41 protein-coding genes and 7 tRNA genes (1 of these 48 cut by a window edge) are annotated in these 57671 nt (G+C 42.4%); 7 read left to right on the top strand and 41 right to left on the bottom strand.

The window, feature by feature from the left end; genetic code table 11:
• A protein-coding gene (locus BCU94_RS18575; RefSeq protein ID WP_102477201.1) for a TonB-dependent receptor crosses the window boundary here: on the bottom strand, nt 1-1932 show its 5' portion. Its footprint begins 1026 nt before the window's first position; 1932 of the gene's 2958 nt are visible here — the first part of the coding sequence; it begins with the start codon at nt 1930-1932; its stop codon lies beyond the left edge, outside the window.
• A 412-nt stretch (nt 1933-2344) separates the two neighbouring features.
• On the opposite strand from BCU94_RS18575, the gene BCU94_RS18570 reads away from it, so the two are divergent.
• On the top strand, nt 2345-2788 hold the full coding sequence (locus BCU94_RS18570; RefSeq protein WP_102477200.1) for an OsmC family protein: 444 nt from the start codon (nt 2345-2347) through the stop codon (nt 2786-2788).
• 108 nt (nt 2789-2896) lie between these two features.
• Here BCU94_RS18570 and BCU94_RS18565 read toward each other — a convergent pair whose 3' ends face one another.
• From BCU94_RS18565 to BCU94_RS18550, 4 genes are all read right to left on the bottom strand, one after another.
• Nucleotides 2897-6181 (bottom strand): S41 family peptidase, encoded by a 3285-nt coding sequence (locus BCU94_RS18565; RefSeq protein WP_102477199.1) that lies wholly within the window; start codon nt 6179-6181, stop codon nt 2897-2899.
• A gap of 242 nt (nt 6182-6423) precedes the next feature.
• Nucleotides 6424-7305, bottom strand: a complete 882-nt coding sequence (locus tag BCU94_RS18560) for a hypothetical protein (protein WP_102477198.1) — start codon at nt 7303-7305, stop codon at nt 6424-6426.
• Nucleotides 7298-7861: a sigma-70 family RNA polymerase sigma factor gene (locus BCU94_RS18555; RefSeq protein ID WP_102477225.1), complete on the bottom strand. Its 564-nt coding sequence runs from the start codon at nt 7859-7861 to the stop codon at nt 7298-7300. The genes BCU94_RS18560 and BCU94_RS18555 overlap by 8 nt, the downstream gene beginning before the upstream one ends.
• Nucleotides 7862-8070: 209 nt before the next feature.
• Nucleotides 8071-9159: a von Willebrand factor type A domain-containing protein gene (locus tag BCU94_RS18550; RefSeq protein ID WP_102477197.1), complete on the bottom strand. Its 1089-nt coding sequence runs from the start codon at nt 9157-9159 to the stop codon at nt 8071-8073.
• Between the two features lie 409 nt (nt 9160-9568).
• On the opposite strand from BCU94_RS18550, the gene purE reads away from it, so the two are divergent.
• Nucleotides 9569-10060 carry a 5-(carboxyamino)imidazole ribonucleotide mutase gene (gene purE / locus BCU94_RS18545; protein ID WP_076542981.1) on the top strand — a complete coding sequence of 164 codons (492 nt, stop codon included), beginning with the start codon at nt 9569-9571 and terminating at the stop codon, nt 10058-10060.
• Nucleotides 10060-11184, top strand: coding sequence for a 5-(carboxyamino)imidazole ribonucleotide synthase (purK, locus tag BCU94_RS18540; RefSeq protein ID WP_102477196.1), 1125 nt, complete (start codon nt 10060-10062; stop codon nt 11182-11184). Before purE ends, purK begins: the two co-directional genes overlap by 1 nt.
• Before the next feature lie 91 nt (nt 11185-11275).
• On the opposite strand, the gene BCU94_RS18535 is transcribed toward purK, so the two are convergent.
• From BCU94_RS18535 to BCU94_RS18510, 6 genes are all read right to left on the bottom strand, one after another.
• On the bottom strand, nt 11276-12454 hold the full coding sequence (locus BCU94_RS18535) for a methyl-accepting chemotaxis protein (RefSeq protein ID WP_102477195.1): 1179 nt from the start codon (nt 12452-12454) through the stop codon (nt 11276-11278).
• 277 nt (nt 12455-12731) lie between these two features.
• Nucleotides 12732-13349: a hypothetical protein gene (locus tag BCU94_RS18530; RefSeq protein WP_102438112.1), complete on the bottom strand. Its 618-nt coding sequence runs from the start codon at nt 13347-13349 to the stop codon at nt 12732-12734.
• A gap of 305 nt (nt 13350-13654) precedes the next feature.
• Entirely contained in the window at nt 13655-14083 is a 429-nt protein-coding gene (locus tag BCU94_RS18525) for a hypothetical protein (protein ID WP_102438110.1), read from the bottom strand.
• A complete protein-coding gene (gene gshA, locus BCU94_RS18520; RefSeq protein ID WP_277869089.1) occupies nt 14083-15705 on the bottom strand; it encodes a glutamate--cysteine ligase in 1623 nt (540 codons plus the stop codon). The genes BCU94_RS18525 and gshA overlap by 1 nt, the downstream gene beginning before the upstream one ends.
• Before the next feature lie 254 nt (nt 15706-15959).
• Entirely contained in the window at nt 15960-18791 is a 2832-nt protein-coding gene (locus BCU94_RS18515) for a pitrilysin family protein (protein ID WP_102438107.1), read from the bottom strand.
• 163 nt (nt 18792-18954) lie between these two features.
• On the bottom strand, nt 18955-19377 hold the full coding sequence (locus tag BCU94_RS18510; RefSeq protein WP_102438105.1) for a YqaA family protein: 423 nt from the start codon (nt 19375-19377) through the stop codon (nt 18955-18957).
• A 362-nt stretch (nt 19378-19739) separates the two neighbouring features.
• Here BCU94_RS18510 and BCU94_RS18505 point away from each other — a divergent pair, with 362 nt between their 5' ends.
• Nucleotides 19740-20987 carry a dicarboxylate/amino acid:cation symporter gene (locus BCU94_RS18505; protein ID WP_102438103.1) on the top strand — a complete coding sequence of 416 codons (1248 nt, stop codon included), beginning with the start codon at nt 19740-19742 and terminating at the stop codon, nt 20985-20987.
• Nucleotides 20988-21095: 108 nt separating this feature from the next.
• Here the strand turns inward: BCU94_RS18505 and BCU94_RS18500 are convergent, their stop codons facing one another.
• The 17 genes from BCU94_RS18500 to recA form a co-directional block, all read right to left on the bottom strand.
• A complete protein-coding gene (locus BCU94_RS18500) occupies nt 21096-22256 on the bottom strand; it encodes an alginate export family protein (protein WP_198590913.1) in 1161 nt (386 codons plus the stop codon).
• Nucleotides 22257-22395: 139 nt separating this feature from the next.
• On the bottom strand, nt 22396-23238 hold the full coding sequence (locus BCU94_RS18495) for an ABC transporter ATP-binding protein (protein WP_102477193.1): 843 nt from the start codon (nt 23236-23238) through the stop codon (nt 22396-22398).
• Between the two features lie 38 nt (nt 23239-23276).
• A complete protein-coding gene (locus BCU94_RS18490; protein ID WP_241901093.1) occupies nt 23277-24185 on the bottom strand; it encodes an ABC transporter permease in 909 nt (302 codons plus the stop codon).
• 170 nt (nt 24186-24355) lie between these two features.
• A complete protein-coding gene (locus BCU94_RS18485) occupies nt 24356-25672 on the bottom strand; it encodes a CmpA/NrtA family ABC transporter substrate-binding protein (RefSeq protein WP_227006757.1) in 1317 nt (438 codons plus the stop codon).
• A 677-nt stretch (nt 25673-26349) separates the two neighbouring features.
• A complete protein-coding gene (locus BCU94_RS18480; protein ID WP_102438094.1) occupies nt 26350-27480 on the bottom strand; it encodes a sodium ion-translocating decarboxylase subunit beta in 1131 nt (376 codons plus the stop codon).
• A gap of 8 nt (nt 27481-27488) precedes the next feature.
• Nucleotides 27489-29276, bottom strand: a complete 1788-nt coding sequence (oadA, locus tag BCU94_RS18475; RefSeq protein ID WP_102477191.1) for a sodium-extruding oxaloacetate decarboxylase subunit alpha — start codon at nt 29274-29276, stop codon at nt 27489-27491.
• A gap of 17 nt (nt 29277-29293) precedes the next feature.
• A complete protein-coding gene (locus tag BCU94_RS18470) occupies nt 29294-29542 on the bottom strand; it encodes an OadG family transporter subunit (protein WP_076542995.1) in 249 nt (82 codons plus the stop codon).
• A 759-nt stretch (nt 29543-30301) separates the two neighbouring features.
• Nucleotides 30302-30378, bottom strand: a tRNA-Arg gene (locus BCU94_RS18465).
• A 69-nt stretch (nt 30379-30447) separates the two neighbouring features.
• Nucleotides 30448-30539: transfer RNA gene (locus BCU94_RS18460), tRNA-Ser, on the bottom strand.
• A 6-nt stretch (nt 30540-30545) separates the two neighbouring features.
• Nucleotides 30546-30622 (bottom strand) — tRNA-Arg (locus BCU94_RS18455).
• A 21-nt stretch (nt 30623-30643) separates the two neighbouring features.
• Nucleotides 30644-30720 (bottom strand) — tRNA-Arg (locus tag BCU94_RS18450).
• Between the two features lie 33 nt (nt 30721-30753).
• A tRNA-Arg gene (locus BCU94_RS18445) sits at nt 30754-30830 on the bottom strand.
• 32 nt (nt 30831-30862) lie between these two features.
• A tRNA-Arg gene (locus tag BCU94_RS18440) sits at nt 30863-30939 on the bottom strand.
• A 21-nt stretch (nt 30940-30960) separates the two neighbouring features.
• A tRNA-Ser gene (locus tag BCU94_RS18435) sits at nt 30961-31052 on the bottom strand.
• 226 nt (nt 31053-31278) lie between these two features.
• Nucleotides 31279-31482 carry a carbon storage regulator CsrA gene (csrA, locus tag BCU94_RS18430; RefSeq protein WP_076542996.1) on the bottom strand — a complete coding sequence of 68 codons (204 nt, stop codon included), beginning with the start codon at nt 31480-31482 and terminating at the stop codon, nt 31279-31281.
• A gap of 415 nt (nt 31483-31897) precedes the next feature.
• A complete protein-coding gene (gene alaS / locus BCU94_RS18425) occupies nt 31898-34522 on the bottom strand; it encodes an alanine--tRNA ligase (protein ID WP_102438090.1) in 2625 nt (874 codons plus the stop codon).
• Nucleotides 34523-34932: 410 nt separating this feature from the next.
• Nucleotides 34933-35997 (bottom strand): recombinase RecA, encoded by a 1065-nt coding sequence (gene recA, locus BCU94_RS18420; RefSeq protein ID WP_076542998.1) that lies wholly within the window; start codon nt 35995-35997, stop codon nt 34933-34935.
• Between the two features lie 422 nt (nt 35998-36419).
• On the opposite strand from recA, the gene mutS reads away from it, so the two are divergent.
• Entirely contained in the window at nt 36420-38999 is a 2580-nt protein-coding gene (gene mutS, locus BCU94_RS18415) for a DNA mismatch repair protein MutS (protein ID WP_102438088.1), read from the top strand.
• A gap of 765 nt (nt 39000-39764) precedes the next feature.
• Here mutS and rpoS read toward each other — a convergent pair.
• The 13 genes from rpoS to rlmD all read right to left on the bottom strand — a co-directional run bounded on the left by rpoS (nt 39765) and on the right by rlmD (nt 54105).
• Nucleotides 39765-40745: an RNA polymerase sigma factor RpoS gene (rpoS, locus tag BCU94_RS18410; RefSeq protein WP_102477190.1), complete on the bottom strand. Its 981-nt coding sequence runs from the start codon at nt 40743-40745 to the stop codon at nt 39765-39767.
• 76 nt (nt 40746-40821) lie between these two features.
• Nucleotides 40822-41724: a peptidoglycan DD-metalloendopeptidase family protein gene (locus BCU94_RS18405; protein WP_241905028.1), complete on the bottom strand. Its 903-nt coding sequence runs from the start codon at nt 41722-41724 to the stop codon at nt 40822-40824.
• A gap of 44 nt (nt 41725-41768) precedes the next feature.
• The gene (locus BCU94_RS18400; protein WP_102438082.1) at nt 41769-42404 is read right to left on the bottom strand and encodes a protein-L-isoaspartate(D-aspartate) O-methyltransferase; all 636 of its coding nucleotides are present in this window, start codon (nt 42402-42404) and stop codon (nt 41769-41771) included.
• Nucleotides 42401-43150, bottom strand: a complete 750-nt coding sequence (surE, locus tag BCU94_RS18395; protein WP_102438080.1) for a 5'/3'-nucleotidase SurE — start codon at nt 43148-43150, stop codon at nt 42401-42403. Before surE ends, BCU94_RS18400 begins: the two co-directional genes overlap by 4 nt.
• A gap of 3 nt (nt 43151-43153) precedes the next feature.
• The gene (gene truD / locus BCU94_RS18390; protein ID WP_102438078.1) at nt 43154-44272 is read right to left on the bottom strand and encodes a tRNA pseudouridine(13) synthase TruD; all 1119 of its coding nucleotides are present in this window, start codon (nt 44270-44272) and stop codon (nt 43154-43156) included.
• 94 nt (nt 44273-44366) lie between these two features.
• Nucleotides 44367-44846 (bottom strand): 2-C-methyl-D-erythritol 2,4-cyclodiphosphate synthase, encoded by a 480-nt coding sequence (gene ispF / locus BCU94_RS18385; RefSeq protein ID WP_102477224.1) that lies wholly within the window; start codon nt 44844-44846, stop codon nt 44367-44369.
• A 14-nt stretch (nt 44847-44860) separates the two neighbouring features.
• Entirely contained in the window at nt 44861-45577 is a 717-nt protein-coding gene (gene ispD / locus BCU94_RS18380; RefSeq protein ID WP_102438076.1) for a 2-C-methyl-D-erythritol 4-phosphate cytidylyltransferase, read from the bottom strand.
• 6 nt (nt 45578-45583) lie between these two features.
• Entirely contained in the window at nt 45584-45886 is a 303-nt protein-coding gene (ftsB, locus tag BCU94_RS18375) for a cell division protein FtsB (RefSeq protein ID WP_102477188.1), read from the bottom strand.
• Between the two features lie 90 nt (nt 45887-45976).
• Nucleotides 45977-47278: a phosphopyruvate hydratase gene (gene eno, locus BCU94_RS18370; RefSeq protein ID WP_102438072.1), complete on the bottom strand. Its 1302-nt coding sequence runs from the start codon at nt 47276-47278 to the stop codon at nt 45977-45979.
• A gap of 252 nt (nt 47279-47530) precedes the next feature.
• The gene (locus tag BCU94_RS18365) at nt 47531-49168 is read right to left on the bottom strand and encodes a CTP synthase (RefSeq protein ID WP_102438070.1); all 1638 of its coding nucleotides are present in this window, start codon (nt 49166-49168) and stop codon (nt 47531-47533) included.
• A gap of 206 nt (nt 49169-49374) precedes the next feature.
• Entirely contained in the window at nt 49375-50223 is an 849-nt protein-coding gene (mazG, locus tag BCU94_RS18360) for a nucleoside triphosphate pyrophosphohydrolase (RefSeq protein ID WP_102477187.1), read from the bottom strand.
• A gap of 115 nt (nt 50224-50338) precedes the next feature.
• Nucleotides 50339-52546: a GTP diphosphokinase gene (gene relA / locus BCU94_RS18355; protein WP_102438066.1), complete on the bottom strand. Its 2208-nt coding sequence runs from the start codon at nt 52544-52546 to the stop codon at nt 50339-50341.
• Nucleotides 52547-52761: 215 nt separating this feature from the next.
• On the bottom strand, nt 52762-54105 hold the full coding sequence (rlmD, locus tag BCU94_RS18350; protein ID WP_102438064.1) for a 23S rRNA (uracil(1939)-C(5))-methyltransferase RlmD: 1344 nt from the start codon (nt 54103-54105) through the stop codon (nt 52762-52764).
• A 102-nt stretch (nt 54106-54207) separates the two neighbouring features.
• Here rlmD and barA point away from each other — a divergent pair, with 102 nt between their 5' ends.
• Nucleotides 54208-57039, top strand: a complete 2832-nt coding sequence (gene barA / locus BCU94_RS18345; RefSeq protein ID WP_102477186.1) for a two-component sensor histidine kinase BarA — start codon at nt 54208-54210, stop codon at nt 57037-57039.
• On the top strand, nt 57029-57643 hold the full coding sequence (locus tag BCU94_RS18340; RefSeq protein ID WP_102477185.1) for a YjaG family protein: 615 nt from the start codon (nt 57029-57031) through the stop codon (nt 57641-57643). Before barA ends, BCU94_RS18340 begins: the two co-directional genes overlap by 11 nt.
• Nucleotides 57644-57671: the final 28 nt, after the last annotated feature.

Genomic DNA, 57671 nt, shown 5'->3' with positions numbered 1-57671 from the left:
ACGAACACCAAAGTTACCTGTGATCGGTAGTCCACCGATTTCAGTATCAATATTTGCCATTACGTAGCCAGATAAGACTTCTTCGTATACGTCACCACTTTGCAGTACTGACCATGAGTAGTTGGTGGTATAGCCTTGTGGATCAATCACACCAGCAGCATTACCCCAAGTTTGTACAGGATCAGGTGTGCCATCAGGGAACCAGGCATTGAGGGCTTTATCTAAATCAATGGCTAAATACGATGGAAAATAAGAGAAATCACCTTCCCAATCAACCACTGCGGTCATGTCCTCTGTGAGTTTTAAAGGCGGCTCTGACTTAGAAAACGCGCCGTCATTTCCGTATTCAAATACTGAGCGGTCATTAGAATAAGTTCGGTCAGAATAACGTGCGCCAAACTCAACACTCGAGATAAAGTCATTATCTAGCTCGTAGGTAAAATCAACGCGATATGCTTTGACTTCATCTTCATTTTCAAATGGGTAGATACCGTACTTACTGACCATTACTCGGTCAATATCTGAAAACGCATCCGCTTGATTAAAACCTACATCTGGCAGGTCTAGGCCATTTAACAAATAACTAATTGACACATTTTCATCAAATATTGGCGCATCAGCATTGGCATCAACAGCCACGTTTGACCATAAAAGGCCGTTTCGAAAATCACTTTTAGCCGCTGACAGAGACACATCCACAATCATGTTCAAGCGTTCTGTCACTTGCCAGTCAGCATTGATACCAAAGCTATCTACTTCATCAAAGTCTTGGTTATCATCGTTGACAATTTCGACTCGGGTAAAACTTTTTGAAGTACGATTAAACGTGCCACCAACAACTGAGTTGCCATCATAAGTTGGGTTTGACACGCTAGCACTTGAACCACCAAATTTTGTTCTAAATCCACGAGCAAAAGATTCACTATCAAAGCGCGACATAAAGGCATCAGCTTTTAATACGAAATTATCAACTGGTGCCCATTCAATGGCTGCCATATAACCATTTCGGGTCTCAACACCACCTAAATGCTGAACTTCAAAACCTTCGCTGATATATTCATTCGCTGGATTATCTTCTGGGCCATTGATGTCACCATCAATGCCATCAACATCTTTAGAATCATTGTATGCAAGGCCAATAAATTGCGTCGCGACACTGGGTTGCTCAAGCCTTGCATATCCAACAGCTACCCCTAAGGTGTCCTCTAGGAATTTACCTTGATATGAAAAGCTTAAGCGTGAACCAAACTCTTCAGCGCCGTATACTTCGTCTGCGCGATCGTTATACATACCACGTACATTGGCAGTAAAGTTATGTTGTTTATCTTTGCTTAGTGGGCTGACGGTTGTCAGCTCAACAGTACCTGCTACACCACCTTCGATGAGTGATGCTTTTGGTGATTTATAAACGGCTGCGGAACTGATTAACTCTGAAGGGTATTGGTCAAACTCAATACTGCGAGAACCACTTGTCGATACCTGCTCACGGCCATTTAAGGTTGAAAATACAAAGCCGCCAGACATACCACGAATGTTTATTTCAGCGGCTTGTCCCCCAGTACGCACTGCGGAAATGCCCGGTAAACGGGTTAATGCATCGGCCATTGATACATCTGGCAGTGCGCCTAAGTCATCTGCTGATAGTTGCTCAGAAACAGTATCCCCATAACGTTTTGAATTAAGTGAATCAATCAAACTACGGCTATAACCGGTGACACGAATAACCTCAATGTCATCTTCAGCGGTGATATTATTGCTACTGGTATTTGCTGCGGCATTATCCACATTAGTTTCATTTTCGACCGCATTAGCGACCTGAGTTTTTTCTGTATTGATGCCATCGGCAGCAAGCGCAATATCGGATGACAAAGCAAATCCGACCCCCGCAGCAGCTAGCGCTAGCGATAAAACACTAGGTTTACAATTGAACATTGAGTTTCCCTCACCGTACTGGTTTTTATAGTTACCCAACATTCAGTTATACCGCTCAGACTAATGGAATATCAGGCATTTTTATTCCGATATACTAGTCATGGATTAGTGCTAGCCTCAATTTACTGCATACGTATTCATAACATCTCATTAACATATCGATTGTTTAAATAGTCGCTAAGTTGATGTAATCACATGCTAAAATCGGTTTGCTAATTATGATTAATATTTACACTATCTGCGGTAATCCACTTTTGGCTATAGGCTAGTCGTTAAATATCTAAGGGGAGGTAGATTTCGTCACTCACTCAGGTAGAATACTTTTCAGCTAAACCATTTGAGTAATGCTTCTAATCACAGTTTCAACCAGATTACTCACTAAGTGTTTGAAATTGTAAACAAAGGATAAATGATGGGTTTTAAGTTAACGGTAAAATGGCAAGCAGATCATTTTGATCATCAAGCGCCAGAGTTTAACCGGGATCACCAAATCGAATTTGGTACAGGCCAAGTTGTTCACGCCTCTTCAGCGCCTGAATATAAAGGTAATGAAGCCAAGGTTAATCCTGAAGAAAGTTTGCTTGCGGCCTTATCGTCTTGCCACATGCTAACGTTTTTAGCCATTGCCCATTTAAAACGCCTAACAGTTGAAACCTATGTTGATAATGCCAAAGCAGAACTAGGCAAAAATGATAACGGTAAGCTGTCAGTCACCAAAATGACTTTGAATCCTGTGGTAACTTTTGCAGAAGGCATTGAAGTAAGTCAGGAAGTAATTAATAAAATCCATGACAAAGCCCACGCCAATTGCTTTATCGCCAATAGTATTAATTCAGAAGTAGCAATTAACGGCTGAAAAATGCCTGCTAAAGGCTGTATTTACAAATAATAAAAAACCGATATCAACTTGACTTGATATCGGTTTTTTTACACTTATTTACCAAGCTTAACTCAGTTAGCGCCTTTAAAATTGCGCTTTAGTATCTGCCGCAAATCCGCTTGCAGGAATTGGCTTAGCTTTTAACGGCGCGATTGGCTTTTGGATCAGCTCATCTTTTAAATAACGAATGGCGGTTTCAAGTTGGGCATCTTGGCCCGAGAATGTGGCAAAAGGTAAGTTATCTACCTCAATATCCGGTTCAACTCCGTGGCCTTCAACAATCCAACTGCCATCAATAGCGTATTGTGGATACTCCGCCACTCTTGCCATACCTTTATCCGTTAGGCTGTTGCGCCCTGAAAGCCAAACCCCAGCACCCGCAGTTTGCTTACCAATTAACGGCGCTAACCCTAAGGCTTTAATGCCTGCTGAAAAGGTCTCGCCATCTGAATAAGTCATTTGATCCGCGAGCACCACTAAGTGACCCCTAAAGGTTTGCTGCATATTGGTATTAGCAGTGCCATGGGTGGGCTGCCAAAAAGCCCACGCACGGCGCAGTAACTTTTCAATAATCCAGCTATCGATATTACCGCCACGATTACGACGCACATCAATGATTAAACCGTCTTTGTCATAATTGGTATAAAACTCACGGGCAAAGCTTTCAATATCCCCAGCCCCCATGGCATACAAATGTAAATAACCAATGTTGCCTTTACTGGCACTGCTGACTTTAGCGGCATTATTGGTGACCCAGTCTAAATAACGCAGCTTGGCATCGGTGCGGTTATCATGGGGCACAACAATCGTTTGATGGCTTTTTTTACCACGAGTTAACTCCAACAACACTTGTTTATTGGTTTGATTACGCAGTAGTTGACTAACCTGAGCAAGACTGCTGACAGGCTTACCATTAATGGCTTTGATGATGTCGCCCTCTGCGGCGTCAACGTCAATACGGGCCAGCGGTGATGCCTGCGTTGGTAGCTCTGGGTCGTTACGATAAATATGGTTAATCAGCACCCCTTTTGAGGTTTGCGCTAACCGTGCCCCTAAACTTGCCCCTGTGGCAGTGTCGTTTTTAGCTATATCACCACCGCGCACTTGCGAGTGCAATGAATCAAGCTCGCCCATCATTTGCTTGAACAAATCATTAAGCTCATTTCTATCGGTTAAGCGGGCTAATAACGGCTGATATTTTTGCTTCACCTGCTGCCAATTAACCCCGCGCATATTCTTGTCGAAAAAGGAGTCACGGTGCATTAACCAGGCATCTTCAAATATCTGCTGCCACTCTTGCATTGGCGCTATAGATAACTGCCACTGGGCGGTATCAACCTGAGTGTTTTTAAGCTCTGTGGCTATTTTATCGCCAGCATCAACAATATGCAGCTCACTTGGATTAGCCTGTTTTCTTAGCAGTAATTTTTCACCATCATCTGAAAGTTGATAGTCGCTGATATCAGCGGAAAACTCGGTTACCTCAGGCGACAAGTTATCAAACTTCACCAGTTTTAAGCTGCTTTTATCTGCCACTGTATCGAGCAAATATAGCTTATCTTTACTGGCAGTTAAGCTGGAATAATTGCCTGATGCCACCGGAACTTGCCAGAGTCTTTGACTGATATTATCCCAATCCACTTTGACTTTTTGATTACTATCAGCCTGACTTCTAGCCTCTTTGGCATCGGCAATGATACTGCTATTGAGCTCGGTTGGTTTTACGAAGGGAAATACCGACTTTTCAGTTAATGCGATGGCAAAGATTTCAGTGCGCTTATCAAAAACCGGTCCCATATTTCTATCACCCCAAGGCGAACCTGGAGTCGCTTTAAAGTGCCGCGCTGATAAAAAATATAACCATTGTCCGTCAGGGCTAAAGCTAGGTGAATGTGACTCGTATTTATCACTGGTAATGGATTGGGCTTTATTATCATTAACCGAATACAGCACGATTTGTGGGCGCTGTTGACCCATTTCCAATTTGGTTAAGGCAATAAATTGGCTATCACCAGACCAAACGATATCCGGATATTCTCCTAACCCTTCACCATGGGTGATGATTTTAGTATTTTTACCTTTGTTTAAATCCAGTAACCACACATTGCCATCGTAGTCATCATGGGCAATATAGCGGCCATTGGGTGATAAATGCAGACTGGTTCTTAAGCTACTGCCATCTTTAGTGAGTTGTTTTGCCCCTGCACTGCCATCAGCGGGGAATTGCCAGATCTCTTGCTCGCCTGATGCATCACTGATGCCATAAACCCAATCACCATCCGTACTTAATAACGCATTTCTAATGCGGGCGTTAGCGGGTGATTGCACTTGGATTAAGCGGCGGCCATCATGACTTGCTATGGCTACATGGCTTCTAGCGGTGATCACCGCTTTATCGCCACTGGCGGCTAACTCCACTGAGGTAGCAAATGCCATTGGATCTTTTAACCAATGTTCACGGCGATGGGGAAAATCTGAAGTCAGGCTAATATCGACTAAGGATGAACTGCCATCATTAATGCTAAAGACTTTAATATCTGCCCCATGCTGAAACACAACTCGACCATCATTTAACTGTGCATCTCTGACTTGCCAAGCACTAAATTGGGTATGTTGCTTAGCATCTTGACCATCAAGCGTCATCGACCAAATATTATCATTGCCAGATTGGTCGCTAATAAAATAAAGCCGATTTTGCCACAGCATGGGTTGTCTTACTGAGCCTTGATGAGCTGCTGTCAGCTTTTGCGCCTCTTGATTACTGCCCAATTTAAATCGCCAAATTTCACCTAAAGCGCCGCCACGATAAACTTTGGCGTTATCACCACTGGTTTGCAGGCCAAACTGAGTAAAATAAACATACTCGCCCGCATCATCAATGGTGCCTTCAATCGCATCTGCTAGGGGTAAATCCGTTAATTGCAGCGTCTGTGGATCTACCGTTTTAAGAACCCAGTAATTTGCCGGTCCATTAGCATTATCGGTGGCATACAAAATCTCCCCGCTGGCTGTCCAGCCTTGCAATCTGACGCGACTATTTTCAAAGCTTACTCGCTTGGCAACGCCGCCTTTGATCGGCATGACATACACTTCAGTAGCGCCATCATAGTTCGCGCTATAGGCAAGCCAATTACCATCTTTTGAAATCACAGCATCGATTTCTTCTGCTGCTTGGGTGGTTAATCGTGTTGCTGAAGTTTGATTTAACTGACTAAGCCAAAGATCGCCTTCGGCGGTAAATACCAAGGTTTGATCATGTAGCGCTGGCGCGCGGTAATAGCCTTGATTGTCTGAATTAACCGCAAGAGCGGATGTGCTTAACAGCCCAAGAGCTAATAAACAGGCGCTAACAGAATGGCGAAGTTTCATAGTCAGAAAAGTCCTTGTAAATATTATTATTTTCAAGCAATCAAACTAGCAAACTTAAACTGATTTAGCAGTATAAAACCCAGTATTTATTGCGATAAAAGTTTAAGAATTTGTAACAATTAACTTATTCGCCGCAAAAAAAAGGGTAACAACTTTTGTTGTTACCCTTGGTGCTTTGGACACCTAGCTCGACAACAAATCTTCAAGCTAGAGCCAATGTTACTGTTAGTGCACTAGTGCCATTATTGAATCGATTGTTGCAAGCTTAAGCGCTGCTGTAATTGTTGGTATTGCTGATATTGAGGATGCTGCTGCTGAATAATCTCAGGGAATTGCAGCTCAATAACCTTCGAATATGCCTGAGCTTGCTCCAATTGTTTGTTATCTAACAGTTCAGCTAAATGCTTGATTGCATTAATGGAGTTTGTTGCCTTAGCTGCGCCAGTTGCGTTGGCTGCGCTAGTCGTGTTAGCTGAGTTAATGTCGTTAGCTGAGTTAATGTCGTTAGCTGAGCTCATGACAGAAACTGCTGAACGAGTTTGTGCTGGCGTTGGTAATTGAGCTTGAGGCTGAGATTCTGGTTGTGATTGTAATTGTGGTTGTGATTGAGCCGCAGACATAGATTCACGCTGCTGTTGAGGCATAACTTTAGTTGTCACAGTTGGGAGCACATCAGCGGCAGACTCAACTGTCGTTGCCGTCATTGGCGTTGGCGTTGCTGAAATAGTTGTTGGCGTTACTGTTGCTGAAATAGGCGTTTCAGTGGCTTTCGTTGCCATTGGCACACTGTCACCCGCATCTATATTGGCATGTTGGGTAAAGTTTGGATTAACTAATATCACGCTGGCAATGATCATTACAGATGCCGCGGTTGACAGCCCTAAACGATGCTTATGCCAAAAACTCACTTGCATGACATTTGTGGCTGCTGAATCACCTTGAGATGCTCTTGCCTGCTCAACAGGAGCGGCGCTCAATTTAGCTTGGGCTAAGATAGCCTTATCCATCGCTTTGGGGGGCGTTTCTAAATCCTGCTGATACAGGGTTTTAATTTCTTGCTGCAAAGCCACAAACTGTTCATCAGTCTTATCGTTGACTGAGCTTTTATCTTTAGAATCACTCATGATCCGCCCCTTGCCATTTCAGCGCTACACATTGCTTGATACTTTGATAGGCATAGCGAATGCGGCTTTTGGTGGCCTCTAAGGTTACATCGGCAATCTCACTGATTGCCGTAGCTGTTAAGCCCAATTCAATATTCAGCAAAAAAGCCTCTCGTTGTAATTGAGGCAATTTACTAATACAGGTCTTTAATAATTGCCCTTTTTGGCTATCAAGCAGTTGCTCATCAGGACGACTGCTATGAGAACTATCCAGTGTGCTGGCATCAAAGCTATCCATGCCCTCTTCTGCGGTTTCAGCAAGCTTATCGAGTGGTTTCACCGCCCGCACATGATCGATCAGTAAGTTATGGGCAATGCGATAAATCCAAGTGGTAAACTTGGCTGTGACTTGATAACTGCTGGCGGCTTTTATCACCTTGCCCCACGTGTCTTGGTATAGATCTTCTGCTAATTGCTTATCGTTGATTTGGCGCACAAAATAGCGATACAAAGGCCCTTTATGTTTGCTATACAGCTGCTCAAAAGCAAGCGAGTCCCCTTGCTGATAATTCAACATTAATTGCTCATCTGATAATGCAGTTATTTTATCTTTCACCGCCGGCAACCTTGGTTTATAGACTGTTTTTAATCACTTTAAACAGTTTGCCCAGCGTAAATGCGATTGTCTATTAATACTCTGCAATTGAGCTATATTATTCACAGCACCTTATCATTAATACTCCTGTCGACAATGAGCTCGTTAATAATAGCCGAGTTAATAATAGGCTAGTTAAAAATAGCCTTGCCAATAATGCTGCCCTGCTTTGGCGGAGTATCATAAATAGGCTGCGGCATCGGATAAGCTTGTCGTTGATGGGGCTTTTTTATCCCGACATTGTTTGTAACAGACACTAGCATCGCCTGCTTAACAAGGGCAATAAACTCGCTGCGCTCACCTTGGCTATCAGCTCCTTTAGCATCAAGGGCGATATTGATTAACTCAGGGTAATCAAAACGATGAACATAATTACTTTGATTAATTAATTGCCCTAAACCCGCCACCGCTGCAGCAAAACGAAACTCATCACTGGCTTGTTGAAAGAATTTGTCTTGTTGAGTAATGTCAATATCAAACTGGCCAAGCAAAGCTTGTTGGCTTGTTATACGCATGTCATGCAATGACAATGTGGCGAGGTTATCGGCACTAAAGCGCTGCTGAGCACTTGGTTTATGGGCTGGTGATTTATAAGCAGCTGAATCATCGATGCGCAACTCATACAAGGCACTATATTGGCCACTTGATTGAGCCTGCAATCGAGCATGGCCTTTGGACATTTGTTTATTAACGGGGTTGCCATAATTTCGCTCAAAACCAATCAGTCGGTATTCCGTAATCAACCTTGGATTGAAGCGTAACTTGGCTTGTAAATAAGCTAAGCCTTGCTTTGCAGGCTCTGTGGCCTTGTCACTCTGTTTGATATTAATCAACAGCAGCAAGGTGTCATTATTATAAGGCGATGGCGCCAGTTCAGTATGTATCTGATAGTTTTCAGATAATGGCTGATACTGACTAAAGTCATATTGAAATGCGTTGAGTAAATTCTGGCTTTGGATGGTATTTTTTTCAGGCCAGATTTGCTGGTTGAGTAAGTGCTTTAGCCTGTTATAGTCGCTGATACAGCCGCTGCTATCCGTATTAAATGTCAGCAGGGATAATGGCGTTTCACCACTAACCATGTTGCCGCCATGACTCACAACAGCCTGCTGAGCAGCCACGCAGTTTGGCTGTAATGTTAGAGTTTCAGCAACCCCATTAACGCTTACAAGCAGCAATAGGCTTAGTTTGCACGCCTGATAAATTGTACATTTACTCATCTATGACTCCGTAATAACCACAATACTATTATTAACGTGCTCAGATTAAAAAAGGGTTATTTATCTTTCACATTTAATCACCCCCAAAACAAAACAATATAAATCAATACCATAAACCCAAAAGCACATTAATTATGCGTAACGTTAACGGGTTAATTTTTACCTTATCAATAACCCAAAACTTGCAGTACACGATTGCTGTTCGATGTTTACCAAAAGCCAGTATAAGCATTCGTAATCACAAACTGAGTTTCAGCCCCAAAAAACACTGAAATGCAGCGAAATGTGAGCCAACATGATATTATCTAGCCCCTTTTTTATAGGCGCAAAAATGCAGCCTATAATGCCTGTACCCTATGCAGGTATAAGTAAAATTATTCTAATATAATAAGTGTGTTAAGGAGTTATCATGCAAGCCCTTGTTGCCGTAGTTATGGGATCTAAGAGTGATTGGCCGACCATGGAAGCCGCCGCAGAAATTATGGATAAGCTGCAGGTGCCATATCACGTTGAAGTTGTCTCAGCGCATCGTACTCCTGACAAACTCATGGACTTTGCTAGCACTGCTGCTGGTAAAGGCTTTAAAGTCATTATCGGCGGCGCCGGTGGTGCAGCACATTTACCCGGTATGATTGCCTCAAAAACCCGCCTTCCAGTGCTGGGTGTGCCTGTGCAAAGCAAAGCGTTATCAGGCATGGACAGCTTACTGTCTATCGTACAAATGCCTAAAGGTATTGCAGTTGGTACCCTTGCTATTGGTACTGCTGGGGCGTTTAATGCCGGCTTACTTGCTAGCCAAATTCTTGCGGTTGAAGACAGTGAACTTGCAGCGCGTTTGGATGCTTTTCGTGAAGAGCAAACTAATTCAATCCTTGAAAATCCAGATCCGAGGGAAGCTTAATGGCTAAGCAGGACGGTGAGCAAAAAAATCAAACCCACGCTACACAGCACAATGTATGGGTTTTAGGTGATGGTCAATTAGGCGCTATGTTGTCCCATGCTGGGCAGCCTTTAGCGATTAATGTTCGTCCGGTTGATATTATGACCCCATCAGATGAGCGTTTACCTCTTAACGATACTGACGTCATCACCGCAGAACGAGAGCAATGGCCTGAATCAAACTTAAGCTTGCAACTTAGCAAGCATAAGCATTTCATTAATGGCCCGGTTTTTGGCCTGCTGGCAGACCGTTTTACCCAAAAAAGCTTATTGGATGAGTTAGCTGTACCAACGTCACCTTGGGAGCTGGTTGACGATAATACTCAAACGGCGCAGTTGCATCAGCAATATGGCGAGCGAGTATTATTAAAGCGCCGCACCGGTGGCTACGACGGCAAAGGTCAACACTGGTTAAAACAAGCTGAATCAACCACCATCCCTGTTGATTGGCGTAATGAAGCCATTGCTGAGCAAGCGATTAATTTTGATGAAGAAGTGTCATTAGTGGGCGTACGAACCCAAACCGGCGAATGCTTATTTTACCCGCTAGCGTTAAATCTCCATCAAGACGGTATTTTAATGGCATCGATTGCGCCATTATCGCGCTTAAACCACTTACAAGCCCAAGCTGAAGCCATGCTAAGTAAAATTATGCATAAGCTTGAGTATGTTGGAGTGATGGCGATGGAATGTTTCCGGGTTGGTGATGAATTACTGATTAATGAGTTAGCCCCTCGGGTTCATAACTCTGGTCACTGGACTCAATCAGGTTGTCATATCAATCAGTTTGAATTGCACCTGCGTGCCTTGTGCGGATTACCTTTACATACCCCACAAGTGAATCATCAATGTGTGATGGTGAACTTAATTGGTGTTGATAAAGATGACCGCTGGTTAAGCTTACCCAACGCTGAGTTATTCTGGTACAACAAAGAAGTTCGCGTCGGTCGTAAAGTGGGTCACTTAAACTTATCGGTTCATAATAGCGCGATGCTAACCGACAGTATTGGTCAGCTACAACAATGGATGCCGCAGCTGTATCAAGCGCCATTAGCCTGGGTTTTAGATGAATTTAGCGCTGATTAAGATCAATGGCACTTAATCGTAACCCATAAAAAAGGAGCTAAGGCTCCTTTTTTATGGACTATTGATTTGCAAGTAATGATTTAGCTAGGGTTTAAATACACACTCGAGTGAGTACTTTCTCAAGATGCTCAGAGCTGGTTTGTTGCCTATAAGCGCGGTCTGAAATCGCTTTTAAGCTCTGCTGCACTTCATGACTCAAACGGGTAATTTCCAGCGCTCGACTACTGATACTGTTAGTGGAAGATTGCTGCCCTTGAATGCTGTAGGTCATATTACTGGCAACACTATCAAGTTGCTCAAATGCGCCGCCAATATCAGTAAATGCTTGGGTGACCCGCAGGCATTGTTGCACGCTTTCATTAGTCACTCTTTGACTGTCGCTAATGGCATTAACAGCATTACCCGCTTTGGCTTGCAGCTCTAAAACAATAGTTTGAATTTCTACCGTCGACTCCTGAGTGCGATGAGCTAATGCGCGAACCTCATCAGCCACAACCGCAAAACCGCGGCCTTGCTCACCGGCTCTAGCGGCCTCAATGGCAGCGTTTAGCGCCAATAGGTTGGTTTGCTCGGCAATACTTTTAATCACTTCTAAAACATTACCAATTTTCTGGCTGTCGCTGTTTAATAAATCTAAATCAGATACCAAACTTTCAATGCCATTGGCAAAGGTGGTCATGGCAGTTTGATTACTTAACGCATCATTATTACCGAGCTCAAGTAATTGCTTCACTTCCGTAGAGGTTGATTTAAATTCGTCGGCATTGATTGATAACTCATCTGCCGTTTTCACTATGTCTGCTAATGAGCTTGAAATAAGCTCGGTTTCAGCAGTGCTTTTGGCAACGGATGATTCAGCCGAATTCATTTGCTGCGCCAACTCCTGCGAGCCATGGTGAAAATTATTGGCATCTTGCTTAATGTCATCTAAAACCAATTTCAGTTCTTCAATAAAACCACTAAGGTCGTTGGTAATTTTCGCCAGTAAATCATTACCACTATCGATTAGCGGCTTTTTAGGGGCGGCTTTCGTACTAATAACTAAACTTAGATACTCAGCCAGTTGACTCAAGCGTGTGTGTAAAAACTGCTTAAATAAATACAGACCTACTATCGTTTGCGCCGCACCTAATAGCGCGACAATAAGTAACAGCGTGGTTTTATCAATTTGAGAAGGTAAAAATGCAATGATGACCAATGCCACCAGCACCAACGAGATTAACGGATAAAGCAGTGTTGCCTGTAATTTATTATTATTGTGAGATTGCATATACAGTTCCGAAAGTAGTGATTATATTTTTCTAGCAACTCGTCATGAGCTTTTAGCGCTAGCGGTGCTTAACATTGATCCCCCCAAAAAGCCATATAGCCTCAAGGGTTACAAATTGTCACAAGCGGTTTTATTACTATCGGAATAAGCTGCAAAAAGTTTAGCGTTAATTGTTAAATATTTATGAACAAGGTTAAGTATAAAAACTGATCTAACCAAGAGAAAGTAAAAGCCCCGCGAATGCGAGGCTGATGAGAATGACAATAACTAATGCGTATTAACCGAAAAATAACCGCCATAACCAGGAAGAGTCGAGATCTTCTTTACAGGTATGATACTGAGCAGCGTAATTTCTGGCGCGAGCATCAACACGATTAGCAACAGGTCCAAGCCATGCTTTAGCTTTATAGCTGCCACGTTTATAGCCGCCCCAACCTTCGTGATAATTCAAATACTGATTTTTCGCATCCCATTTTGACACCCCATTAATGGCATGGGTTTTATAGATAAACCAGCCCATAAAATCCATCGCATCATCAAAATTACTGCGACTTGACCATGAATTACCGGTTTCACGTACATAGTCATCCCATGTCATGGTTTTTGCTTGAGCATAGCCATAGGCATCACTTGCGCGGCCAATAGGAATAAAGCCCCAAAAGTATTCCATTGGTGGCGCGGCATTATGTTTAAACGAGCTTTCTTGGAACATCATAGCTAAAGGCACATGTACTGGTACGCCCCACTTTTCGCGCGTTTTTACCGCCGATTTATACCAAGAGCGATTTTCTTGAAATATTGAGCATAAATTATCAGGCTCTTTAGGTGGCGGAGTTGCACAGCCCGTAAGCTGTAAAAGAAACATTGCGCCCAAAGCACGAAAAAACCACGTCATAAATGCCCTTAAAGTAATCAATATCAGGAGTTAACTAAAGCGATTCGATTTTCACATCAAAATAAACTAGATGCAAACCACGGCGTTAAAAAATAGAACTTAATCTGTCGCTAGAATGCGACCATTGGTATTAGTCAAAAAATACTTGAACTCAAGTCTGACAATAAAGCTGGGCTAGAGGGAGGTTCAGCGGCTAAGGTTTTCTAAAAAGACTATCAAGGTAACATTTAATATCGGAATAAATGAGTAACTAAACCATTAAATTATTGCCTAATTGGGGACACTTATCGCGCCTAAGCGGCACATTAATTATCGGGGTTGGCAAACTCACATTCATGGGGCTCTTGCTGCCATATGACGGGTTGCCAGTAATCGGTATTCTCGCCAGTATAAATTCTATCTTGATTAAATTCAGCCGCTAAATGAAGCTGCAGGTGCGCTTTCACATCAACATCAATATTTTTAGGCTTACGGGCAGCAAGCTTAACTTTTAACTCAGGCGACTCAATGAGCTCTGCCACGGTAAACTCATGTTTTCCTGCGGTTAATTTATAATAAGGCCTTGAGATAACAGGCTTACCATCAAGATGAGTCACCACCACGCGATAAAGACTCTGCGAGGTCGGTGGGGTTATATAACTCGCCACCGAGCCACAGATAGCTTGCTCATCCACTGATGATGCACAGCCTTGTAATAGACCCAGCACCACCACAGATAAAGCTAGCCTTTTCATTAACGACACGCTGCGGCAGGTTTGGATAAGTCAGCAAAATAATCAGCTAAAAACTCATCAAAGCCGACACTCGGTAACGCTTCCGCCATATGCTGTTGAGCAAGTGATAGTGCCGCCTCTTCAACATAGCCAGCTTCCACCTCAGCGGATAATGGGTAGTCAGATAAATATTGCTGATAATCTAGCGCCAGTTTTTTCACCCAACTGCTATGATCTTGACCTTGATTAACCACATCGTCCAGCACGCGACCCGATAGGGTTAAACTTGGATCGTCGATAGCGGCTTGCCATTGCGATAATGCCTGTTGGTATGCATTACCAGAATCACCATCTAACAACTTAGCGAGGCGAGACAGAGGTTCAAATATGTCATTCAGCCATTGAGTGCGGCTAATTGACTGACCATTTTTAATTAGCTCAAGCCCAGGTTTTCGACCTTCAACTACCACAGCTTGCAAGTTAGCGGCGATTTCCTGCTCTGCAGCGCAATCACTTTTTTCTGATGACGACAGCAAGCAGTACAGCAAGAATAAGTCTAAAAATCTTACCTGACTGGCATCAATACCAATTGGGCTATAAGGGTTTACATCTAATGCACGCACTTCAATGTATTCAACTCCAGCGCGAGACAATGCCTCTGAAGGTTTCTCACCTGCTTTGGTGACTCGCTTGGCACGAATTGGCGAGTAAAACTCATTCTCAATTTGCAGCACATTGCTATTGAGCTGACGATATTCACCATCGACTTTAACGCCGATTTTCTCAAAACTGGCAGAAGGCATGCGAATGGCTTCGCCCACCCCTTGTAAATATTCAGGCAGTGAGTTGTAACTGATGTTTAAGCGTTCTTGCTCTTTATTGGTGTAACCTAAATCGCTCATACGAAGTGAAGTCGCATATGGCAGGTATAAGGTGCCCTTACCGGTTTTCTTAAAATCAAATCCGACGTTTTTATCTTTAATGAACGAGCCACACAGCGCAGGAGATGAACCAAAGAAATACGGTAATACCCAAACTAAACGGCGATAATTACGGATCATGCCAAAGTAAGACTCTGAGATGAACTCACAGCGCGACACTGACTTATCAGTGCGTTCATATAAGCTATCCCACAATTGTTCAGAGACTGAAAAATTGAAATGCACCCCTGCAATAATTTGCATGAGTGCGCCGTATCTATGGGTTAAGCCTTTACGGTATAAGGTTTTCATTTGACCGTTATTAGAACTGCCATAACGGGCAATAGGAATATCTTTTTCATCGCCGACATAACACGGCATGCTCACAGGCCATAGCGTCTGGCCATTCATGTTTTTAACACTGTAGGCGTGAGTTTGAGTTAACCCTTCAAGTAAGGTGTCAATATTAGTATTCACCGGGGTAATGAACTCAAGTAAAGACTCACTATAATCAGTGGTAATACGAGAATGCGTTAAGGCTGAGCCGAGCTTTTGCGGATGGCTATCCATCGCAAGGTGGCCAGTGCTTTCGATGCGCAGCGCTTCGCGCTCAATGCCTCGTACCATGCCGAGTAAAGATTCACGCCCTTGGGCATTTGATAGATAATCGACTGTTTCATTGAATGAATTCAATTTGCTGTTCTCTTGTAGTGACTCGCTTATGCGACATTCAAACTGCTAGACCTGATATTTAGCACTAACATTTCTTTAAACCAATTAAAAGCATGTTATTAAACACATATGAGCTCACAGTAAAAAGCATTTTCAGCCATTCTACACTCACTATGTTTTACAAATAAAAAACGGTAACAGTTAACCTGTCACCGTTAATTACTAAATTCTAGCATTTTTAAATGGCTATCAAACCCTATATCTGATCTATATAAGGTTTTTTATCCTAAAAACAACTGCGATGCTTATTTTATTTCAACTATAGGATAGTCCAAAGCTTGCAACTTAGGCAGAATAGCAGCTTTATCGCCCACAATCAGCATCACCATCTGTGATAAGTCTAATTGCGTGGCAGCTAACTCATTTAGCTCAGCACGCGAAACTTGTTGAACAATATTTGCCTGCTGCTCAGTAAAGTTGTCATCAAGTTGGTAACGCTGAATCATCCGCATGAAGCCCGCTTTTTGATAAGGCGTTTCGTAGTCTAATGCTTTACCTTGTGAAATTGAGCTACGTAAAAAAGTTAACTCCTCTTCGCTCATACCTTGCTGCTGATATAGATTAATCTCGTTAATAAACTCAATAAGTGACTCTGCAGTCACATCAGTGCGGACACTGGCTGAAGCCATAAATCGCCCTACTAAACTGTCACCATTAAAACCACTGCGAGCACCATAGGTATAACCTTTGTCTTCCCGCAAATTGAGGTTTATCCGACTGTTAAATGCGCCACCTAATGGGTAATTCATTAAGTAAGACTTAAAGTAGTCGCCTGTTGCATCATAGGTTAACGCCCGCTTACCAATATTAATAACCGACTGCGCCGCATCTGGTTTATCAATAATGTAAATGGTGCCACCAGCAAGCTCTGGTAATTGCGGTAATACAAATGGCGAGCTGGCACTGCCTTGCCAAGCTGCAAACGGGCTTAATAACGGCAGCACTTGTTGCTTGCTTAAATCAGATACCAGCACCATTTTGGCATTACCCGCTCGATACTGCTGCTGATAAAACTGTTTAACATCCTCAAGGGTTAATCCGGCAACACTTTCTAAGGTGCCAGAAGCATTGACGCTTAACGGGCTGTTTTCACCATAAAGTAACGATGAAAAGCCTTGGCGCGCTAAAAAGTTAGGATCTGACTCTTGATGCTGTAAACCTTGTAATTGCTGCTGTTTAAGGCGCTGAAAGTCAGCCTCAACAAAACCTGGGGTAAATAGCTTCTCTTGTAATATCGCTAAAGTCGGCGCGAGATTTTCAGTCAAACTTGAAAGCTGAATATAGCTTTGTGAGCCCGATGCACCAAAGGACACACTACTGCCAAGCATTTCTAATGCGCCAGCTAGTTCTTCAGTTGAACGTTTAGCGCTTGATTCATTGAGCATAGATGCCGTTAATGACGCCACGCCCGCTTTACCTTGGGGCGCAACGCGGTGGCCGCCTTCAAGATAAATCAGTAATTCAACGGTTGGAGTTTCATGGCTCTCAGTACCCATGACTTCAATACCATTGGTCAGTGAAGCATTCCATAACTCAGGCACTTTTAGTACTGGCGCATCACCCACCTTTGGCATAATAGTACGATCAAAGTTTGAGGTAATTTGTCTGACGTTATCGACGCCGCTCACGGCTTCTGGCGCTACCGGCATCATGGTTGGGGTAAAGTTATCTTCAGCGGCAATTAATTGTTTTGCCCCTTCAGGTACAACGCTCATGACCACCATAGGTTTGTCTTTGATATACGTATTAAACACCCGCATTACATCATCTTTGGTGACACTGGCATAACGGGCCAAGTCACTGGCTACCATGTCAGGGTTGTCAAAAAAGGTTTGATTGTAGGCCAGAGTTGATACCTTACCTTTTACACTTTGCATGCCAAAAATAGTATCGGCTTCAAACTGTACTTTAACCTTTTGTAAGTCATCATCTGTCACGCCACGCTGCTCAAACTCCTTAATAGAGTCATTAATTTTCTGCTCAAGCGTCGCAAGCGTTGCCCCCGAAGCGGGATTAGCCAGTGCATACAAGGTTAAGCTACAAGCTAACTCTTGGCATGGATGACCTACCGAGGCTTGTACTGCATAACCATCTTTGACTAAGTTTTTGTATAGCAGTGAGGTTTTACCGCCACCGAGAATATTGGCTAATAAATCCAGCGCGGCCTCATCTTTATGTCGAGCGTATACTGTGGGGAAACCCATATAAATCAGCGGCAAATGAACTTTATCTTCCATTGAAATATAACGGGTTTTATCTAAGACCACTGGGGTTTTAGGATCTGCTGACACCTCTGGACCACGTTTTAGCTCACCAAAATACTTATTCACCATGGCTAGTGTTTGCATTTCATCGAAATCACCACCAATGGTTAAGGTAGCGTTATTAGGGCCATACCAGCGCTTAAAGAAATTACGCACATCATCAACACTGGCACGTTCTAAATCTTCTGGCCAACCTATCACTGGCCACGAATACGGATGCCCAGCAGGATACATTGCTTGGTTAAAGCGCTCATTCAAACGGCCATAAGGTTGATTATCAATTCGCTGAGCGCGTTCATTTTTAACTGTCTCACGCTGGACTTCAAATTTTTCACTGGTCAATGCTGGCAATAAAAAGCCCATACGATCAGATTCAAGCCAGAGCATTTTTTCCAGCTGGTTGCTGGGTACAGTCTCAAAATAATTGGTTCTATCGGTATTGGTGGTGCCATTTAAGGTGCCACCAGCCTCAGTAACGACTTTGAAATGCTGCTCATCGCCGACATTTTGCGAGCCCTGAAACATCATGTGCTCAAATAAATGGGCAAAGCCACTGCGCCCCGCCACTTCACGAGCTGAGCCCACATGATAAGTGACGTCAACATGAACGAGAGGGTCTGAGGTATCTTGATGTAAAATCACCGTAAGACCATTTTCTAGCTGATATTTCTTATAAGGAATACCCACAGAGTCACTTTGAGCGACGGTTTCAACTAATGTGACCCCTTGAGGTAACGCAGGGGAAATTGTTGCTTCATGTGCGCAGCCACTAATGGCGATAGAGATCGCTGCTGCCAAGATCCATTTCTTCACTTATATACTCCTTGAAATCTAGCCAATGAAATCAGTCAATGTGATGCTATGAGTCGTTTTATACCTTGTTGGTTCAATCGCAGATAAAAATATCCTCTCCAATCAGATAGCTAACAACAGTGATCACCATAGGGTTTTATAAAAAAACCAATAAACAGTTGTTTTACCATGCCAACATAAAGGCAGCCACTATTAATGAGTAACGAATCGTTTTACCGATTAACATCATGACAGTAGACGGGATAATAGGTAGCTTTAACCAGCCAGCAAGTAAACATAGAATATCGCCAATTAATGGCAACCAAGAAAGCAGCAACGCCCAATAGCCATATTTTTCAATTAATTTTAATCCATGTTGGTATTTCTTACTCGCTAGATCCTCTGGCGTCTTAGCAAAGCGACCTAAATAGCCTAAATAGTAACTGCTTATTGCTCCTAAGGTGTTACCAACACTGGCAGCCACCAGCAGCGCAAGCCAGGTTTCTGGTTGATCCGTAAGTAAGGCTACAAGTAAAACTTCTGAACCTCCTGGTAACAAAGTTGCCGCTAAAAAAGCCCCGCTGAACATTAACCACAATGCAGTCATTTACTTTACCTAATGATATCTATAGTGTTTTAGCAATTAAACTCGTAATATAAAAACGAGTTAACAAGCTGTTGAATTTCAATATGTAATTAACAAATTGAAAAAATGATATAAGTTATATTAAAAACGGTTTGTCCCGACGATATTCGCTGAATACAATTCGAAAAATATTACCTAAAAGACTCTAATTAGGCTGGCTTAAAATAGCCTGAAGTCAATGGCTAAACTCAGTTTATACCGCTAACGTAATACATAGCTACAATGACTATTCAATGGCCTTTTGTGTGATTGTATAAGGTTATTGAAATAATAATCCTCTTGCTGGTAACGACTGGCAAGCATAATAAATAGTTGGAACCTTGATGATTTTTCAAACCTTGAAACGCATTCCTTTTTGGCAAAAAGTACTCGCAGGCTTTGCCTTAGGTATCCTTGCAGGTGTAGCTTTAGGCGAAAGTGCAGTAATACTAAAACCTTTAGGTGATTTATTTATTAGCGCCATCAAAATGTTGGTTGCACCTTTAGTTTTTTGCGCCATCGTTGTCAGTATTACCTCATTAGGCTCACAAGCTAATTTAAAGCGCTTAAGCTTTAAAACCTTAGGCATGTTCATGTTTACTGGCACCATGGCATCGTTTATTGGTTTAGCCATTGGTAGCTCATTTGATATGGGCGGCAGTTTAGAACTAGCGACCTCAGAAGTGCGCGACCGTGATATCCCAGGGTTTGCCCAAGTATTACTAAACATGATCCCAGTAAACCCTTTTGCATCATTAGCTGAAGGTAAAGTCCTGCAAATTATCGTGTTTGCAGCGCTCGTTGGTATTGCAATTAACGCCGTTGGTGAAAAGGCAGAGCCACTTAAGCGCACCATTGAAGCAGGTTCAGAAGTAATGTTTGAACTAACCCGCATGGTACTAAAGCTTACCCCTATCGGCGTGTTTGGCTTGATGGCATGGGTTGTTGGTGAATACGGCCTGTCAACTTTACTGCCATTAGGTAAGTTTATTGTGGCTATTTATGTGGCCGCATTAATTCATATTATTTTTGTTTATGGTGGTTTAGTGAAGTTTGCTGCCGGCCTAAGCCCTGTACAATTTTTCCGTAAAGCAATGCCTGCTCAACTAGTGGCATTTAGCACCGCATCAAGTTTTGGCACCTTACCAGCAAGTAGTAAATGTACTGAGTCTATGGGTGTATCAAAGCGCTATAGCGCCTTTGTATTGCCGTTAGGCGCTACCATGAACATGGATGGCTGTGGCGGTATTTACCCTGCTATTGCGGCGATATTTATTGCGCAAATTTACGGTATTCCACTGGATATGACCGACTACATGCTCATTGCGGTAACGGCAACTGTGGCGTCAGTAGGTACAGCAGGTGTTCCAGGTAGTGCGATGGTGATGCTAACAGTGACCTTGGGCGTGGTTGGTTTACCCCTTGAAGGCATTGCCTTTATCGCCGCTATTGACCGCGTTATTGATATGATCCGCACTGCAACCAATGTCACTGGTGACATGATGACAGCTGTGGTTGTTGGCAAAAGCGAAGGCCAATTCGATGAGCAACAGTTTTATTCAGATGAAAAAGCGCTAAATCAAGCGGCTTAAATCGAGTCGCTCAGCAGCGAAAATTTATTAAAAAACGGCTAACTCAAACTGAGTTAGCCGTTTTTATTTAAGCGTTAACTGTTCAGACCAACTGCTTAAAAGCTAAGGCTAGAACTTAGCATTAGCCCATAACCACAGTTTATCAGTATCGACTTTACCTGCAGCAGTATCGCCTTTTGAATACGCGGCGTATTTAACCCCTAAGGTATAATTTTTTGTCACCGGCACGCTGAAGACTGCATTAATTTCAGACCCTAAATCATCCACTAAAGCCGATGATTCATCAGCCTCAAAATCGTGATATACCAGCGCCCATTTACCGCCAATCACCTTACCGCCAATTGAGGCGTAAAGATCGGCTAAGCCTTGTTTAGGGGTTGATAAAAACTGATCTGACCAACCGTTAAAGCCATGCAAGGTCGCTAAAGGTGTTTGGAAACCATAGTCGCCGCCGTCTGATCCCAATACTTCATAACCCACTTTAATAGTAATCGCCGAAAAACCGACTCCAGCCTCAACGCTCATATAATCAGCTGAATAGGACAAGTCTGCGTTATCAGAATCCTGGGTGGCATACTCTGCTGAATACAATACTTTGATATCACCCACATCGGTATTACCAGCAAAGCGTAAACCATAGGTATCAAGGCCGTTATCAATGGCGCTATCTTCTTCTAGTAAATACCCATAACCACTTAAGGTACCAAAATCGGTTTTTAGTGAAGCATTTATCAGGTTATCTTTTGAATCGATATCTTTTTCCTGTGCAAAGATACGATTACGCTGGCTGATATAGCCGTAGTCAATTTTAAATACATCGTTAAATTTGTACTCTAACATCACCCCATCGAAGGTCTGTCTATCTTGACGCCAGCCCACATGACCCACAAAGCGTTGGTTATCAAAGGTAATGACTTGGCGACCACCTTTAACGGTAAAGCCTTCATAGTTATATTTTACAAAGAATTGATCAAACTCGGTGGTTTCTGGATCGGCAATCACTGAATATTGCGGATTTTTACCTAAGGTATTGTTGTAATCATCAACGCCGGCAACCACACGTGAATCTTCAAACTCAAGGGTGGACGAAAAACCATAGTAATCAGCTGTGGCATAAGTCAGACGAGTGCGAAGGGTTAAACCATCAGCATCTTTTAAGGCATTATCTTGATCAACCATTTCATAACGCAAATTCAAGTCGACCTTAACGCTGCCTTGGGTGACCGCATCAGCAACGGACTGGGTCGTTTCAGCATGAGCCGAGCCCATGGCCAACAAGGTTAATGATAGCGGCGCCGCAAGGCTTACTATCGATTTGGTTAATTTGCTATTAATCAGTGCTGCGAGTTGCTTCTGTTTCATCATCTTTCCTTTTATATTTATAACTAAACTGTTCCATGCATCAGTGTTAAACCGCTTCAGCCTGTTCATCTGATGTAGTTAATGACTTACTAATATTAATAGGCTCTACTTTGCGCTGTTTCTCATAAAGAAACTTCAGTACTTCGGCCCGCAAACGGTTGTATTCAGGATCTTCTGCTAGCGCCAGACGATCTCTTGGGCGGGGTAAATCAACTGTAAGAATTTCACCCACGGTTGCTTCTGGGCCATTGGTCATCATCACAATGTTGTCTGACAGCAATACCGCTTCATCCACGTCATGGGTGATCATGATGACGGTATTATTAAGCTCCAGTTGAATTTCCATCAGCGAGTCTTGCATATGGGCTCGGGTCAAAGCATCGAGCGCCCCAAAAGGCTCATCCATCAATAGCACTTCAGGTTCCATTGCCAAGGCTCTGGCGATGCCCACTCGTTGTTTCATGCCGCCAGATATTTCACTGGGCAGTTTGTGCATCGCATGATCCATATGCACTAGGCTCAGGTTGTATTCAATCCATTGCTTCATTTCAGCTTTTGACTTAGTGCCTTTAAACACCTGCTTTACTGCTAATTCCACATTTTGATATGAGGTTAACCAAGGCAATAAAGAGTGGTTTTGAAACACCACAGCTCGCTCAGGGCCGGGCTCTGAGACTTCAGTACTATTTAAAATCACCCCACCTTTGGTGGCCTGATATAGCCCCGCCACAATATTGAGTACGGTTGATTTACCACACCCCGAGTGACCAATAAGCGAGACAAACTCACCTTTATTAATTTTTAAATTGACTTCCTTTAGCGCCTTAAACGGCCCATTTGGGGTTGGAAAGTCCATGTCGATATTACTAATGTCTAAAAATACACTCATAAGATTTATCCTTATTCCTCAACGAACTCTTCAACCAGTTAGTGACTTTTATCCCAAGAGAACCAGCGCTGTAGTGCCAGTACGCCACGGTCTAACAAAAAGCCAATAAAGCCAATCACAATCACTGCCGCCATTATTCGTGACAGAGATTCTGAACTGCCGTTTTGGAACTCATCCCAAACAAACTTTCCAAGCCCAGGGTTTTGCGCCAACATTTCTGCGGCAATTAACACCATCCATGCCACTCCTAGGGATAAACGCATGCCAGTAAAAATCAGTGGTATTGATGCTGGTAGCACGATTTTTTGTACGTGGGTTAACGGTGATAAGCGCAGCACCCGGCTGACATTGAGTAAGTCAGAATCAATGGATGCCACCCCTATTGAGGTATTGATGACCATCGGCCACAGACTACAGAGGGTGACGGTTAACATGGAGTTGATAAATGATTTAGAGAACATAGGATCTGGTGACACATATAACGCGCTCACCACCATGGTCACCAACGGCAACCATGCCAGTGGTGACACAGGTTTGAATATTTGCACTATCGGATTAACCGCTGCATTAACGGTTTTACTTAACCCCATCCAGATCCCCATGGGGATAGCAATAATGGCGGCTAGTATAAACCCAGACATAACCGTGATAAGTGAGGTCACTATCTGATCGAAGAAGGTTTCCTTACCGGTATACGTTCTGGTTTTCGCTTGATAACTGGGATCGGCAGCCAGCCTTGCATTATTGCGAACTTGTTGGCGCTCATAAAAAGCCGCCGCCTTTTCTCGCTCGGCATTATGCTCTTGGTAAAGCCCATCGAACTGACCTATAACAGCCACAGGACCAGGAAACTTACCTAGGGATGTATTAATATTATTGGCTGTAATTGACCAAATAACCAAAAACACGGTAATACCGATGAGCGGTAATAATAATGCTTTGCTCATTGCCGCTGATTTGGCTAACAACGAAGTTACAGCCGACTTATCCATAGGGAGTCTCTGCGCTAATCTTGCAATGGTTGTCATAGGTCTATCCTCACTTCGATAGCTCTTACTTGCATAAAATCTGAATCAAACTCGACATAAAACTCGAGATAAAGTACTTAAGCTCAGGCTTACAGTTTGTCGCCTTGTTTTAATCCGATACTGAACTTGTTGATATAGGCATTCGGTGCACTACCGTCATACACAATGTCATCAATAAAATGTTGCTGCGGCTTTTTAAAGCCCGTTTCAGTAGCAAAGTCAGGGAAATGTTTGGCATCAATACTTTTATCATCAATTAACGATTGCGCCGCTTTTGCATAGATATCTGGACGGTAAACCTTGGCAGCTATCTCTTTGTACCAAGTATCAGGCTTATCATCTGAAATCTGTCCCCAACGACGCATTTGGGTTAAGTACCAAATCGCATCTGAGTAATATGGGTAGGTTGCGTTATAACGAAAGAACACGTTGAAATCAGGCACCGCGCGCTTATCACCTTTCTCATATTCAAAGGTGCCCGTCATGCTATTGGCAATCACATCGTAATCAGCGCCAACATAGTTAGATTGAGATAAGATTTTCACAGCTGCTGGGCGGTTAGCATTGTTGTTTTCGTCTAACCATTTAGCCGCTTTAATTAATGCTCTAGTTAAGCGAATAGTGGTGTTTGGATACTTTTCAGCAAATTCTGCAGTAATACCAAATACTTTTTCAGGGTTATCTTTCCAAATTTCATAATCGGTAACCACTGGCACCCCGATGCCTTTAAATACCGCTTGTTGGTTCCAAGGCTCACCAACGCAGTAGCCATAGATGGTGCCAGCTTCAAGGGTTGATGGCATTTGTGGTGGCGGCGTAACAGATAAGTAAGCTTCAGCGTCAAGTTGTCCTGAAGTATCACCTTTGTGAGGCGCATAAAAACCGGGGTGAATACCACCAGCGGCTAACCAATAACGTAGTTCATAGTTGTGGGTAGAGACTGGAAATACCATACCCATTTTAAAGGGCTTACCTTGCTCGTTATATTTATCTACCACAGGTTTGAGCGAGTCTGCTTTAATGGGATGAACCGGTTTACCATCAGCATTTTTAGCGATGTTAGGCTTCATTTGCGCCCAAATATCATTGGATACAGTAATAGCATTACCATTTAAATCCATTGAAAAAGGCGTAATGATATGGGCTTTGGTACCATAACCAATCGTGGCTGCAATAGGCTGACCTGCTAGCATATGCGCCCCATCTAAGCGGCCATCAATCACGCCGTCCAGTAACACTTTCCAGTTAGCTTGAGCTTCGATGGTGACGTATAAGCCTTCTTCTTCGAAATAACCATTTTCATAAGCGATAGCGATAGGCGCCATATCGGTCAGTTTAATAAAACCAAATGTCAGCTCTTCTTTTTCAGGAAAGCCTACTTCTGCAGTGGCAACATTAACTTGCATCGCTGCACCAATACTTAGCGCGACCGCAAGCTGTTTAAAAGACGTTTTCCAGTTCATCGTTTATCCCTTTTAAGTTTAAAATGACTTAAAACAAAAAAGGCGCTTTAATTATCCCTAAGGAATAATTAAAGCGCCTTTGCTTTATCGTTAATGTGTTCCATCTTGTCGCTCTGCATAAATATTCAACAAACTGCAGATTAAACCAATAAATAGTCTCAATGACGAGTATTGTTGTCATAGTCCATTCAGTAACCATGCCATAAATGTAAACCTCTGTTATAAATGATTAAATGTGTTTGCAACTGAAAAACCTATTGCCCCTAAGCGTCCGTAACGGTGCAAGATAAAATACTGTTGCACTTTTTTGGGCAGCATTTAACTTTAGACTAGCACCGGAACTTGGGGTTTAGTTGCTGACTGTGTAGGTGATTGCGTATGTGATTGTGATTGTGTATGTGATTGTGTTAGTCGCAGAGTAAATGATTAAGTCATGGCTGTGTCGATAACTAAACCGATAGATAAGCAAATGAAATTGAGCTACCGATATAAAAAAGCCACTTAATCTGGTGATTAAGTGGCTTTTATTTAGCAACTAATGCGAGTAACTAATCTGAATCACTAACTTAAGCTAATTGAGACGCATTAGCTGATGGTTACTCTTGTTGAAACAACTCTGGTTAGCCTAATACCGCAAGTAGTACACCTGCAGCAACAGCACTACCTAATACACCAGCCACGTTTGGCCCCATAGCATGCATCAGCAAGAAGTTTTGGTTATTAGCTTCAAGACCTACCTTGTTAACAACGCGCGCCGCCATCGGCACTGCAGAAACTCCTGCTGCGCCAATCAATGGGTTAACTTTGCCACCAGATAGCTTAGACATGAACTTCGCCATTAATACCCCTGAAGCAGTACCAATACTAAATGCCACGGCACCTAAAATAAGAATACCCAAGGTTTCAATGCGTAAGAACTGTTCTGCCTGTAATTTAGAGCCTACAGCTAAACCTAAAAAGATAGTCACAATATTGATAAGCTCGTTTTGCGCGGTAGAAGATAGTCTATCAACCACGCCAGACTCACGCATTAAGTTACCTAAACAGAACATGCCCACTAAAGGCGACGCCGCTGGTAGGAACAAAATCGTTAGACCGACAACCATCAAGGGAAAGATAATTTTCTCTTTCTTACTGACTTCACGTAGCTGCTCCATTTTGATGCTACGCTCTGACTCATTGGTTAATAGACGCATAATTGGCGGCTGAATTAACGGCACTAATGCCATGTATGAATAAGCTGCAACAGCAATCGCACCTAATAAATCAGGGGCTAGTTTTGAGGCTAAGAAAATCGCAGTTGGACCATCTGCACCACCAATAATCGCAATGGCTGCGGCGTCAGTCATGCTGAACTCAAAACCCGGCACCACATTAAGAGCAATTGCACCTAATAAAGTCGCAAATATCCCGAATTGGGCTGCAGCGCCCAACAATAAGGTTTTTGGGTTAGCGATTAATGCACCAAAATCGGTTAATGCCCCCACGCCCATGAAAATCAGTAATGGAAATATGCCGGTCTCAATGCCCACATGGTAGGCGTACCAAAGTAAGCCGCCTTCTTCAGTGAAACCCGCATTTGGAATATTCGCCAGTATGGCACCAAACCCAATAGGCAATAATAGTAATGGCTCGAAGCCTTTTGCTATTGCGAGATACAGTAATAAACCGCCTATTGCCATCATAAATAATTGATCAAGAGCGAAGTTAGCAATGCCTGTCTCAGACCAAAAGGCCAGTAATCCTTCCATGCTATCTCCTACGCTAATGCTAACAATGGTGAACCAACCGAAACGGCATCACCTTGCTTAACTGAAATATTTTTGATGAAACCTGTTATTGCTGCGCGCACTTCAGTTTCCATTTTCATTGCTTCAAGGATTAACACCACATCACCTTCATTGACGTGATCGCCATCGTTTACCAATACTTTAAAAATATTACCCGACAGCGGTGCATTCATGGTGGCTTTCACTTCATCGCTCACAGGTGCAGCAGCAACAGTTGGAGCAACGGCAGCAGGTGCTGCTGATGTCGGCACGATCTGGCTGATATCGCCTCCTTCGCTTACCTCAACCACAAAGCTTTGTCCTTGCACATTAACAGTGTAGGTTTCAGCGCCTTTTTCAGCTTTAGCCGCAGGCACGGCCATATCATCAGCACTTGGCACTGGCTCAAAGGCATCAGGGTTACCGCGATTAGTCAGGAACTTAAGACCAATTTGATTAAATAGGGCATAGGTCATTACATCATCATCAGTTTCTGCGGCTAATGTAATACCGTCTTTCTTAGCGATGTCAGCAAGCTCGCTGCGAAGCTTATCTAATTCAGGTTCAATTAAATCTGCAGGGCGACAAGTAATAGCCTCTGCGCCATTTAATACCCGTGCTTGCAGCTCGGCATTAACCGGAGCCGGCGTTGCACCGTATTCGCCTTTCAGTACACCTTCGGTTTCTTTAGCTAAGGTTTTATAACGCTCGCCCATTAAGACATTAATCACTGACTGGGTGCCGACAATTTGCGAGGTTGGTGTAACCAATGGCAAAAAGCCAAGATCTTCACGCACACGAGGGATCTCTTCTAACACCTCATCCATTTTATCTGCAGCGCCCTGCTCTTTGAGCTGGTTTTCCATGTTAGTTAACATGCCACCTGGCACTTGTGCACGAAGAATACGTGAATCAATGCCTTTAAGCGCCCCTTCAAAACGGGCATATTTCTTACGTACTTCTCTAAAGTAAGCGGCAATTTCTTCTAATGCTGCCATGTCGTAACCCGTGGCGCGGCCCGAGTCTTCTGCCATAGCAACTAATGTTTCAGTAGCTGAATGGCCATAGGTTTGGCTCATGGTTGAAATCGCGGTATCAAGAATATCAACACCAGCCTCAATGGCTTTTTGATAGGTTGCAGTACTTAAACCCGTTGTAGCATGACAATGCATAGAAACGGTTAAGTCAGTTTGAGATTTTAAACGGCTGATAAGATCATAAGCTTGCATTGGCTTAAGTAAGCCTGCCATATCCTTGATGCACAGTGAGTCACAGCCCATGTCTTCAAGGTTTTTAGCCATATCAACCCAAGTATCCACGTTATGAACTGGGCTACTAGTAAATGAAATCGTACCTTGTGCATGACCGCCGACTTGCTTAACTGCTTTAACCGCAGTTTCTAAGTTACGCACATCATTCATGGCATCGAAAATTCTGAAAACATCAACACCATTGGTATGGGCACGCTCAACAAAGCGGGTCACCACATCATCGGCGTAATGACGATAGCCTAATAAATTCTGACCACGCAATAGCATTTGCTGTGGTGTATTTGGCATCGCCTTTTTCAGCTCTCTGATACGATCCCAAGGGTCTTCGCCTAAATAACGAATACAAGAATCAAACGTAGCACCGCCCCAAGACTCTAAAGACCAAAAACCAATATTATCCAGTAAAGGTGCAATAGGTAACATATCGTCTAAACGTAAGCGCGTGGCTAAAATAGATTGATGGGCGTCTCGTAATACTACATCTGTTAACGCTAAAGGCTTGCTCATGATAACTCCTAAACGATTTAATCTTTGGCACGATACTGGTGAATAGCAGAAGTGATAGCTGCTATTAACTTAGGATCAATTGATGTCGCAGCTGCGGGTACAGGTGTAGGCGCATTAGCAACAACAGGCTGAATGTCTGACTGACATAATCTAGCTACAAGATTAATGCCGATAATTAATATGCTTAAAAATATAAAAACTAAGCTCATCCCCATTATCATCATGCCCAAGGCATCCAATAATTGCTCGGATATTGATGATGTCATAAACCCTCTCTTGTCATTATGTGCAATTAAAAATTGCCCACAGGATCAGTTCCAATGTTTACACGTCAATAACGTCTGCTGAATAAATTGCACCAAAACGATGCGGCATCAACAAAAGGAATAATTATTCATTCAGCATAAGCTGTTTTTATTCCATTAAAATCCACCAGTTCAGCGATTAAACTACCCTGTGATTTTTTACCGACGAAAAATATAACCAACCTATAACAATTAATCCAACACCTTGTAAATTGGTCAGACCAAAATTAATAAGATTAAGCCCACCTTGGTGATAATTCGATAAAAATAGTTCACATATAATGAAGAATCTTCATTTTTGATTACTTTATCAGGAAAATGATAAGGTCATGACAAGATCTATATAAAAAGAGATATCAGAAATAAGAACAGCTATATTCACCAAAATTGTGCAGATGCTCTATTTAGCATAAATATGTAGTGGTTTTTGTAATTTATGGCTCATCATCAAGTTGTAGTTAAAATAAAAGCATACAAAACTAATTAACCAAGCTAAGTACAATTAATCAACTAGAGTGAACCTACTAACCAGCATGACTGAAGGATTTATCCAAATTTTGATGTGGTTCATTTTGACTTAAGATCTAAAGCAGGTTAGCGACATTTGAGTGAGTGTGAAGTAGGTATATTGGCAGGAAAACTTAAAGTCACTTTATATGACTGACTGGATTTTAGGCATAAAAAAAGCCCTGTAGATAACTACAGGGCTTTTTCTAATACTGGTGCGGATGGGAGGATTCGAACCTCCGACCGCCTGGTTCGTAGCCAGGTACTCTATCCAGCTGAGCTACATCCGCAAAATTTTTACTGCCAATCTTTACTCAGTGCTAATTGAGCTTAGTTGCATATTTAAAATATGCAAATAATGGCGGAGAGGGAGGGATTCGAACCCTCGATGGGAGTTAAAGCCCATACTCCCTTAGCAGGGGAGCGCCTTCGGCCACTCGGCCACCTCTCCGAATTATGGTGCGGATGGGAGGATTCGAACCTCCGACCGCCTGGTTCGTAGCCAGGTACTCTATCCAGCTGAGCTACATCCGCATAATTAGGTACTATTTTATATGGTGCGGATGGGAGGATTCGAACCTCCGACCGCCTGGTTCGTAGCCAGGTACTCTATCCAGCTGAGCTACATCCGCATATATAAAATTTACAGCTTTTAAATTATTTAATGGTGCGGATGGGAGGATTCGAACCTCCGACCGCCTGGTTCGTAGCCAGGTACTCTATCCAGCTGAGCTACATCCGCTCATTAAAAAATTTAAACACAACAATAGAAAATGGTGCGGATGGGAGGATTCGAACCTCCGACCGCCTGGTTCGTAGCCAGGTACTCTATCCAGCTGAGCTACATCCGCATCGTTTACTATTTTAAGAAATGGCGGAGAGGGAGGGATTCGAACCCTCGATGGGAGTTAAAGCCCATACTCCCTTAGCAGGGGAGCGCCTTCGGCCACTCGGCCACCTCTCCGTTTCTTGGCGCACATATTACTGTTTGCCGAAAATAAGTCAAACCTTTTTCAGCATCTTATATTCATTTGAACTGTTTTTGAGCACATTGATGAGTTAAGCCACAATTATCATCAATTCATTTAAAAAATTTGTATTTTTTTTAGCAAACAATCTTAAATAGTCTAAAAACAATAAAGCCAGCTTTCGCTGGCTTTATTGGTAAATCGCAAACAATGTCTGATATATCAGAAATTGCCACCATCTTCTGGTGTAACGTTGCCAGATTTTTCAGACTGGATACGTTGATAAATTTCTTCGCGATGAACTGATACTTCTTTAGGTGCATTCACACCGATACGTACTTGGTTACCTTTTACACCTAGTACAGTAACAGTCACTTCATCACCTATCATTAATGTTTCGCCAACACGGCGAGTCAAAATCAGCATTCGATTGCTCCTTTAGTCCAATCAGCATACACCAGCTTCTATCCGTAATATGCGCGTTTAATAATGTTAGCTTAATACAAATCATTAGTGACGACACTAAATCAATAAAACTTTTAAGCTTTTTACCCCAAAAAAAAGAAAAAACGTATTCCTGCGGCCTGATTATTTCAAGTTGATAACATTTAAAGGCTATTCTTTAAACAAAAGCAAAACAGGTAATTTAATAAATTGCTGCTTATGCGTACAAAAAAAGCATAAAAGTTGCTTCAATTTAGAATTATAGTAGCTTGAGTCAAAAAAGCGTAAAAAATGATACCTAAGAATGCTTTATAAGCTTGCCGAACCACTATCTCAAAGCTCAACCTAATACTCAAGCCATAAAATGCCGTAAACACCTTATGGCTTAAGTTGTCAGTTAGCCTAAACGTTCGCTGAGCCATGGTTGAACTAAGGCTAATGCTGCATCTAAGTTCTCTGGTTGTGTTCCGCCAGCTTGGGCCATATCAGGGCGCCCACCACCTTTACCGCCAACCTGCTGTGCTACCATAGCCACAAGTTCACCAGCTTTAACCTTACCGACAAGATCTTTGCTCACACCAGCAATCAAGTTAACCTTTGCATCGCCAGCAATACCGAGCACGATAATTGATGACGGTAACTTTTGCTTCAGCTCATCTTGCAAGCCTCGTAAAGATTTAGGGTCCACACCTTCAAGCTTTTTAACTAATACCTTGATGCCGTTCATCTCAACAGCTTCACCAGCAATATCGGCACTGGCTGCTGCAGCTAACTTATCTTTTAGCTGCGACATTTCTTTCTCAAGGGATTTTACTTTATCAAGCTGTGCTTTTAATTTCGCTACAACAGAGGCTGAATCTGACTTAAGCAAACTTGCCGCTTGTTCAAGTTGAGATTGCTGCTCAGCAACATAAGCCATTGCTGCGGCACCCGTTACCGCTTCAATACGGCGAATACCTGCTGCAATACCACCTTCTGAAGTGATTTTGAATAAACCAATATCACCAGTACGGCCAACATGAGTACCACCACAAAGCTCGATAGAGAAGTCACCCATGGTAACCACACGCACTTCGCTGTCATACTTTTCGCCAAACAACGCCATTGCGCCCTGCTCTTTGGCTTCATCAATCCCCATAACCGCAGTTTTTAATTCATGGTTACGACGAATTTGAGTATTAACCATGTCTTCAACTTGCTTAAGTTCTGCTGCGGTGACCGCTTCAAAGTGAGCAAAGTCAAAACGTAAACGCTCAGGGTTAACTAATGACCCTTTTTGATTTACATGGCTACCCAGTACATTACGTAGTGCTGCATGTAATAAATGGGTCACTGAATGGTTAAGCTGAGTACGATGACGAAGTTTTTTATCGACTTCAGCGCTAACGCTATCACCAACATTTAAAACACCAGCAACTAACTTGCCTTGATGACCGAAAGCTTGACCAAAAATTTGAGTATCGGTCACAGCAAAATTAGCATCATTAACTGTTAAATGGCCTTTGTCGCCAACTTGACCGCCAGACTCAGCGTAAAACGGCGTATTATCTAATACAATGACCGCTTCTTGATCTGCCGTTAATGAATCAACTGCATTACCTTCTACATATATAGCTGTAATTTTACCTTGACCATTTAGCTCGCTATAACCGCAAAACTCGGTTTCACCTTCAATTTTAAGGCCTGCATTGTAATCAGTGCCAAAATTGCCAGCCGCTTGTGCTCGGCTGCGCTGCTCAGCCATTGCCGCTTCAAATCCTGCTTCATCAACGGTGATATCACGCTCACGACATACATCCGCGGTTAAGTCGACAGGGAAGCCATAGGTGTCATAAAGTTTAAATGCTGTTTCACCATCTAAAATATTAGCTTCAAGTGCATTAAGGGCTGCATCTAAAATACCTAGGCCACGCTCTAGCGTTCTAGCAAACTGCTCTTCTTCGGCTTTTAAAGACTTTTCAACAATTGCTTTAGCATCAACAAGGCCTTTAGCTGCATCGCCCATCACTTCAATTAATGTTGGCACTAATTTGTAGAAGAAGGTATCTGTCGCGCCAAGCTTGTTACCATGACGCACTGCGCGGCGAATAATACGGCGTAGTACATAGCCGCGGCCTTCATTTGACGGCATTACACCGTCAGCAATTAAAAATGCACAAGAGCGAATATGATCGGCAATAACCCGTAAAGATTTATTTTCTAAATCTTGGACACCAATGATTTCAGCCGTTTTAGCAATAAGCTGTTTGAAAATATCGATTTCATAGTTTGAATGTACGCCTTGCATAATCGCAGCAATACGCTCAATACCCATACCAGTATCAACAGAAGGTTTTGGTAATGGCTTCATTTCGCCGTCAGCTTGACGGTTATATTGCATGAATACGATATTCCAGATTTCAATGAAACGATCGCCATCTTCTTCTGGAGTACCAGGGCGACCGCCCCAGATATGCTCGCCATGATCATAAAATATTTCAGAACATGGGCCACAAGGACCTGTGTCACCCATTTGCCAGAAGTTATCAGACGCATAAGGTGCACCTTTATTATCACCAATGCGGATAATATTTTCAGGGGCGACACCAATTTTGTTAGTCCAGATATCAAACGCTTCATCATCAGTTTCATAGATGGTGACGCATAAACGCTCGGTTGGAAGCTTTAATGTTTCAGTTAAAAAGCGCCATGCATAGCTAATGGCTTCTTCTTTGAAGTAATCACCAAAACTGAAGTTACCTAACATTTCAAAGAAGGTATGGTGACGAGCGGTGTAACCTACATTATCAAGGTCGTTATGTTTACCACCAGCACGTACACAGCGTTGCGATGTTGTCGCTCGGGTATAGCTACGCTTTTCTTGACCTAAAAAACAGTCTTTAAACTGATTCATACCGGCATTGGTGAATAGTAAAGTTGGGTCATTGTGAGGTACTAAAGAGCTACTATCGACAACTTGATGTTCGTTGTGACGAAAAAACTCTAGGAAAGCACTTCTTAGTTCTGCGGTAGTTTGAAACATGAAATCGCCCTAAAATGGATAAATCGTATTTATCAGGAAGCTGTTAGTCAGCGCTAAATTGCCAACATTATATACTTAAACAAACTATAGGTGCGACATTCTAGGGCAATAGATTGGCTATTTTAGGCTGGAATTTAACGATTTTGATCATCGAATATTTGATTGATTGTGCAATATAGCCATATTTATGGGTAATCAAAAAATTACCGCAACTAAAACAGCTAACAAAACGGCTAACAAGAGTGGCTATAAAGCTAATTGATAGGCGCTGTTAAGCTTCATTAGCGTAACTGCAAAATATAGCCTCTGACAGATATGAGTTACATACTGAGCAAAATTGGATAAAAAAAGCGGCGAGCATATAGCTCACCGCGATTTAATAATTCTAACTACTAATACCTAGCAAAGGCTTAAAACACTTCACCGGTTTCTAAATCGATGTTTTCATCGGGTTTAGCAGGGGCGGCATCTTTTTCTTTATCTTTACTAAGCAATAATTCACGTAATGCAGTTTCGATCTCTTCAGCCGCAGCAGGGTTTTCAATTAGGTACTTACCGGCATTTGCACGGCCTTGACCAATCTTGCCGCCTTTGTAGCTATACCAAGCACCAGCTTTTTCAACAAGCTTATGCGCCACACCTAAATCAACTAGCTCACCAGTACGGTTAATACCCTTACCGTACAAGATTTGGAATTCAGCTTGCCTAAATGGCGCTGCAATTTTGTTTTTAACCACTTTAACTCGGGTTTCGTTACCAACCACCTGATCGCCATCTTTGATTGCACCTGTACGGCGAATATCCAAACGCACTGAGGCGTAAAACTTAAGTGCATTACCACCTGTTGTAGTTTCTGGGTTACCGAACATCACACCAATTTTCATACGAATTTGGTTAATGAAAATCAATAGCGTGTTTGATTGCTTAAGGTTACCAGCAAGTTTACGCATTGCTTGGCTCATCATACGAGCAGCAAGGCCCATGTGTGAGTCACCAATTTCACCTTCAATTTCAGCTTTTGGTGTTAATGCCGCCACTGAATCGACAATGATCACATCAACGGCGCCAGAACGAGTTAAGGCATCACAAATCTCTAGTGCTTGTTCACCCGTATCTGGTTGCGAACAAAGTAGGTTATCAATATCAACACCAAGGTTTTTAGCATAGATAGGATCAAGAGCATGCTCAGCATCGATAAACGCACAGGTTTTACCTTGACGCTGTGCTGCTGCAATCACTTCTAAGGTTAAGGTTGTTTTACCTGATGACTCAGGACCGTAGATTTCTACGATTCGCCCCATAGGTAAACCACCAGCACCCAAGGCAACATCCAATGAAAGTGAGCCAGTAGAAATGGTTTCAACATCCATTGTGCGGTCTGCGCCCAACTTCATGATTGAACCTTTACCAAATTGCTTCTCAATTTGACCTAACACGGCATTCAGTGCTTTCTCTTTATTTGGATCTGCTTTCATTGTGATTATCCCTCTAAGCGAACTCATCTCATTGGCGAGATTGATAACGAATAAATTTGTCTGTTTCTTAATATGAGCTCAGTATACTGTATAATCATACAGTATCAATAGTTACTCAAAAAAAAATTGCAAAACCACTAATAAACAAGGTTTTTCAATATCAATATCAATACCTTATAAGTAAAAATATAATTAAACCTTCTACACCACTGTATATAAAGACTACTGTATACAGTGGTTTCAATATGTTAACCATCTGACAAATAAGCCAATAGTTATACTCTTTCAACTCGATAATAGCAGTTCAGAACCGCGCTAAATGAGTAACTCTATTGGGATTCAAATCAATTATTGCTAAGATGAGCGCCGATTAGTATTGGTCTTTTTTCCGATCCCCAAGCCATATTTAGAGCAACAAATTAATGACAGCAATTGAAAATCCAAATTTAGAAAAGCACACTCCGATGATGCGCCAATATTTGACGCTTAAAGCGCAGCATCCCGATATGTTGTTGTTTTATCGTATGGGAGATTTTTATGAATTATTTTATGAAGATGCCAAACTTGCTTCTGAATTTTTAGGAATTTCGTTGACCGCTAGAGGCAAAAGTGGTGGTAATGCCATCCCTATGGCAGGTATTCCCTACCACTCTGTTGAAGGCTATTTGGCTAAATTAGTCCAAATTGGTCAATCAGCAGCTATTTGTGAACAAATTGGCGATCCTGCTACAAGTAAAGGTCCGGTTGAGCGCAAAGTTGTCCGTATAGTAACGCCTGGCACCTTAACTGATGAAGCCTTACTGCAAGAGCGTCAAGACAATCTGTTAGCTGCGGTTTATCAAGGTAAAAATGGTTTCGGCTACTCAACTTTAGATGTGTCATCAGGGCGTTTCGTGGTAGTCGAATTAGAAAACGCTGAGACATTAGAAGCTGAATTACAACGCACCAGCCCTGCAGAGCTACTTTACAGCGAAGACTTAGTCGATGTGCATTTAATTGAAAACATTAAAGGTATTCGTCGCCGCCCAGAATGGGAATTTGATTACGATACCAGCATACAGCTATTGCTGGAGCAATTTGGCACGAAAGATTTACATGGCTTTGGCATTACAGATGCTCGCTTATCACTGCAAGCTGCTGGCTGCTTAATGCAATATGTCAAAGACACCCAAAAGACAGCTTTGCCGCACATCAATAGCATTACCCTTTTTAATCAAGCTGATACTATCATTTTAGATGCTGCGACCAGACGCAACCTTGAATTAACTTTGAACCTGTCGGGCCAGCGTGACAATACACTTGCTTGGGTGCTAGATAAGACGGCAACACCTATGGGCAGTCGAATGCTGCAACGCTGGATCCACCAACCATTAAGAAACCAGCAGCATATTCATCAGCGCCAACAAGCGGTTGCCGAGCTAATTGATAGCGGTTTGTATGCCGACTTACACCAACAACTGAAAGCTTTAGGTGATATCGAGCGCATTATGGCAAGGCTTGCCATAAGAAGTGCACGACCACGTGATTTTGCCCGTTTACGCCAAGCATTAGAATTGCTGCCTGAAATCCAGCAAACCTTAAGCCATTGTCAGCAAGATGAACTGAAGACTCTGGCGCGAAAACTGGGAGAATTCCCTGAGCAGCAACAGCTTTTAGCCTCAGCGATTGTTGATAATCCACCCATGCTTATTCGTGATGGTGGAGTCATTAAAACTGGCTATAACGCCGAGCTTGATGAGTGGCGCGGTTTAAGTGAAGGCGCTAATGACTATTTAGTGCAAATGGAGCTGCGAGAAAAAGAGCAAACAGGCATTAATTCCCTTAAAGTCGGCTATAACCGTGTGCACGGTTATTATATTGAAGTCAGCCGCCTACAATCTGATCAAGTGCCGTTAAGCTATCAACGCCGTCAAACCTTAAAAAATACTGAACGTTATATCACCCCAGAACTTAAAGAGTACGAAGAAAAAGTACTTTCAAGTCAGGGCAAGGCGTTGGCCATTGAGAAAAAACTATGGGAAGAACTGTTTGATTTATTACTACCGAAACTACATGAGTTACAGCTATTTGCTCAGTCCGCAGCAGAGTTGGATGTATTAAGTAATTTCGCCGAACGAGCTGAAACCCTTGGCTATAATTGCCCGCAAATCACTCACGAGATTGGTATTCATATTGAAGCTGGTCGCCATCCGGTAGTAGAGCTAGTCAGCCAAAGTCCATTCATTGCCAACCCGGTGCAATTAGCACCTTCAAGAAGAATGCTAGTGGTTACTGGCCCTAATATGGGCGGTAAATCGACTTACATGCGCCAAGTGGCATTAATCACCTTAATGGCACATATCGGCAGCTTTGTTCCGGCACAAAAAGCAGTGATAGGTCCAATAGATAGAATATTTACCCGTATTGGTGCTTCCGATGATTTAGCATCAGGGCGCTCAACCTTCATGGTAGAAATGACTGAAACCGCCAATATTTTACATAACGCAACGGCCAAAAGTTTAGTGTTAATGGATGAAATTGGCCGCGGCACCTCAACCTATGATGGTTTATCTTTAGCCTGGTCAGCGGCAGAATACTTAGCCGAAAAAGTGGCGGCATTAACGCTATTTGCCACCCATTACTTTGAACTGACTCAATTGCCGGAACAGATCCCATCAGCAGCGAATGTGCACTTAGATGCTATCGAACATGGTGACACTATTGCCTTTATGCATGCAGTGCAAGATGGCGCGGCAAGTAAGAGCTATGGTTTACAGGTGGCCTCTTTAGCGGGTGTTCCAGCCCATGTGATCAAAGCGGCTAAACAAAAACTGCATATGCTAGAAAGTAGAGATTTGGCCAATAGCCAGCAAATGCCAATTCAAGAAGCATTAAATTTATCTATCCCTGAAGCTGAAGCGAATGCTGCGACTGAAAAACTCAGTCAAATCAATCCTGATGATTACAGCCCTAAACAAGCACTTGATATGCTTTATGAACTAAAAAGGCTATCAAACTTGTAAGTGATGAGCGCAATTGTGCTCAGTGTAACATCTGAATGGGCTGTTTATCACAGCCCATTCACTACAATAATTACTCCCCTTAACTAACACTTAGAACCTAAAGTCAATCCTGATGATTACTGCTCTAAACAAGCACTTGATATGCTTTATGAACTAAAAAGGCTATCAAACTTGTAAATGATGAGCGCAATTGTGCTCAGTGTAAAATCTGAATGGGCTATTTAAAACGGCCCATTCATTACAATAATTAGTCCCCTTAACTAACACTTAGAACCTAAAGTCAATCCTGATGATTACTGCTCTAAACAAGCAATTGATATGCTTTATGAACTAAAAAGGCTATCAAACTTGTAAATGATGAGCGCAATTGTGCTCAGTGTAAAATCTGAATGGGCTGTTTATCACGGCCCATTCATTACAATAATTAGTCCCCTTAACTAACACTTAGAACCTAAAATCAATCCTGATGATTACTGCTCTAAACAAGCAATTGATATGCTTTATGGACTAAAAAGGCTATCAAACTTGTAAATGATGAGCGCAATTGTGCTCAGTGTAAAATCTGAATGGGCTGTTTATCACGGCCCATTCATTACAATTATAATGATTAAGTACTCATAACTAATACTTAGAACCTAGCTTCATTAACTATCATAATGCTCAGGCTCTATAAAAGTGAGTAAAAAAAAGCCAACAAAAAAGGACAACTCGTGTCCTCAAAGGTAAATAACCCTAAGCGTAAATTAATCGCTTAAAAGGTTGGCGTTAATTTCTAAATAACGCTTCGACTGATAGGCCTTGTGCCCCTAATACATCTTTCAAACGCTTTAACGCTTCGACTTGAATTTGACGCACACGTTCCCGTGTTAAGCCAATTTCAGCCCCTACGTTTTCTAACGTCGATGGTTCATAACCTAATAAACCAAAACGTCGTGCTAATACTTCTCTTTGCTTAGTATTTAGCTCATTTAACCAACCGACAATTGAATTAGATAAGTCTTCATCCTGTACTTTATAATCTGGTCCAACTGAATCATCATCTGCAATAACATCTAACAATGCTTTATCGTTATCCCCGCCTAGTGGGGTATCTACAGAGGTGATTTTTTCGTTTAGTTTTAGCATTCGACTGACATCGCTAGTAGAGACATCTAATTTGTCTGCGATTTCTTCTGCCGTCGGCTCATGATCAAGTTTTTGCGCAAGCTGTCTTGCCGTTCGCAAGTATACATTAAGCTCTTTAACCACATGAATAGGCAAACGAATGGTCCGAGTTTGATTCATGATCGCTCTTTCGATGGTTTGTCTAATCCACCAAGTCGCGTAGGTTGAAAAACGAAACCCTCTTTCCGGATCAAACTTTTCGACTGCTCGAATAAGCCCTAGATTACCTTCTTCGATAAGATCCAGTAATGCTAATCCTCGGTTGTTATACCTTCTGGCAATTTTTACGACCAATCTTAGATTACTTTCTATCATGCGGTTACGAGACTTCTCGCAGCCTTTGAGTGCTTTACGTGAAAAGAAGACTTCTTCTTCTGCACTAAGCAAAGGGGAAAAACCGATCTCACCTAAATATAGTTGAGTGGCGTCAAGATTCTTCTGAAGATCATCTTGAACTTGTTGGTCAATGTCGGATTGCTGTGCTGGCTTGGCATTTTTTGCCTCCTTCAGCGCAATCTCTTGTGGTTGTTTAGCTAAATCCATAAGCTCTTCTGCTACCGCAGTATTTTGTTTCTGGCTCATATGGTGCTCTCCCAAACCGGATAAAAATTAAGTTATTTTCGTGCGCGTATCCTCCGTTTTAATGTGAACTAAACAGTTAACGTTTAGGTAAATAATTTAATGGGTTTACTGACTTACCATGGAGACGAATTTCAAAATGCAACATCACCTGATTAGTCCCTGTACTACCCATTTTCGCAACTGTCTGTCCAGCATTTACATATTGCTTTTCTTTGACCAATATTGCATCTGCATGAGCATAAGCACTTAAATAATCATCATTGTGTTTAATAATGACCAAATTGCCATAGCCCCGAAGTGCATTACCTGCATAAACAACTCTTCCATCAGCTGCAGCCTTGATAATATCGCCTCTGGAACCAGCGATTTTTATGCCTTGATTGCCCTGCTGAGTACTAGAGAAATAACCTACAATCTTACCTTTTGTCGGCCAGTTCCACTGACTTACTTTATCTGGCAAGGTTGAAACAGATTTTTTCGCTATTTGAACCGTTTTGTCTTGGGTAGTTTTTACAGAATACGCAGGCTTAGCTTTGTGATCAAGCTCTTTTTTTGTACTATTTTGATTTGTCGTTGTCGCTGGCTTTTTTTGTGCTGAAGTTTGTTTTGCAACCGTTTTATTAGCAGGCTTTGACTTGGTGTTCGCTACAGCGACCGGTTTTGGTGCAGGCTTGGCTGCAGGCTTAGTGCGCTGTGGCTTGGTGAGTTTTAATGTTTGTCCTGGATAGATGGTATAAGGTGCTTTTAAGCCATTATATTGAGCGATTTTATTAAAATCTTGCCCAGCGCCCCATGAAATTGAGTAAAGAGTATCACCGCGTTTTACCTTGTAACTGCCAGAGGTAATAGAGCCTTTATTAAATTTTTGACCAGCATTACTCGAAATACTCATAACGGGTGCAGGGTTGTGAGCTTGAAAGCTACACCCTGAAATAAACAGCAGTAAAATTGTAACCCAAGGCCAATTACGACACTTCAACATTGTCTCCATCATACTTTTGAAATATCGCCCTTGCATCACTGTTAAGCTAAGTCGCCATTGATTAACGGTACAAACTTAACCGCTTCGATAATTTGTGATTGAAACTCATTTTGTTTACGAGTGATTTTTAATAACTGCTGCGAGTCTTCGCCAACAGGGATCACTAGCACGCCGTCTTCAGCCAGTTGCGCCAATAATGCTTCAGGTACCGATGCTGCAGCTGCTGTTACCATAATGGCATCAAATGGGCCTTTATTGGTCCAACCTTTCCAACCGTCACCATATTTAAAAGACACATTATGTAAATCTAAGCGCTTTAAACGTTGTCTCGCTTGAATTTGTAGCGCCTTGATCCGCTCAATTGTGCAAAGCTGAGGTACCAGTTGCGCTAAAATCGCTGCCTGGTAACCTGAACCAGTACCAATTTCAAGCACTCTAGCAGGGTTATGTTGTAGTAATAACTCCGTCATTCTAGCGACAATATAAGGCTGAGAGATAGTTTGGCCTTGCCCAATAGGTAAAGCGGTATTCTCGTAAGCTTTATGGGCTAATGCCCCATCGAGAAATAACTCCCTTGGGGTATTTGATACCGCCTGCAACACAGTGTGATTACGGATCCCTGCTTCATGCAGTTTTTTGGCTAAATTAAGGGCAACAGTTGAAGCTACCTGGCTCATAGTTTATTAATCCAGTTTTCTAAGTCAGCAAGCTGATCATACGCAGTTAAGTCGACCGTTAGCGGAGTAATTGAAACATAACCTTGTTCAACTGTACCAAAGTCTGTATCAGCGCTAGCATCTTGTTCTTTGCCCGGAGGCCCAAGCCAATATATATCTCTTCCTGCAGGATCTTGAGTTTTGATCATGCCTTCAGCTTTATGTCTTGAGCCTAAGCGAGTAATTCTCATGCCTTTGATTTGTTCTAGCGGTAAATCGGGCACATTTACATTTAATATTTGATCGTTATTAATAGGATGCTCAAGTAAACCTTGCACTATTTTAGCGGCATAGATTGCTGCACTATCGTAATGACGTAATTCTTTGCCCACTAATGATACCGCTATCGCAGGTAGGCCTAAAAAGCGTCCTTCCATTGCTGCGGCTACCGTACCTGAGTACAGGGTATCATCACCCATATTCGCCCCAGCATTAATGCCTGACACCACAATATCAGGCTCTACTGGACATAATTCTCTAATGGCTAAATGGACACAATCTGACGGTGTGCCATTGACAGCAATAGCGCCATTTTCTAAGTTATTAATTCTTAATGGATTAGTCAAGGTCAAAGAATTACTGGCTGCTGAACAATTCCTATCAGGCGCCACGACTAACACATTAGCAATTTTGGTTAACTCTGCCGCTAGGGCTTTGATCCCTGGAGCTGTAACGCCGTCATCATTGCTGACCAATATGTTAATCATCACTTAACCTTCTAGAGTGCTTTTAGTTGCGTCATTTGTAACGCTATTTGCAAATTGCTGCGCTTGCTCTTGCTGCTGCATTGCCACCATTTGTTGTCGCTGCACTTCTTGAACATCTTGATAATCCAGTAGCTCACGCAATACTGAGGTCGCATAGCTACCTGCTGGTAAAATAAACTCGATGACTAACACATCATCATTTTCAAACCGGTATTTTAGCGCTTGAGGCTTTAATAATAATGGTCGACGTTCTTGCTCTAAACCCGCTTGCTCAAGCCCGGTTAAATCGGTGCTTAACTCAGCTAATGCAGCTTGTTCAACTACTGATGCAAGCCCTTGAGTGGGGAGTTCGCCTCTGCCCCACAATGGCGCAGACAATTGAATGTCATTGTCAGCTAAACGCTTCATTGTGGCCTCATCCCATGTCTGCGCGACAAAAAAACTTTTACTGCCCGCTAACATGACACAATCACCATTAATAGGCGCAATACCATTTTTACTTAAACGGTACGACACAGCAGTGTTAAACACATTAGAGCGCACTGCAGATAAATACATGCTGCGTTTTTTTCTATCTTTAACTTTTTTACCCGCGAGCATTTGCTGGCCGAAAACTAAGTTTTTACCTTTATGGCCAAAACGCTGCTCTCCAAAATAGTTAGGTACGCCTATTTCAGCCACTTTTAAAATCCGTTGCTCAAGCACTGCTTTATCGGACACATTTCGTAAAATCAGTTCAAACCGATTACCCAGCAGTGCGCCAATACGCAGTTTTTTACTATGGCGTTGGCTTGATAAGATGGTTAAGTGCTCATCAGACAGCGATTGCCAATCAGGGGTTTCTTTCCCTGGAATACGCACCCCAAACCATTGCTCTGTCACAGCGTTTCGGTCTTTTTGGCCTGCGTATGTCACTTCTTTTTGATGCACTTTGGCAAACTTAGCTAAAATTTCTGCCACTTGCGTGGTATTTAAGCCATCTTTACGAACATGGATCATATGATGCTCGCCTTCGCCAGTTGGGCTAAAAGGCAGCATTTCTTTAACGATAAAGTCACTGTTTACTGTGCGTAGATCTGCAGTGCAATCAGGCTTACCAAATAAATAAAATAACGGAGTCATGTTTCTTCTCAAATGAGCTAATGATGTAATTGCAGCTATTGAGTGCAATTAGCTTACGTGACGTTAATAGACGTAATATCGTCGTTTATCAGTGTTAATCTCGCACCATAAGGACGACCGACTCAACTGCGATGCCTTCTTTGCGGCCTGTAAAGCCCAGTTTTTCGGTGGTGGTGGCTTTCACATTAATATTATCGATATGGGTACATAGGTCTTCAGCCAGACATTGTCTAATGGCTTCAATGTGTGGCAACATTTTTGGCGCTTGCGCAATAACAGTGACATCAAGGTTACCTATATTAAATTGTTTAGCTTGTGCCAATGAAACACAATGGCGCAATAATACTCTGCTATCAGCACCTTCAAACTCGGCATCGGTATCAGGGAAATGTTTACCTATATCACCTAAAGCCATGGCACCAAGTATGGCGTCACTTACTGCATGCAACACTACATCACCATCAGAGTGAGCAATTAAACCTGTTTCGTATGGCACAGTAACACCACCAAGGATCAGCGGTTTATCGCTACCAAATTTATGTACATCAAAACCATGACCAATGCGTATATTCAACATAATAATAACCGTTATTTTTGAGAATTTATGTGAGATAAAAACAGCGCTGCTAACTGCAAGTCATCAGGGTGAGTAACTTTAATATTGTCTGCGCGGCCAGTGACTAAACCAGGGGTAACACCAGCCCACTCCATGGCGCTAGCTTCATCGGTAATTTGCACGCCTTGTTTAAGTGCATCACTTAAATGTTGCTGCAAGCTTTTGCAGGGAAACAGTTGCGGCGTTAATGCATGCCAAAGATGGTCACGTGATACTGTTTCACTAATTAGATTAGTTGAGTTAGCACAGCGCTTCATGGTGTCTCGCACCGGCATGGCTAGAATCGCGCCTTGTGGGCAGTCAACTCTAGCATTAAGTAATTTATCGATATCGCTGTGGGTTAAGCAAGGTCTCGCGGCATCATGGACTAATGCCCAATTAGACTCCATGGTTTCTTTGTCAATCGACACTAAAGCACGCAATACAGAATCTGCACGTTCTTGACCGCCTATAACCGTGCTCACTTTAGGGTGGTTTGCTTGAGATAAAGTCGCAAAAAAGGTGTCTTCAGGGTGCAGCGCTACGATAACTTGCTTGATTCTTTTATGAGTAATCAAGCTATCTAAGGTGTGGGCTAAGATGCTTTGCTCACCTAGAGCTAAATATTGTTTAGGAATAGTCGCTCCCATCCTTGCACCAATACCGGCAGCAGGGACAATCGCGATAACAGATTGATTCTCAACGTTCATAGGATGTTATTGACCAAAAATAGCATTGTTTCGAGGGTTGTTGCCAACGACGCGATAAAAAGTTTCACCTTCTTTTACCATGCCTAACTCATTTCGAGCACGTTCTTCAATCGCTTCTGTGCCGCGTTTTAAATCGATGATTTCCGCTTTTAAAATTTGATTTCTAGCGATGAGTTTATCGTTACTGGCTTGTTGGCTGGCAATCTGTTTTTTCAGATTCATATATTGGGATAAATTATTTTCGCCCAGCCATAATCGATACTGTAATAAACCGACTAAGATCAAAAGTAATAGTAATAGGCTTTTCATAGGTATAATGTGGCGAAATTAATGATTAATCCCACTATAGTACAACAAAAAAGGCCACCTAGTGGTGGCCTTTTTTTAGCTCAAGGAAAATTAACCTTGGCCTTTGACTTCTTTAAGACCGTTATACGGTGCTTTTGAGCCTAATGCTTCTTCGATACGCAGCAGTTGGTTGTACTTAGCAACGCGATCAGAGCGGCTTAATGAACCGGTTTTGATTTGGCCAGCAGCAGTACCTACAGCAAGATCTGCAATAGTTGCATCTTCAGTTTCACCTGAGCGATGAGAGATAACCACGGTGAAACCCGCATCTTTAGCCATTTTGATTGCTGCTAACGTTTCAGTTAACGAACCAATTTGGTTAAATTTGATTAGGATTGAGTTAGCAATACCGTTGTCGATACCACGCTTAAGGATCTTAGTGTTAGTTACGAATAAATCGTCACCTACTAATTGAATTTTATCACCTAGAAGCTTAGTTTGGTGTGCGAAACCATCCCAGTCAGACTCGTCAAGACCGTCTTCGATAGATACGATTGGGTACTGTTCAGTCAAATCTTTAAGGAAGTAGTTAAACTCTTCAGAGGTGAATTTCTTGCCTTCACCTTTAAGATCGTAGATGTTGGCTTCTTTATCAAAGAACTCAGATGCAGCACAATCCATCGCTAAAGTAATGTCTTTACCTAGCTCGTAACCTGCGTTTGCAACAGCCACTTTGATTGCAGCAAGTGCAGCTTCGTTAGACTCAAGGTTTGGCGCGAAACCACCTTCATCACCAACAGCAGTCGAGTGGCCACCAGCTTTAAGAACTTTAGCAAGGCTATGGAATACTTCAGCGCCCATACGAAGGCCTTCACGGAAGTTAGCTGCGCCAACAGGCTGGATCATGAATTCTTGAATGTCTACTGAGTTATCAGCGTGCTCACCACCATTGATGATGTTCATCATTGGAAGAGGCATAGAGTAAACACCAGAAGTACCGTTTAGATCAGCAATGTGAGCGTATAAAGGTACTTTCTTAGAAACAGCAGCCGCTTTAGCAGCAGCAAGAGAAACAGCTAGGATAGCGTTTGCGCCAAACTTAGCTTTGTTTTCTGTGCCATCTAAGTCAATCATGATTTGATCAAGCTCAGCTTGTGCTAGTGCATCTTTACCCTTTAACGCTTCAGCGATTGGGCCATTTACAGCTTCAACAGCTTTAAGAACACCTTTACCTAAGTAACGTGCTTTGTCGCCATCACGTAATTCAAGTGCTTCACGAGAACCTGTTGATGCACCCGATGGTGCAGCAGCCATACCGATAGAACCGTCAGCAAGGTGAACCTCAGCTTCTACCGTTGGGTTACCGCGTGAATCCATGATTTCACGACCAATGACGTTAATAATGTTAGCCATAATTCCCTCAATATATGTAAGTTAAATATTAAAATAGAAAATCAATACCAATAAACACCGACAATTTATTAATAATTGCGCAATTATTGGTATTTCACTTTCAGTTTGGTAATAAAAGGTCAACTGAAGCCATAGCATAGACCGATTATCGTTAAGCGGCAACTACCTAGGTCACATCTATTAATTAGCAGATAAAAAATTGACCAGATAAAAAAAAGCCACTGATATGATTATCAGTGGCTTTATTTTTAATTACTCAGCTTCACCTTTTTGATGAATCGCAGCAGCAGCAACAAAACCTTCAAATAATGGATGACCATCACGAGGTGTTGAAGTGAATTCAGGGTGGAATTGACCTGCTACAAACCAAGGGTGATTAGGAAGCTCAATCATTTCCACTAATTTGCGATCTGATGACAAACCACTAAATACCAGGCCAGCTTTTTCTAAGCGCTCAACATAGTTGTTGTTCACTTCAAAACGGTGACGATGACGTTCAACACAAGTAGTAGAGTTATATGCTGCAGCGGCTTTAGAACCTTCAGCTAAATGACATAACTGTGCGCCTAAACGCATAGTGCCACCTAAATCTGACGCTTCATGACGCAGCTCAACATTACCTTCTTCATTGATCCATTCTGTGATCAGACCAATGACTGGATGTTCTGTTTCTGGTTTAAACTCAGTTGAATGAGCCCCTTCAAGTTTAGCAACGTGTCGAGCAAACTCGATCAATGCCACTTGCATACCTAAACAAATACCAAAGTATGGAATGTTATTTTCACGGGCATATTGCGCCGCAAAGATTTTACCTTCAACACCACGCTCACCGAAGCCACCAGGAACCAAAATACCGTCTAAACCTTCTAGTACTTCAGCGCCTTTAGCTTCTACTGTTTGTGAATCAACATACTGAATATTCACTGTTAGGCGGTTTTTAAGGCCTGCATGCTTAAGTGCTTCATTCACAGACTTATAAGCATCTGGTAGTTCGATGTATTTACCCACCATACCAATGGTAATTTCACCATTTGGATTAGCTTCTTGATAAATAACATTTTCCCACTCAGACAAATCAGCATCATTACAATCGATACCAAAACGTTTAACCACTAACTCATCAAGACCTTGAGAGCGCAATAACGCTGGGATCTTATAAATACTGTCGACATCTTTTAATGAGATAACGGCTTTTTCTTCTACATTACAAAATAGCGAGATTTTCGCTTTTTCATTAGCAGGAATAGCACGGTCGCCACGACAAACTAATACGTCTGGCGCGATACCAATTGAACGCAATTCTTTAACAGAGTGTTGTGTTGGCTTAGTTTTAATTTCACCTGCAGCACCTAAGAACGGCACTAAGGTTAAATGCATGAATAATGTGCGATCACGTCCTAGCTCAGCACCTAATTGACGAATTGACTCTAAGAAAGGCAATGACTCGATATCGCCTACTGTGCCGCCAATTTCTACGATAGCAACATCGTGACCTTCGCCGCCTTCAAGTACTTTTTCTTTAATTGCATTAGTGATGTGCGGGATCACCTGAATGGTGGCACCTAAATAATCACCACGACGCTCTTTACGTAGCACTTGCTCGTAGATACGACCGGTAGTGAAGTTATTACGACGGTTCATCTTGGTTCGAATGAAACGCTCGTAATGACCTAAGTCTAAATCGGTTTCAGCACCATCTTCAGTAACGAATACTTCACCATGCTGAGTCGGGCTCATGGTGCCAGGGTCAACGTTAATGTATGGGTCAAGTTTCATGATGGTTACATTGAGGCCACGCGCCTCTAAAATTGCTGCTAATGAAGCTGCTGCAATGCCTTTACCTAGTGATGAAACAACGCCACCAGTAACGAAGATATACCTTGTAGTCATGCTGAACCTGAGAATGTGAGATTGAAAATAACGTGCTTGTAAGAAAGCACTAGGACGGGGCGACATTCTACCAAAATAGCGCGCTAACAACAAACAATAAACGCATAAAATTGATATTAAGCCAAAGTTAAATCATGGTCATAATTTAACCCTAATTTTCATAGCGTTGAATTCAATATCATCCTAATGTTTGCCAAGTGCGCAGATTAATCTTTACTAAGCTGCTGACTTTTCTCTGCCATTTTAACTTGATCCCAATAGCTATCGAGCTCTTCAAGTGAGTGCTGTTCAAACGCCTTGCCACTTTGTGCAGCATATTGCTCTACCCCTTTAAAGCGACGTTCAAACTTCTGATTAGCAAGCCTTAATGCCTGCTCTGGCTCAACCCCTAAGTGTCTTGCCATATTGGCAACAGCAAATAATAAGTCGCCCATTTCATCAACCACCTTGGGGTAATATTCGTCTTTATTGGCTTCTAAGTGCTGCGCCTCTGCCATGACCTCATCGATTTCTTCATGAACCTTTGCCACCACAGGGGCTAAATCAGCCCAATCAAAGCCCACCTTTGCAACCCGCTTTTGAATTTTTATCGCTCGGTTCAGTGCTGGCATTGCTACTGGAATGTCATCAAGTATCGAGCGTTGGCTTTTCGCGAGCCTTTCTTGCTGCTTAATTTCATCCCAAACAAGTTTGACTTGTTCAGCGCTAGTGCCAAGGTTGTCGCCGCTAAACACATGGGGATGTCTTCTGGTTAATTTGTCGCAAATTTTATTCACCACAGTGGCAAAATCAAATAAGCCTTGTTCTTTACCGAGCTGACAGTAAAACACCACCTGAAACAACAAATCACCCAGCTCATCTGGCAGCGAATCTAAATCAGCTTGCTCGATGGCATCGGCAACCTCATAAGCTTCTTCAAGGGTAAAAGGAACAATAGTCTCGAAGCTTTGCTGTTTATCCCAAGGGCAACCCGTTTCAGGATCCCGCAGTTTTTCCATAATTGTTAATAAAGGCTGCATAATATCGTTAGCTTGCTTTAGGGTATTTGCTGACATGGTCTATTTCTCAATGATATGGCCTAAACTGGCTGATAAGTTAAAATAAAGGTGACAAACCTTTCGATTTATCACCTTATCTTTTGACACTAAAGTGCGCCGTTGGGATTTAATACTATAATCGTCTGGCTTCGGTCACACCTTCAACTTGGCCTAATTTTGATAATATCCGTGACAAGCCATCGAGGTTATACAGTTCAAGTTCTAGCTCAACGGTAGCGGTTTGGTTTTTTTCATCAGAGGTTGAACTCATTGCCATTACATTGGACTTTTCAGCCGCCAGTACTGTGGTGACATCTCGCAGTAAACCACTGCGATCATGAGCTATCACCCGTACTTTAATCCGATAACCGCCAGAATAGTTTTCTCCCCACACCACTTCGACACTGCGCTCTGGATGGGCGCGCATTAGCTCTTTAACCTGTGAGCAGTCACTGCGGTGCACTGACACGCCGCGGCCCATGGTGATATAACCAAAAATTTCATCACCCGGTACCGGTTTACAGCAGCTGGCAATATGGCTTAATAAATTACCAACACCATTTACTTCTACCTGACCTTTGCCTTTACGGGCTGGTTTCGGATTCGAGCGTTTAATGAGCTCTTCAACAATCTCTTGTTCGGTCACTTCAGTTTTGCGTAAACTGGTTTCAATGTAATTCACCACTTGGTTTAAGCGTAAATCACCGCCACCAATAGCCGCTAACATGTCATCCATGGAGTTCATATTAAAGCGCTCAACCGCAACTTTGGCATCTTTTAAATGAAGTGAGACACGGTTAAGTTCAGCCTCAAGTAATTCTTTCCCTGCCACCATGTTTTTATCGCGGTCTTGCTGCTTGAACCAATGCTGAATTTTCGAGCGAGAGCGAGACGACTTGATGTAGCCTAAATTTGGATTTAACCAATCGCGCTTCGGATTAGGATGCTTTGAGGTAATGATTTCAATACGCTCACCGGTTTCAACTTGATAAGTAAAGGGCACAATACGGCCATCGACTTTGGCGCCAATACATTTATGGCCCACATGGGAATGAATGTAGTAAGCAAAATCGAGCACGGTGGAGCCTAATGGTAAATCAACCACTTCGCCATTAGGGGTAAACACATAGACTCTGTCCTCAAATACTTGGCTGCGGACTTCATCAACTAGGTTTCCGGTTTCAGCAACATCTTCTTGCCACAGCAAAATTTTACGTAGCCAATTAATTTTTTCTTCATAGCCACTTTGCTTGCCACCAGCAGAGCCTTCTTTGTACTTCCAATGGGCTGCGACCCCAAGTTCTGAGTCCTGATGCATCGCTTCAGTACGAATTTGAATCTCTACCGTTTTACCTTCAGGGCCAACGACCACGGTATGAATTGATTGGTAACCATTGGGTTTAGGGTTGGCCACATAATCATCAAACTCACGGGGAATATGATGCCAAAGGGTATGCACGACACCTAAAGCACCATAACAATCTTGGAGGCGTTCTGTGACAATACGCACCGCGCGCACATCAAACAGCTCATCAAACTTCAAGTCTTTGCCTTTCATCTTACGCCAGATGCTATAGATGTGTTTCGGGCGGCCATAGACTTTCGCGCGAATTTGGTCATTATCCAGACGCTGTTGCAGCTGGGTAACAAACTTATCGATAAACACTTCTCTGTCGACACGTTTACCATCTAACTGTTTGGCAATATCTTTGTAAACTGTCGGGTGCAGGTAGCGAAACGAGATATCTTCTAATTCCCACTTTAATTGCCCAATTCCTAAACGGTTGGCAAGCGGGCCGTAGATATCGACCACTTCTCTTGCCAACAATACCCGGGTTTCTTCATCGGCATTTTTAACTTCACGAAGTAGCGCTACCCGCTCAGCAAGCTTAACCACTACCGCGCGTACATCTTCGACCATGGCCAATAACATTTTACGAATATTATCGATTTGCGGCTCGGCGGTTCGAGAGTCAGGACTGACTTTTAAGGCGCCAATGGCCTCCATGGTCACCACGCTTGCCACTAGCTTGCTTAAGCTAGCGCCATATTTTTCTTCAATTGTTTCAATTGATAAAATACCGGCATCATGAGCAATAAATAATAATGAAGCTTGTAAGGTCTCGATATCCATATTCAATGGCGCTAGAATTTCCACCATTTCACGGGCACGCTCAAGCAAGGCCCGATGTACATCGGGAGATTTCGTTGGCAACATATCTAGATACAGGATCAGATCCCGTAACAATAGGGCTTCTTCGGCGTTATCGATATAACGCATAACCCATTCGTCGATATTAAAATCGGCTAGATTAAAATGTGCTTCTCGAACTGAGACCATAATTAACTTCCTTATTGGTACTGACTTTTACGCGTACAAATAACTGAATCTGTGTTGATGTGTTATTTACTCTAATGCTTTCATCTTGAGCATTCAGTTATTTATGTCAAATTAATATTAATCAATTTAAAAAATGTCATCTTCAAACAGTATTTCTGTTTGAGTTGGCAGTAAAAACAGTTGATTTTACTGGTTTGCCACGCCAGCGCAGCAAGTTATTTAATTTCAAACAATGCCATCGCTTCGATATGATGAGTTTGTGGAAACATATCCAACATGGTTAGTTTTTTAAGCTGATAGCCTTGTTCGATTAATACTTGGCTGTCTCTGGCTAAACTTGCCGGATTACATGACACATACACCACTTTTTTAGGCTTCATTTTAGATAACCATTGCAAACTTTCATACGCCCCCGCTCTGGCAGGATCGAGCAATAGTTTATCAATTTTGCCCAGCCAAGAGGCTTGAGATAAATCCGCACTTAAATCAGCGTGAAAAAAACTCAGGTTGGTTAAGTTGTTATCAGCAGCATTTTGTTTCGCCTGCGTAACCATTTCAGGTACGCCTTCAACACCAATAACATCAGCGGCTTGGGTAGCAAGGGGCAAACTAAAATTACCTACCCCACAAAATAAATCCAAAATTCGTTCATCTTGTTGTGGATCTAGCCACTCGATGGCCTGTGCGACCATACGCTGGTTAATATCAGCATTGACCTGCACAAAATTTCCCGGGCTAAATCGACATTCGACTTGGCCGTTAGCTAACAAATATTTGGGTAATTCAATATGATCGTCACTGACTAGCGAACGCAGTTCGCCATCATTATCTTGCACTAACAACTGTATTTGATGCTCCAAAGCAAACGCTTTCAGGCGCTGCTCATCATCGGTTTTCAATGCTTTGGTGATTCTAAGTACTGCAAATATGCCATTTTCAGCTTCAGTGAGTTCAAGGTGACCGAGTGTCATTTTAGCTTGTAACTGATTAAGCACGTTTGAGAAGGGTTCAATCAATGCCGACAATGCTACAGCCAATACATCGCACTGCTTAATATCAACGATATTATTGCTATTGGCAGCTCGAAAGCCTAATTGTAAATGCTTCGTCTTTTTATCAAATAACGTAGCTAGCCGTGCGCGACGACGATAATGCCATTGCTCACCGGTTATCATTGAAGTCATGATCTTGTCATCAATATTGACCGCTAACTTACCCATTAAATTTTGTAGTGCATCTTGCTTATATTCGCGCTGCGCATCAATGCTCATATGTTGTAAGTCGCAGCCACCACATTGCTGATAATGAGGGCATTGCGCCGCGACTCTTTTATCGGTTGCGATTTGAATTTTAAGCAGCTTAGCTTTAGCGTACTTTTTCTTTTGTTCAATTAATTGCGCGGTTACCGTTTCACCGGGCAGAGCCCCAGGAATAAATACCACTTTGCCGTCATGTTGAGCAATACCTGCACCGAGATGATCAAGTTGTGATACCGTTAAAGTCAACTTGGCCGACAGTTGTTTAGTTTTGTTTGGTTTTGCTTTAAAAAATTGTGCCATTTTGGCCTCAGGTATTGAATAAATGACTAGTCAAGACGGCTCTTTTTCTGGCAGTCTAGTCCTCATCATAGATAAAAAGTCTTTAGGAATAATGTCTTCACGATGAAAAATGCTAACAACATGACCAAATACAGTCTTCGCTCTTGGGTACTGGTACTTGCGTTAGCGCCAACGGTCATGGTGGGTATTCTACTTGGAAGTTACTTCACCATAAACCGTTTTTATGAACTCGAAGAGACCTTAATCAATCAAGGTAGAAGTATTGTCGAGCCTTTGGCCATTGCCAGCGAGTTCGGACTGGTCACTGAAGACAGAGAAGCCAGCAAACGTTTACTGGCAGCATCGCAATTAAACAACTCTGCCCTTATTCACTCAATTGCTATTTTTGATGATGAAAATCAATTATTTGTAACATCTCACTACCATAAAGATTTTGAGAGTATGCGCTATACAGCAGCGTTAAAGTCTTTAATTTCGACTCAGTATGAAACCATCGACGACACCATGGTGATACGGGTGCCGATTATGTCTTATACCGGCGTTAATCAACAAACTAACCCGCAAGGGGTGACAATTTCGCCCGCCAACGGCCCAAGAAAAATTATCACCAATGCTGAAGGGCAACAAATATTGGGGTATATCTCAATATTACTCAATAAAGAAAATGCCTTACTTGAGCAACACCGTGCCGCCATTGCCGCATTTGTCATTGTATTAATTGGGGTGCAGCTGAATCTGTTTTTCACATTCCGTTTGGTTAAGCATGTTAACTACCCCATTACTGAAATGGTAAGAGTAGTAGCAAAAATTCGTGAAGGTAAGTTAGACACCCGTCTTGATGGACAATTAATCGGCGAGCTAGATTTACTTAAGCGCGGCATTAATGCCATGGCTAGTTCATTGTCAGAATATCACGATGAAATGCAGCAAAACATTGACCAAGCGACCTCTGATTTACGGGAAACCCTTGAACAAATTGAAATCCAAAACGTCGAGCTTGATTTAGCCAAAAAGCGCGCCCTTGAAGCCAGTCGCATTAAATCAGAGTTCTTAGCAAATATGTCCCATGAATTAAGAACACCACTAAACGGTGTGATTGGATTTTCTCGGCAGTTAATTAAAACGCCGCTGCACTCAAGTCAGTTAGATTACATAAAAACCATTGAACGAAGCGCCAGTAACTTACTGGGGATCATTAATGACATTCTGGATTTCTCCAAATTAGAAGCCGGTAAAATGGTCTTAGAGAAAATGCCATTCGCCCTGCGGGAAACCATTTCTGAAACCGTCAGCATTGTGGCCGGCAGCGCTCAAGAAAAAGACATCGAACTGATTATTGATATTGACGACAACGTGCCTGAAAGTGTCAGCGGTGATGCGATGCGGGTTGCACAAATCATGACTAACCTATTGGGCAATGCGATTAAGTTTACCGATCAAGGTAGCGTTATTTTGAAAATTCATCTTGTAGGCCAAAAAGATGAAAATATTACCCTGCGCTGTGAAGTAATTGATACCGGTATTGGTATTGATGAAAGTCAGCAAGAATATCTGTTCCAGGCCTTTGGCCAAGCAGACTCGTCTATTTCACGCCGCTTTGGTGGTACCGGCTTGGGCTTAGTGATCACCAAACGTTTGATTAACCAAATGGGCGGCCAAATTGGCTTTACCTCAATTCCAAATCAAGGCTCAACATTTTGGTTCATGCTGCCATTGGAATTAAGCCAGTTTCATATTGGTGAAGTGCTGCATTTGGACTCTTTACGTAATAAAACCCTGTTGTTATTTGAATCAAGAGAGCTAAGCCGCGATATGCTCAATCGCCGCTTTGAAGCGTGGGGGCTACATTTAACCACTGTTGGCCAAATTAGCCATTTAGAGTCAACGCTTTCATCAAGCAAAGTGCATTACGATTATATTCTGCTTAACTGCCATGGCTTTAGTGATAAAGAGCAGTTATTAAGCTGTTTAAGCATGGCGAGGGAAAAGACCTCATGTTTAGTCTTGCTTCATGATTGCATCGAGCAGCAAAAAATATTAAACCAAGCATTGAGGCCTAATAGCGATATTTTACTCAGTATGCCAGTGAGTGACTACGAGTTGGCTAACCACTTAATTCATCCACCCACTCAAACAGCGCTATTAACCGAGTCACTACCCGCGACTGTGTATGAGCGCAAGAATTTGAGCGTACTTGCTGTTGATGACAACCTTGCTAACTTAAAGCTAATCGATACCCTACTGAAAGAGTTGGTGGTTAATGTCATCTCTGTCAATAACGGTGATGAAGCCGTGAGCTATGCCCAAAAACAAGCCTTCGATGTTATCTTTATGGACATTCAAATGCCCGGCACTGATGGGGTTACAGCAACCAAACTTATCCGCCAAGACTCACTTAACCGCAATACACCTATTATTGCGGTAACAGCCCACGCTATCGCTGAAGAGCGAGAATTAATTTTAGGTAGCGGCATGGACGGTTATCTGCCAAAACCCATTGATGAAGCGGCATTAAAAGGGGTGATTGATCGCTGGATAAATAAACCTAAATTTACCCACTTTGATATGCATACCCTTAATTGGGAGCTCTGCTTAGCACAAACCAATCAAAAACCGGATTTAGCATTAGAGATGCTGCAAATGTTGGTGGACTCACTGCCTGAAAGTGTCAGCAACATAGAAACGGCATTAAAAAGCAGCAATAGTTCGCTTATGCTGCAAACCGTGCATAAACTTCATGGAGCGAGTTGTTATTGTGGGGTGCCCAACACCCAAAAACTTTGCCAAGAATTAGAGTCTGCGTTAAAGCACAAAACCAACATCGAAGACTTAGAACCTGAAATACTTGAGTTACTTGACGAGCTAACTAAGGTAGAATCAGCAGCAAATCAAGTGATATCACAGTTATCAGCGGATGTTCCCTATGAGCAATAAACCCGGTTTTTTTAAGCGTTTAAAAGCGCTGTCATTACCTCAAAAGCAACTTTTTGCGACCGCGCTATGTCAGCGCATGCTGCCCAATTACGCCCTTTTCTCCGAAGTGTGTGAGTTTGGCGAGCCTAAAGTATTAAGCACAGTATTGGATTTACTTTGGCAATCACAATACGATAAAAAGCTTAAGTTTAATTACGATATTCACTTACAGCGTTTAGATGAAAATACCCCTGAGCCTGCAGATTTTGAAGCCTACGGTGTTTATCCTGCAATGGATGCTGCTGTAGCGTTATCGACTTTACTCGGTGGCATACAAGCTAAAATCGAAGAAGATATTACCAACGTCAGTAAATTATCATCAAGTACAGTGGCCAACTATATTGAAGCCATTAGCATTGAAGAACTTGAAGACGTCATGAATGAAGATGTTGTAGAAGAGTTCGTATTTAACCATCCTGTAATGCAAGAAGAGAAGCACTTACAAGGAATGTTATTAGATGTGATTGAAGAAGCAACAAAAATCACACCTGAATTCATTAAGGAATTACGCAAAGAAATCATTGATGCTGGCGTGTCTAATATCGGCATCAGTCTGCAGCAATGATACTTTTAAAGTAGCAATAGCACTCTTT

This window comes from Shewanella sp. 10N.286.52.C2, assembly GCF_002874545.1.
Classification (GTDB): domain Bacteria; phylum Pseudomonadota; class Gammaproteobacteria; order Enterobacterales; family Shewanellaceae; genus Shewanella.
Note: the sequence above shows the minus strand (reverse complement) of the source record. Positions and strands in the feature narration are given on the sequence as shown.

Excerpts from the sequence above, each read along its gene's own strand:
- BCU94_RS18570 (WP_102477200.1), top strand. The coding sequence starts at position 2,345 with ATGGGTTTTAAGTTAACGGTAAAATGGCAAGCAGATCATTTTGATCAT.
- BCU94_RS18565 (WP_102477199.1), bottom strand. The coding sequence starts at position 6,181 with ATGAAACTTCGCCATTCTGTTAGCGCCTGTTTATTAGCTCTTGGGCTG.
- BCU94_RS18560 (WP_102477198.1), bottom strand. The coding sequence starts at position 7,305 with ATGAGTGATTCTAAAGATAAAAGCTCAGTCAACGATAAGACTGATGAA.
- BCU94_RS18555 (WP_102477225.1), bottom strand. The coding sequence starts at position 7,861 with ATGTTGAATTATCAGCAAGGGGACTCGCTTGCTTTTGAGCAGCTGTAT.
- BCU94_RS18550 (WP_102477197.1), bottom strand. The coding sequence starts at position 9,159 with ATGAGTAAATGTACAATTTATCAGGCGTGCAAACTAAGCCTATTGCTG.
- purE (WP_076542981.1), top strand. The coding sequence starts at position 9,569 with ATGCAAGCCCTTGTTGCCGTAGTTATGGGATCTAAGAGTGATTGGCCG.
- purK (WP_102477196.1), top strand. The coding sequence starts at position 10,060 with ATGGCTAAGCAGGACGGTGAGCAAAAAAATCAAACCCACGCTACACAG.
- BCU94_RS18535 (WP_102477195.1), bottom strand. The coding sequence starts at position 12,454 with ATGCAATCTCACAATAATAATAAATTACAGGCAACACTGCTTTATCCG.
- BCU94_RS18530 (WP_102438112.1), bottom strand. The coding sequence starts at position 13,349 with ATGACGTGGTTTTTTCGTGCTTTGGGCGCAATGTTTCTTTTACAGCTT.
- BCU94_RS18525 (WP_102438110.1), bottom strand. The coding sequence starts at position 14,083 with ATGAAAAGGCTAGCTTTATCTGTGGTGGTGCTGGGTCTATTACAAGGC.
- BCU94_RS18510 (WP_102438105.1), bottom strand. The coding sequence starts at position 19,377 with ATGACTGCATTGTGGTTAATGTTCAGCGGGGCTTTTTTAGCGGCAACT.
- BCU94_RS18505 (WP_102438103.1), top strand. The coding sequence starts at position 19,740 with ATGATTTTTCAAACCTTGAAACGCATTCCTTTTTGGCAAAAAGTACTC.
- BCU94_RS18500 (WP_198590913.1), bottom strand. The coding sequence starts at position 22,256 with ATGGGCTCGGCTCATGCTGAAACGACCCAGTCCGTTGCTGATGCGGTC.
- BCU94_RS18495 (WP_102477193.1), bottom strand. The coding sequence starts at position 23,238 with ATGAGTGTATTTTTAGACATTAGTAATATCGACATGGACTTTCCAACC.
- BCU94_RS18490 (WP_241901093.1), bottom strand. The coding sequence starts at position 24,185 with ATGAGCAAAGCATTATTATTACCGCTCATCGGTATTACCGTGTTTTTG.
- BCU94_RS18485 (WP_227006757.1), bottom strand. The coding sequence starts at position 25,672 with ATGCAAGTTAATGTTGCCACTGCAGAAGTAGGCTTTCCTGAAAAAGAA.
- BCU94_RS18480 (WP_102438094.1), bottom strand. The coding sequence starts at position 27,480 with ATGGAAGGATTACTGGCCTTTTGGTCTGAGACAGGCATTGCTAACTTC.
- oadA (WP_102477191.1), bottom strand. The coding sequence starts at position 29,276 with ATGAGCAAGCCTTTAGCGTTAACAGATGTAGTATTACGAGACGCCCAT.
- BCU94_RS18470 (WP_076542995.1), bottom strand. The coding sequence starts at position 29,542 with ATGACATCATCAATATCCGAGCAATTATTGGATGCCTTGGGCATGATG.
- csrA (WP_076542996.1), bottom strand. The coding sequence starts at position 31,482 with ATGCTGATTTTGACTCGCCGTGTTGGCGAAACATTAATGATAGGTGAT.
- alaS (WP_102438090.1), bottom strand. The coding sequence starts at position 34,522 with ATGTTTCAAACTACCGCAGAACTAAGAAGTGCTTTCCTAGAGTTTTTT.
- recA (WP_076542998.1), bottom strand. The coding sequence starts at position 35,997 with ATGAAAGCAGATCCAAATAAAGAGAAAGCACTGAATGCCGTGTTAGGT.
- mutS (WP_102438088.1), top strand. The coding sequence starts at position 36,420 with ATGACAGCAATTGAAAATCCAAATTTAGAAAAGCACACTCCGATGATG.
- rpoS (WP_102477190.1), bottom strand. The coding sequence starts at position 40,745 with ATGAGCCAGAAACAAAATACTGCGGTAGCAGAAGAGCTTATGGATTTA.
- BCU94_RS18400 (WP_102438082.1), bottom strand. The coding sequence starts at position 42,404 with ATGAGCCAGGTAGCTTCAACTGTTGCCCTTAATTTAGCCAAAAAACTG.
- surE (WP_102438080.1), bottom strand. The coding sequence starts at position 43,150 with ATGATTAACATATTGGTCAGCAATGATGACGGCGTTACAGCTCCAGGG.
- truD (WP_102438078.1), bottom strand. The coding sequence starts at position 44,272 with ATGACTCCGTTATTTTATTTATTTGGTAAGCCTGATTGCACTGCAGAT.
- ispD (WP_102438076.1), bottom strand. The coding sequence starts at position 45,577 with ATGAACGTTGAGAATCAATCTGTTATCGCGATTGTCCCTGCTGCCGGT.
- ftsB (WP_102477188.1), bottom strand. The coding sequence starts at position 45,886 with ATGAAAAGCCTATTACTATTACTTTTGATCTTAGTCGGTTTATTACAG.
- eno (WP_102438072.1), bottom strand. The coding sequence starts at position 47,278 with ATGGCTAACATTATTAACGTCATTGGTCGTGAAATCATGGATTCACGC.
- BCU94_RS18365 (WP_102438070.1), bottom strand. The coding sequence starts at position 49,168 with ATGACTACAAGGTATATCTTCGTTACTGGTGGCGTTGTTTCATCACTA.
- mazG (WP_102477187.1), bottom strand. The coding sequence starts at position 50,223 with ATGTCAGCAAATACCCTAAAGCAAGCTAACGATATTATGCAGCCTTTA.
- relA (WP_102438066.1), bottom strand. The coding sequence starts at position 52,546 with ATGGTCTCAGTTCGAGAAGCACATTTTAATCTAGCCGATTTTAATATC.
- rlmD (WP_102438064.1), bottom strand. The coding sequence starts at position 54,105 with ATGGCACAATTTTTTAAAGCAAAACCAAACAAAACTAAACAACTGTCG.
- barA (WP_102477186.1), top strand. The coding sequence starts at position 54,208 with ATGAAAAATGCTAACAACATGACCAAATACAGTCTTCGCTCTTGGGTA.
- BCU94_RS18340 (WP_102477185.1), top strand. The coding sequence starts at position 57,029 with ATGAGCAATAAACCCGGTTTTTTTAAGCGTTTAAAAGCGCTGTCATTA.